Here is a 48,979-nt window from a genome sequence, read left to right on the forward strand (position 1 = left end):
TCGACACGCTCGACACGCCGCCTCACCTCGAACTGACGGATCCGGAGCGCTTTGCGGGCATGCGGCTCGCTGCCATCGATCTCGTGCGCACGATCCGGCAACGCTATCCGAGCCGCATGCTGCTGATGAATCGCGGCTACGCTCTCCTGCCGGATCTCAACGACGCGGTGGACGGGGTCGTCGCGGAGAGCCTGCTCACCACCTACGACGCGCAGGCGAGCGGCTATCGCTGGATCGAGGCCGCCGAGCGCGAGCAGCACCAGCAGGCGCTGCAGCCGCTGCGCGACGCCTCTCCCCCCGTCCCGATTCTCAGCCTCGACTATTGGGACCCTGAGGACGCGGCCACGATCCGCGAGATCTATGCCCGCGAGCGGGCGCTCGGGCACCGCCCCTACGTCGCGCAGATCCTGCTCGACAAGATCAGGCGCGAGCCTGTCGCCATTGTCGAGCCTTGAGGCGGCGATGGGCCAGCAATGCCGGCATCCGACGACTATCTAATCCCTTTGTATCGATTGCGCCGGACCTGAACATCATGTGTATTGATCCGAAATTTGCTTGTAAATAGCATCAGGGGGCAGGTGATGGACGGAAATACGTGGCAGGCCAAGCGTGTCGCCGTGACAGGCGCCGGTGGTTTCATTGGCAGCCACCTCGTCGATGCCCTCGTCCGGGCTGGCGCCGAGGTCACCGCGATCGTGCGGTACAATTCGGGTGCACGGGTCGGCAATCTCGACTTCCTCGACCCCGAGGTGCGCGGGGCGATGACGATCGCCTTCGGCAATATCGAGGACAGCGACTTCATCTACCAGACACTCGAGGGGCAAGACGTCGTCCTGCATCTCGGTGCCTTGATCGCGATTCCGTATTCCTACGAGGCCCCACGCAGCTACGTGCGCGCCAATATCGAGGGCACGCTGAACGTGCTGCAGGCCGGGCGTCGTAGCGCGGTGGGCCGCATCGTCCATACCAGCACCTCGGAGGTCTACGGCACGGCCCTGCGCGCGTCCATCGACGAGACCCATCCGCTCCAGGGGCAATCGCCCTACTCCGCTTCGAAGATCGCCGCCGACAAACTGGCCGAGAGCTATCATCGCTCCTTCGACCTGCCGGTGGTGACCTTGCGCCCCTTCAACACCTACGGTCCCCGCCAGTCCGCGCGCGCCTTCATTCCGACGATCATCTCGCAGGCCTTCGCGCGCGACGAAGTCCGCCTCGGTTCGCTGACCCCGGAGCGCGACATGACCTACGTCTCCGACACGGTGGCGGGCTTCCTCGCGGCCGGCTCCGAGCCGGGCATCGAGGGAACGACGATCAATCTCGGGACCGGCGAGACCTATTCGGTGGGCTGGTTCGCCAGCCGCATCCTCGCCCTCATGGGTGTCGACAAGCCCATCGTCACGGAAGCCCAGCGCCTGCGGCCGGAGCAGAGCGAGGTGCTGAAACTGATCTCCGACAATGGTCTGGCCCGCCGCAGCCTTGGCTGGACGCCCCGCGTCAGCATCGACGACGGCCTCTGCCGGATGATCGACTTCGTGCGCTCCAATCGCGGCTTCTACGCCACCGACCGCTACGTCACCTGATCTCGATCCGCCTCCGCTCTATCGCGAGATGTGATCCGCCAGCCGGATGGCGTGAGCGGCCGCTCTGGTCGAGCGCGCTCGGCTCGGCAGAAGGCGCAGGGAATCGGACACAGCAGACACGAATGCGTCAGCTTGCGGCGTATGTCCTCGGCGCAACCGCGCTTCGGATCCGGAAGGACGGAATTCATCGATTGACTCTCGCGGGCGCGTGTCGTTCCGGATGAGGCGATGGCCGCCGGGTCGAGGACGAACCGGACCCGGACCCGAAGGCGACGGATCGATGAAGGCGCTCAAGCCCGGTGCCATGCGAGCGGGGGCGTCGATGGCGCAAGGCCCGCTGTGCCGGCGCTGCGCCCTTGCGATCCTGGTGCTGTTCGGTGGCGGCGTCTCGCGGGCGAGCGCCCAGCCCGACGATCTCGCGGCGCTGTTCGAGCCCGGAACCGTGTTCTCGGTCGGCGCCCTGGCGGGGACGGGTCCACGTTTCCAGGGAGCCCGTCGGGCTTCGCTCTGGGGCCTGCCCTACCTGTCCTTTCGCCGTGCCGACGACGTTGCCGAATGGTGGTCGCCCGACGATGGCCTCGATGCCGACCTCATTGGCCAAGGGCCGTTGCGTGTCGGGCCCGTGCTCGACCTAAGGGACGGGCGTTCCATCAGGGACACGCAGCATCTTCCGGGCCTGCCCGTGATCCCGCTGAGCGTCGGGCTGGGTCTCTTCGGTGAACTCTGGTTCGCCGAGGACACGCTGCGGCTGCGCACCGAAGTCACGCAAGGCATACGGGCGCACGACGGTATTCTGATCAAGCTCGCGGGCGACGCGATCGGCCGATTCGGTCGCTTCACGCTCAGCGGCGGTCCACGCCTCGTCCTGGCCGACGCCGCATCCGAGCGGCTCGATTTCGGCGTTCCGGAGAGCGCGCGCGGCCTGAGACCCTATGAGCCGAAGGGCGGTCTGCGTTCGGGCGGACTCGGGGGAGCCCTGGCCTATGACTGGTCAGAACGTTGGCAGACCCTCGTCTACAGCCGCTACGACCGGCTCGTGTTCGAGGCCGCCCGAAGCCCGATCGCGCGGCGGTTCGGATCGGTCGATCAGATCTCGGTGGGGGTCGGTGCGATCTATTCATTCCACCGGATGCCCTGACGTTCACATTTCCGTACGGCGGAACACAACTGCGTGATTGAACGATGCATATTTGTAACACATCAAATCAATCCCATTTTCCGTAGTTTTCGCCGGGATTATTTCTGAATTTATCTGGCACACCGCCTCCAAACGAGGGGGCGTCATTTGAAACGGGTATTGCTCACCGGCGCGACCGGACTCATCGGCGGAGCCGTGCTGCACCACGCTTTGGAGCGCGAAGACGCGGCCGAGTGGGTCTGCCTCGTCCGCTGCACCAGCATCGAGCAGGGACGCCAACGCGTCGCCGCCCGGCTGGGACGCTTCACCGACCCGTTCACCGCGCAGCGCCTGGCCCGCAAGGTCGAGATCGTCCCCGGGGACTTCACCCGCGCCGACCTCGACATGGACCCGCGCCTCGACGGCGTGACGCACATCCTCCATCTCGCCGCCGACACCTCGTGGTGGGGCGACGAGCGGGTGAACCGGACCAATCACGACGGCACCCTGGCCCTCGCCCGGCGCGCACGCGCCATGCCGGGGCTCCAGCGCTTCCTGCACGTCGGAACCGCGATGATCTGCGGCGCCAAGGCGCCCCGTCATGTCCAGGAAGCCGCCTACCCGGCGGACGATGCCCAGCATCTGGTGGCCTACACGGTGTCGAAGGCCGCAGCCGAAACCTCGCTGGCCGAGCACTTCTGCGACCTGCCCATCGTGGTCGCGCGGCCCTCGATCGTGGTGGGGCATTCGACCCTGGGAGCCGCCCCGAGTTCGAGCATCCTCTGGGTGGTCCGGGCCGCCGATCGCCTGCGCATGCTGCCCTGCGCCCCCGAGAGCTCGGTGGACATCGTGCCCTCGGACTGGGTCGCCGCGACCCTGCACGGGCTCCTGTTCAAGCCACACTTGGCGCATCGCCTCTACCACGTCTCGGGCGGCGCATCGGCGAGCACCTCGTGGGGCGACCTGATGCAGGCCTTCGAGGCAGCCGAGCCCAGCGACGGCATTCGGGAATTCACCCGCTTCGATCTCGCCGACCGCGCGACCCTGCGCACCCGCTTCGCGCAGGTCTTCGGTCTCGACGGTTCGTTGAAGCAGGCGATGCTGCGTGCCACGCGAGCCTATTACGCGTTCTGCGCCCTCGACCTCAGCTTCGACAACACTCGGCTCCTGTCGGAGGGGTTCGCGCCGCCGCCGTCGTTGCCGGACTATCTGCCGGCCTGCCTCGCCAATTCGGGGGAGATCGTCGATCAGTTCGCCGACGATCTCGAGATGTTCACGCCACCCGCGCCGAGCGTCTCGGTGGCGCTGACGGCCCGCGCATGAACTCCTTCCTCATCCTCTCCCTGGCCATCGGCGCCGAGATCACCGCGACCCTAGCTCTCAAGGCCGCCGACGGCCTGACCCGGCCGGGGCCGACCATCTTGGTCGCCCTCGGCTACGGCAGCGCTCTCTGGCTGATGTCCTCCAGCATGGACATGCTGCCGATCGGCGTCGTCTACGCGATCTGGGCCGGCGTCGGCATGGTCGGCGCGGCACTGGGCGGCGCGTTCCTGTTCGACGAGCCGATCAGCCCGACCATGATCGCCGGCATCGGCGTCATCGCCCTCGGCGTCACCATCCTGGCCTCGGCGCAGGCGAGCCACTGACGGGTCCGATCTCCTGATCGTGACGATCTGCGACGCCTTTCGGACGCTCGCAGAACTCATAGCTGAGCCGGAATCCGGGCGGACACGGCGGTCGCGTCCGAAGAGCGCCCCGAATTTTGCCATGAATGGGGTCACACAGACACGAAACGGCTCCGCTTGGAGATTAGGGACCGAATCACGCGACGTTCCAGATGGTCGCAGCAACAACGGTCGCCGCTTTATTTCGGATTGTTTCCGCGTGCTGCGTGTCTCCTGCTTCGAAAGTCACGCTTCCGCAGCATACGGCACGTGATCGAAGAACGCGCCTCCGCCCCGGTGCCTTAAGACCAAACTGAAAGCACGATCGCATTTCATGACCGGGACACAGCGCACGCTTGCGACCCTCATCCTCCCGCTCGGTCTCCTGGTCTGCGTGATCGCGGCTGCGAGCATTTGGCCGGGCCCGATCGTCGGGCTCGTCACCTGGGCGAGCGCATCGATCCGCGAACGCTTCCTCGCGCCCGAGACCGGCGACATCGAGGGTGGCGCCGGGCGGGATGCCACGGTCTCGCGCGTCTTCCGGCCGAGTCCGGTACAGCGAGCCACCCTCGACATCGTGCCCGTGAAGACGGTCGTCTTTCGCCCCGAGGGCACGGCTGAGGGCCGCATCGCCCTCAACGACGACGACAACGTGCCGGTCACGTCTCCGTATGCGGGGCGGGTGACGAAGGTGCTGGTGCGCGCCGGCGACGAGGTGAAGGCCGGTGATGTCCTTCTCACCCTGGAGGCCACGGACATGGTCCAGGCCCAGAACGACTACCAGACCGCTCAGAACACCATTGCCAAGGCAAGTGCGCTGCTGAAGCTCGACCAGACCATCGCGGCACGCCAGCAGGAGCTGTTCCAGGCCAAGGCGGTCGCGCTGAAGGATTATCAGGCCGCGCAGAACGACGTGATCGGCGCCCAGAGCGACCTGCGGTCCGCCGAGGCGAGCTTGGAGGCCGTGAAGAACCGCCTGCGTCTTCTCGGCAAGACCGACGCGGAGATCGCGGCTTTCGAGAAGAAGGGCACCATGAGCGCGGAGACCCAGATCCGCGCTCCGATCTCAGGCACCATCGTCCAGCGCAAGGTCGGCCTCGGGCAATACCTCTCCACCTCGAGCGATCCGGTCTTCGTGATCGGCGACCTCTCGACGGTCTGGCTGGTGGCCAACGTGCGCGAGAGCGAGATCCCCAAGATCCGGATCGGCCAGGAGGTCGAGGCGACGGTGGCGGGTTTCGGCGACCGGGTCTTCAAGGCTCGGGTCGACTACCTGTCCGCCAGCCTCGACCCGGCCACCCGGCGTCTGGCCGTCCGCAGCGAAGTCGAGAATCCGGACCGCGTCCTCAAGCCGGAGATGTTCGCGGCCTTCACGATCGTCACGGGCCCGGGGCAATCGGCACCGGCGGTGCCGGTCGCCGCCATCGTCTACGAGGGCGCGCGGGCGCATGTCTGGATCGCGCGGCCCGACGGCGCCATCGAGGCCCGCGACGTCAAGCTCGGCCTGATCACCGGAGGCTTGGCGCAGGTGACGGAGGGCGTCTCCGCCGGCGAGGCGATCGTCACCCGGGGCGCCGTCTTCATGGATCGGGCCACGAGCGGCGACAAGGCGTCCTGACACCGCCGCTCGCCACACACCCCGTAAGGCCCGAGGCCGAGAACGTCCCCGATGAACAGCCTGATCGTCTTCGCCCTGCGCCAGCGCGTGCTGGTGTTCCTGCTGTTCGTGGTGATGCTGGCGCTGGGCTACGCGAGCTACACGCAGCTCAACATCGAGGCCTATCCCGATCCGGTGCCGCCGCTGGTCGACGTCATCACGCAGAACCCGGGGCAATCGGCGGACGAGATCGAACGCTACATCACCATTCCCCTGGAGGTGCAGCTCGCCGGCATCCCCAACGCCACCGTGGTGCGCACGATCTCGCTGTTCGGTCTCTCCGACGTGAAGGTCCAGTTCAGCTACGCCTTCACCTACCAGGAGGCCCTGCAGCGGGTGCTCAACCGCCTGTCGCAGCTGCCACCACTGCCCAACGGTGCACAGCCGCAGATCTCGCCGACGAGTCCGGTCGGTGAGATCATGCGTTACAAGGTGACGGGTCCGAAGGGCTATTCGTCCACCGACCTGAAGACTCTCCAAGACTGGGTGCTGCAGCGCCGCTTCAAGGCGATCCCCGGCGTCGTCGACGTGACGGCGTTCGGCGGCCGGACCAAGGAATACGAGATCGCGGTCGATCTGACCCGGCTCCAGGCGCAGGGGCTGACGCTGGTCCAGCTCGTCACGGCGCTCAACAATTCGAGCATCAATGTCGGCGGCCAGACCCTGAACGTCGGCGAGCAATCGGCCGTGGTGCGCGGCATCGGCCTCATCCGCGACATGGACGACATCCGCGACACGATGCTGACCCAGGTCGGCGGCGTGCCCGTACTCGTGCGCGACGTGGCCGAGGTACGGGTCTCGAACGCGCCGCGCCTCGGCATCGTCGGCCATGACGGCGACAACGACATCGTCGAGGGCATCGTCCTGATGAGCCGCGACGGAGCGAGCCTGCCGACCTTGGGCCTGATCAACGCCGAGATCGACAAAATCAACGCCAGCGGCATCCTGCCCCCGGACGTGAAGGTCGAGCGCATCTACGACCGCAGTGGGCTCATCCACACCACCACGCACACGGTGATGCACAACCTCGTCTTCGGCGTGGTGCTGGTCTTCGTGGTTCAATGGCTGTTCTTGGGGTCGCTACGCAGCGCCATCATCGTGGCGGCGACCATTCCCTTCGCCCTTGGCTTTGCCATCCTCATCCTGGTCCTGCGCGGCGATTCGGCCAACCTCCTGTCGCTCGGCGCCATCGATTTCGGCCTCATCGTCGACGCCACCGTCATCATGGTGGAGAACGTCTTCCGGCACCTCGCCGAACCCGAGCACGGCGAGGGCCGGGAGCTGCCAGGCGGCCTGACGGGGCGTCTCGGCACCATCGCGCTCGCGGGGGCGGAGGTGAACCGGGCCATCTTCTTCTCGGCCACGATCATCATCGTGGGCTTCCTGCCGCTGTTCACGCTCACCGGCGTCGAGGGCCACATCTTCGGGCCGATGGCCAAGACCTACGCCTACGCACTGCTGGGTGGGCTCATCGCGACCTTCACGGTTTCGCCTGCCCTCTCCGCGCTGATCCTGCCCAGGCATGTCGAGGAGCGCGACACCCTGATCGTGCGCCTGCTCCGCTTCGGCCACGTACTGATCCTGCGTTTCGGCCTGCGCAATAAAGTGCTGTCGCTCCTCGTGCTGGTCGCCCTGCTCGGCGCCTCGGCCATCGCCGCGCGGACGCTGGGCCTCGAATTCCTGCCCAAGCTCGAGGAGGGCAACCTCTACATCCGCGGGACCATGCCGGCCTCGATCTCACTTGAGGCGGGCAACGCCTACGTGGAGCGCCTGCGCGGGATCATCGCCGAGGTGCCGGAGGTGATCACGGTTCTTTCGCACCAGGGCCGCCCGGATGACGGCACCGATGCCACGGGCTTCTTCAACGTCGAGATCCTGGCGCCGCTCAAGCCCTTCGACACCTGGCGCAAGGGCCTCGACAAGGAGGCGCTGGTGCGGGACCTCTCGGCCAAGCTCGACGAGGCCTTCCCCGGCATCGAGTTCAACTTCTCGCAATACATCGAGGACAACGTCCAGGAGGCGGCCTCCGGCGTGAAGGGCGAGAACTCGGTCAAGATCTACGGCAACGACCTCAACGAGCTGACCCGGACGGCGGAGGCGATCAAGGCGACCCTGTCGAAGGTGCCCGGCATCGCGGATCTCGCGGTGTTCGCCTCTCTGGGGCAGCCGACGGTGCGCATCGACATCGACCGCCGCAAGGCCGCCCGCTACGGCCTCGCACCCGGCGACGTGAACACCACCGTTCAGGCGGCGATCGGCGGGCAGACGGCGGGCGATCTCTACGAGTACGGCTCGGACCGGCATTTCCCCATGCGGGTGCGCCTCGCGCCGCAATACCGCCGTAGCCTGGAGACGATCCGTAACATCACCGTCGGGGCGGCTAACCCCGCCGGCGGCGTGATCCAGGTGCCGCTCTCCGAGATCGCCACGGTGGAGCTCGTCTCGGGCGCCGCCTTCATCTACCGCGAGAACCAGGAGCGCTACATTCCGGTCAAGTTCTCGGTGCGCGGACGCGACCTCGGCGGCGCGGTGCTCGACGCGCAGGCCCGGATCGCCCAGGAGGTGACGCTCCCCGCTGGGTTCCACCTCGAATGGGTCGGGCAGTTCACCAACCTGCAGGACGCGGTGCAGCGCCTGACCATCGTGGTGCCGGTGACGATCGCGCTGATCGCGCTGCTGCTCTACGTGAACTTCAACTCGGTCACCGACATGGTGCTGACGCTGAGCGTGATCCCGATGGCGATGATCGGCGGCATCTTCGCGCTGTTCCTCACCCTGACGCCGTTTTCGATCTCGGCGGCGATCGGCTTCATCGCGTTGTTCGGCATCTCCACGATGGAGGGCGTGATCCTGCTCTCCTACTACAACCAACTCATCGACGAGGGCTGGGCGCGCACGGAGGCGGTCTGGCACGCCGCCAACGTCCGCATGCGGCCGGTGATGATGACTTGTGTCGCGGCCTGCGTCGGCCTGCTGCCGGCGGCGGTCTCCACGGGCATCGGCTCGCAAGTCCAGAAGCCCCTCGCCCTCGTGGTGGTGGGCGGCATCATGCTCGCTCCGAACCTCATCCTGGTGGTGGTGCCGATCCTGATCGCGCTGTTCTCGCGCCGGCAGCCGCCCGCCACGAACGGAGCGCGTCCCGCCGCTCACGCCACCACTTACGCCGCCCGGACCGAACCGGCATGAACGGCGCTCACATTCGAGGCAAGCCTCACGCGCGACCGGCCTTCCAGATTGACTCGCTGGACGACCCGGCGCCTCTACGGCCCCGGACGGCGACAGGATTCTCCGACACGATGGCGTCATCCTACCCCAATAAGGCTTCAGGCAGCCGGACGCCTTCGCCGCGCCGGATCAGCACCGGCCTGCTCATCGTGACGATCGGCGCGCTCGGCGGCTGCATGGTCGGGCCGGACTTCGTGCCGCCTGCCGATCCCCCGGTCGGTCGCTACACCAGCGAGCCGCTGCGCAACCCGAGCGCCGCCGACACCATCCGGACGGTCCATGGCGGCTCGGCGGACCAGAGCTTCGTCTCCGGCGCCGACGTGCCCGGCCAGTGGTGGACCCTGTTCCGCTCACCGGCCCTCAACCGGCTCGTGACCGAAGCGCTCGCCAACAATCCTAACCTCGACGCTGCGCAGGCCGCGCTGCGGATCGCGCAGGAGAACGTCGAGGCGCAGCGTGGAACCCTGTTCCCGGTCGTCACCGGGAACGGTCTCGGCTCTCGCCAGAAGGTGCCCGGCGGCGCGCTGCAGAGTCCCCTCGCCGACCCCAACAAGCTATTCTACAGCCTCTACACCCCGCAGGTGACGGTCTCGTTCACCCCCGACGTGTTCGGCGGCAACCGGCGCGAGATCGAGTCGCTAGAGGCGCAGGCCGAAAACCAGCGGTTCCAGCTGGAGGCGACCTACCTCACGCTGACGTCGAACGTCGTCTTGGCAGCGATCCAGGAAGCGTCCCTGCGCGCTCAGATCGACGCGACGCGCAAGGTGATCCAGGCCCAGACCGACGTCCTCAACCTTTACAACAAGCAGCTCTCGCTCGGGCAGATCGCCGGAGCCGACGTCGTCGTGCAGCAGGCCGCCCTCTCGGTCTCGATGCAGCTGCTGCCGCCCCTCGAAAAGCAGCTCGCCCAGCAGCGAAACCTGCTGACCGCCCTGGTCGGCCGGCTGCCCAGCGAAGAGGTCTCCCAGACCTTCACCCTGGCTTCCCTGCGCCTGCCGACCAAACTGCCGGTGAGCCTGCCCTCCCGCCTCGTGCAGCAGCGCCCGGACGTGAAGGCCGCCGAGGCGAACGTGCAGCAGGCGAGTGCCGCCGTCGGCGTCGCGGTCGCCAACCGATTGCCGCAGTTCAACATCACCGCCAATGGCGGCGCCAGCGCGGTTCGAATCGCGCAACTCGCCACCTCCGCCGCCTCGTTCTACGGAATCGTCGGCACCGTCGCCCAGCCGATCTTCGATGCCGGGACCCTGTTCCGGCGCCAGCGCGCGGCGGAGGAGACGCTCAACCAGGCCCAGGCGCAGTACCGCGCTGTCGTGATCGGCGCCTTCCAGAACGTCGCCGACACCCTGCGCGCGCTCCAGTCCGACGCCAACGCCGTGGCGGCCGCCTCGGCCGCCGAACGGGCAACGGGCGAGAGCCTCGGCCTGATCCGGAAGCAATACACGGCGGGCGCCATCAACAGCACGCAGGTGCTGATCGCCCAGCAATCCTACCTCTCGGCCCTGGTCACCTCGGCCGGCGCACGGGCCAACCAATATGCCGACACCGCCGCCCTCTTCCAGGCGCTCGGCGGGGGCTGGTGGAACCGGTCCGACGTGAAACCGGCCCCCCCGAGTTCGGATCCGGCGAAGTTCCTGTAGCGCCGGAACGTCCGGGCAGGCTACCTCGACATTCGAGCGATAACCTATGTGGTTTCGCTTCCCGGCGGTGTTTCGCACCATGGCGTCGCGGTTCCTCGACCGCGCTACGCAGCGGGTTACGCACGATCGGGTTATCGTCTCATGCATCGGCTCGATCGCGCCTCGCGGTGAGCCCACCTTCCACCGCGTCGCATGGGGCCGAGCTGACCCTGCGCGGGCTCCTGCTCGGGGCCGTGATCACCGTCGTGTTCATGACGGCCAATCTCTACATGGGCCTGAAGACCGGGGTGACCTTCTCGACCTCGATCCCGGCCGCGATGCTGTCGATGGGCGTCCTGCGCCTCGCCGGGCACAGCAACATCTTCGAAAACAACATCGTCCAGACGCAGGCCTCGGCGGCCGGCACCCTGTGCAACGTCATCCTGGTGCTGCCGGGCCTCGTGCTGATCGGGCACTGGGCCGATTTTCCGTATTGGCAGACCACCGGGCTCTGCCTGATCGGCGGGCTCCTGGGGATCGCCTATTCCATTCCGCTGCGCCGCGCCCTCGTGCTCGGCTCGGGCCTGCCCTTTCCGGAGGGCACGGCGGCGGCGGAGGTGCTGCATGCGGGTGAGGTCTCGCCGGACGGTACCGAGCGGGGCGGCCTGCGCCCGCTCCTCGGTGCCGCGGCGCTGGCCGGCCTTGTCGGCCTCGCCACCTCCGGCTTACGGGTGCTCGCCGAGGGGGTACACACCACCCTGGCGGCGGGCCCGGCCCTGTTCCGCTTCGGCACCGGCTTCTCCCTCGCCCTCGTTGGCGTCGGCTACCTCGTCGGCCTCGGCGCCGGCCTGGCGCTGCTCACCGGCGTCGCCATCGCGTGGGGGGCGGCCGTCCCGATCCTCACTGCCCTCGGGACCCCGTCCGGCCAAGTGCCCGACGCTGCGGCGCTGGCGGTCTGGTCGAGCCAGGTGCGCCTGATCGGAGCCGGCATCATCGCTGTGGGCGCCATCTGGACCGTGGCGAGCCTCGCCCGCTCCATCACCGGCAGCATCCGCACCGCCCTCGCCGCCGCGCGCAGGGGCGGGACTGGGTCCGGCATCCCCAGGCAGGAGCGCGACCTCCCGATCACCTGGGTGGCGGCCGCGGCCTGCGTCCTGGCACTCCTGCTCGCCGGCCTGTTCTGGGTCTTCGCCTTGGAGGCGGGTCTCGGCGACCGCTCCGTGCTCCTCGTCACGGCCGCGACCCTGTTCGCGGTCGCGTTCGGGTTCCTGATGGCGGCGGCCTGCGGCTACCTCGCGGGCCTTCTCGGGTCGTCGAGCAGTCCGATCTCCGGCATCGGCATCCTCACCACCCTGCTCACCGCGCTGCTGATTCCGCTGCTCATCGGGGCCAAGGCGGGACCGGAAGGCGACCGCTTCGTCATCGGCCTCGCGCTCCTCCTGGCATCGGTGATCGTCACCATGGCGTCCATCGCCAACGACAATCTGCAGGACTTGAAGACGGGCCAGCTCGTCGATGCCACGCCCTGGCGCCAGCAGGTCGCGCTCATCGCCGGCGTCACCGTCGGCGCCCTGGTCATCGCGCCGCTCCTCTCCCTGCTCTACCAGGCCTACGGCTTTGCCGGTTCGCTCCCCCGGGCCGGCATGGATGCGGCCAACGCCCTGCCCGCGCCCCAGGCCACGCTGATGACGCAGATCGCGAGCGGCATCGTTCACGGCGAACTGCCCTGGACGATGGTGCTGATCGGTGCCGGCCTCGGCGTCGTCTTCGTCGCCGTGGAGACCGTCCTCCGCCGGCGGGGGCTGTCGTTTCCCGCCCTGACGGTGGGGATCGGGATCTACCTGCCCCTCGAAGTCGTGGTGACCATCGCCATCGGCGGCGTCATCGGATGGCTGGCGCAGCGTCGCCTCGGCGCCTCCGCGCGACCCGACGACGCCGAGCCGGCGGCCCGGCGTCGGGGCGTTCTGATCGCGTCGGGATTTCTCGTCGGAGAGAGCATCGTCGGCGTGCTGCTCGCCGCCTCCGATACGCTCGCGGGCCGGGGTTCGTCCCTCGTGCTCGTCGGATCGGATTTCGCGCCCATGGCCTCCGGCCTCGGCGCCGTGGTGTTCGTCGGCATCGCCCTCGGCTTCTATCGCTTGGTGTCCCGCGCGCCGGTTGCGGATTCCCCTCCCCCATGAGGCCCGACATGGCTACCACGCCCGGGGATGCGCCCCGCTTTCCCCTCGCCGTCGGCCTGCTGTTCGGCCTTGGCCTCGGCGGGTTCTTCGACGGCATCGTGCTGCACCAGATGCTGCAATGGCACCACATGGTGAGCAGCTGGTATCCGATCACCTCGATCGAGAACCTAGAGCGCAACACCTTCTGGGATGGGGTCTTCCACAGCGCCACCTACGTCTTCGTGGTCGTCGGGCTGTTCCTGCTCTGGCGCAGCGCCCATCGGCGCCACCTGCGCTGGTCCAACCGCCTGCTCGCCGGAACCCTGCTGATGGGCTGGGGGCTGTTCAACACCATCGAAGGGCTCATCGACCATCAGATCCTCGGCGCTCACCACGTCAACGAGCGGGTGCCCCGTGGGCAGTGGCTCGCCTGGGACCTCGGCTTCCTGGCCTGGGGCCTCGCCATGCTGATCGCAGGCTTCATCCTCGTGCGCCGCGCTCGCCCATGACCCGCGCTCCGGCCGTGCGCGTCGCCATGCCCTGGCTCGCCTTGGCGGCGGGGCTCGTCCTCGCGACGATGCCCGTCTGGTGGCCCCTCCTCGCCGAGCGGTCCCTGGGCCTCGACGATCTCCTCACCCTGCGCTGCCTCGGCGGCTGAGCTTGACCCTGGCGACGGGGCGCGGGAAGGCACGGGACCGAAACGAAGCCAAGGATTGCCGCGATGGCCACGCCCCGCGACCTCAAGGTGCAGATGGCGGGCGAAACCCGCGCCCGCGAACGGGCGCAGGCCCTGGCCGCGACCCAGGCGAACCTGGCGAAGCGCGCCGAGATCGCCGCGCGGGACGCGCAGGCCGAGCGCGATACCTGGAAGGCCCGCGCCCTCGCTGCCGAAGCCGAACTCGAACGCCTGAAGGCCGGAGCCCCGGATTGATACCGGTAATCCTGACGGCGACACGGACAGTGACCCATAGGCGGCGCGGAACAGGAGCCACCCCGGAGTTCTTCTCGTCACGAAAGCGAATGCATTCGCGACCGATCAGGAGAGCTTCAACGTGGCTACCGATACGCGCGACATCTATGTGACGGCCCTCAAGAACACGCATGCACTCGAAATGCAGGCGCTCCAGATCATGGAACGCCAGGTCGAGCGCCTGCAGCGCTACCCCGAGATGGAGGCCGCCCTGCGCCGGCACATCGAGGAGACCCACGGCCAGCGCACCCGGATCGAGGAGGCCCTGCACACCCTCTCCGAGAGCCCCTCGGCCATCAAGGAAGGCGTGCTCGGCTTCGTCGGCAACATGATGGCGCTCGGGCACACGCCCGCCCAGGACGAGATCCTGAAGAACACTTATGCGAATCACGCCTTCGAGAACTTCGAGATCGCGGCCTACGAGTCGCTGATCGCCATCGGCGAGGCCGCCGGCCAGCAGACGGCGCTGACGGGCTTCCAGCAATCCCTGCGCGAGGAAGAGGCAATGGCGCGCACGGTGCGCGAGCTCATCCGGCCGACCACCCTGCGCTACGTCGAACTGACCGCCGCGGGCGAGAAGGCCGACCGCTAAACGAGCGTCATCGATCGATAACACTTGAGAGGGCGGCGCCTGCGTGCGCCGCCCGATGTTGTTGCGTCAGGCGCGAGCGCCGTCCAGTGACCTGCAAAGCCGCGCCGTCTGGCGGTCGCGCCAGACCTGTAGACGCTGACGTTCGGCGGCGTCCGAGGTCGCTTCGAGCGCCAGGATGAGGGCGCCGACCTGAAAGGCGAGGTAGCACGGGGTCAGGAATGCGATCAGGCGCGGGTCGATGCGCCGCTCGCAGATCTCCTCCACGATCGCGGTGAGCTTTGCCTGCGCGTCCGCTTCGAAGCCGAATTCCTGCACGGCGCCCACGATATCCCAGGCGATGTCCTGGCATCCGACGAGGTCGTGGCCGGCATGGTGGTCGAGGGAGTCACTCTTGAGGAGCCGGCCGTCCGGCAGGGACAGCCATTTCCAGGGCTGCATCCGGTTGTCGGTCTCGACGGGCCGGACGACCGCGCCGAGCGCCGCGACGGCGTCCGGCGTCCAGATGTCGAGGGGTCTGACCCAGTCCTGTCCCAGCGCCTCGCCGACATTGTGCCGCGCCATTGCGAGGAGTTCATCCAGATGCGCCCCGGCATTTCCGGTGGCGGGGAAATGACGGGCGCGAAAGCCGAGATAGCGCCCCAGGGTGTCGATCCAGCGGATATTCTCGGCTCGATCCGCGGCGAGAGGCTGCGCATCGGCGTGCCAATGCTCCAGGAGGAAACCGTGGCGCAGCCCCAGGCACACAGGCGTGAACTCCGCCTCGGATAGAATCCCGGCCCGCTCGGCTTTGCGCGCAGCCCCCGCGCCGAGGCCGGCGAATTTCAGGTGCCAAGTCCGTCCGCGCGCGCGGAGCAGGAACTTGCGCCGTTCCTGCCAGGCGTTCACCGGCGGCCATGCGGCCTCGTCGAGATAGAGATGCCGGCGCCATTCCCCGCCGGAAATGGTCTCCAGCGGTCCCTCCGCCCTGCCGACGAGGTCAACGAACCAGGCGCCGATCGCGTGCTCCGGCCGCTCCGGGTGCAGCATCAGTTCGTCGAAGGATACGAGATGGCGCGGGATGCGGCCCCAACGGGCACGGCGCGCCTCCGAGGCTTTGGGTCCCGGTGGGCCATCGTGGCTCGGAAAGAGAGTGATGCGTGGCTCGGGCACGCCGAGGTCCTGCAGGGCGTCGAGGGTGCCGCCGAAGGAGCTGCCGGACAGGCCCGGCCCTTCATCGACCACCGCAATGGCCGCGCCGGTTTCGTGTAGCCTCGCACCCGTGTCTTCGGAGACGGACAGGGTCCGTCTGAACGGGTGCCCGATGGGGCGAACCGTGGTGAGCCGATCACTTCCGAGACCGGCGGCCACCATCGCGGCGAGCGGCGCGCCGATGCTGCGCAGGCCGATGACCTGCGTGCCCGGGCCGAGCCCCGCCCGGCGCGCGGCCACCGCATAGGCCTCCGGATATAGGGCATAGTACGAAAAGCCCTCCGGCCAGCGCGTCGCGACTTCGGCCGGAAGCGGCAGCGCGGTGAATGCCGCGAGGTCTCGCTCAAGGTCTGGAACCTCGCGACGGAACCCGTCACGCCAGGAATTGTCGACGGCGCCCCCGAGGGTCAGCAGCAGCGCTGTCGCGGCCTCCTGCTGCGGCGAGTTAGCGTCACACCCTTGTGCGGCAAAATCCGCGTCGGCGAGACCCTGGAGCAGGGCGCCGGCCTCGATGAAGGCCGCGACGAGGGCCCCGTGGCGTCGGATGTCCGCCGGCGCGCGGGCGGCCTCGGCGACGAGGTACTCGATGTCTGAGAGGAGGTCGCGCGGATCTCGGGGCCGGGTCATCTTGCCGAAGACGAGCATCGCGTCGTCGCTTTCTAGGTCCCGAGGACGCGTCCGGGTGCGTAGCGCCGGACCATCGCGGCGCAGAACTCCGCGTATTCGTTCGGATCGATGGGCGGGCTCGAATGGTGGGGGGCGAGGCCGCGATGCTCGGGCGTGAAGCAGAACGTCACCGTGACGTCGAAATCCTCCAGCGCCTTCATCTGCCGATCGAACCAGTCGAGGGCGTTGGGGCGGAAGCTGTCGGCCCAGGAGAGGCCGGTGCGCAGATAGGTGACGCCGAGGCGCCTCATCCAGGCGACCGCTTCGTCGAGGCGGTGATCCTCGTAGTGGAACCACTGGCACAGGCCGAGCGCCGGAGTGTGCCGGGCGAACGCTTCGGCGGCGAGCTTCGGGGTTCCGTCCTGCCGCAGCAAGCCCATGTGGAAGTGCCGGTAATACGAGGAGCCCTCGGCCTCGCGGTGGCGAGTGGTCGCCTCCCATTCGCGCGGCAGGTCGTAGAGGCTGTACCAATGGATACGGGGCGCCTGTCCAACGAGCAGTTCGGCCGTCCGCGCGACACCCCAGAGTTGGACCTCCTCGGCGCCGAAGGTCGAGATGCCGACCTCCGAAACCCAGATCGGCAGGCCCGTGACCGCGCGGATCTCCGCGATCTTCTCCGGCCATTCGTGGATCTGCCACAGGTTCCAATCGAGGGGAAAGCCGTGGACCGCGACGGCATCCACCGCGTCGAGGGCGCCGGTTCGCTCCAGCCGCTGGATGAAACCGGGGTCGATCGGCGAGATGCCGCCCAGCACCCGCGGGAGATCGGGGTTCTCGGCCCGGATGGCGTGGCCGGCGAGCTTCACCATCTCGGCGAAGCGGTGCCAGTCCGGGTCGAGTTCCGCGTCCCAATGGGATTTGTTGTTCGGCTCGTTCCAGAGCATCACGGCTTCGATCACGCGCGGACCTCCCTGGGCGCTTGGGCCGGATAGACGGAGCCGGGCTCGGGTTTCTCCGCGCAGCGGCAGAGATAAACCTCCGCTTCGGGGTGTCCCACGATGGCAAAGCCGCTCGCCCGCAGCATCGCCTCGGTGCAGGCCCGGTTTGGCACCCACCAGTTGGTGGGATCGTCCGAATAGCGCCCCTCGATGAAGTGCAGTTTCGGAAAGCCGGGCTCGTCGAAGGGGGCAGCCTCGAAGAAATCGTAGTCGCTCTTCAGGGGCGCGACATCCGCAGAGCCGCGCTGCATCGACTGGAAGACGAGGAGGTCGTTCGCCACGGTCTCGCGGATGAGGTCGAGGGCCAGCAGCGGGTGCCGCAGGTGATAGAGCACGCCCATGAACAGGACGATGTCGAAGCGCTCGCCCAAGGCCCCGACGTCGTAGACGGAGCCCTGAGCGAACTCGATGTCCTGCCCTGTCACCCGGGCGGCAAGGCGCGCCTGTTCGAGGTACCGGGCGTCGGAATCGAGCCCGAGCACGCGCGCGGCCCCGCGCCGCTTCATCTCGATGGCGTAGAAGCCGCCGTTGCAACCGATGTCCAGCACGCTCTTGCCGGTCAGGTCGGACGGCAGCGCGTCGCTGAAGCCGCGCCACTTCACGGCCGGATAGTCACCGAGGAAATGGTCCGGCGCGGTCCAGACGCCCTGGAGGTTGATGTTGTGGAACCACTGGCCCAGCGCATCGATCTGCCGCCGCAGGGACTCGGCCTCCAAGCGTGCACGATCGTCTGGTCTCATCATGCCGGCAGCCTTCTCGGATCGACGACGCGCCCGGACCCCGTGGGCCTCACGACGGGCAGCCTCATGACAGATGCGCCGTGGCGTTGACGCCTCGCACCCGACCGCCGCCGGGCCAGATGTCGACGCAGGCGATGGATGCCGGGTCCACCACGAGGCGATCGTAGGCAGCGATGGAGAGACCCAGGACATGGAGGAGAACGGCGCGGATGACGTCGCCGTGGCTGACCGCGATCAGACACTCCTCGGGCCGGCCGGCGAGAGCCGCCACGGCCCGTGCCTGGGCCTGCCCCATGCCCTCGCCGCCGGGCGGGCGGGTGCGGTCGCGCTGCGTGTTCCAGGCCCACCAGAGCGGGTCGTCGGAGAGATCGACGAAGGATCGACCGGTCCAGTCGCCGAAATCGATCTCATCGAGGCCGGACTCCTCGATCACCGGCAGCCCCAGCACCCGAGCGATAGGGTGCGCGGTCTCGACGGAGCGGGCACGCGGGCTCGTCAGCACGGCGCGCGCGCCGCAATTGCGAAGGGCCTGCCCGAGCGCGTCGGCTTCGCGGCGGCCCTCGTCCCCGAGGGACACGCCCGCCATGCGGCCGCACAGGATGCGGTCCACCCGGTCGTGGCTGGCATGGCGCACCAGGATGATCCGGCTCACGCCGGCCCCACCGGGACGATGTCGGCCTCACCGGCGATGAAGGCGCGCGTGCGGGCGCGGGCTTCCGCATCCGTGAATTGCTGCGGCGGCGCCTTCATGAAGTAGCTCGACGGCCCGACCAGGGCGCCGCCGATGCGGCGGTCGAGGGCGAGGCGGGCGCAGCGCACGGCATCGATGACGATGCCCGCCGAGTTCGGCGAATCCCAGACCTCGAGCTTCAATTCCATTGATAGCGGTACTCCGCCGAAGGCCGTGCCTTCCAGCCGGATCTGCGCCCATTTCCGGTCGGTCAGCCAGGGCACGTGGTCGCTTGGCCCGACATGGATGTCGTCGGGGTGGAGCGGAACGTCGAGCTGGCTCGTGACCGCGCGGGTCTTGGAGATCTTCTTCGATTCCAGGCGCTCGCGTTCGAGCATGTTCTTGAAATCGGCGTTGCCGCCGAAGTTGAGCTGGTAGGTCCGGTCGAGGCGGACGCCGCGCTCGCGCATCAGGTTGGCCAGCATCCGGTGCACGATGGTGGCGCCGACCTGGCTCTTGATGTCGTCGCCCACGATGGGAAGGCCACGCTGCGCGAAGCGCGCCCGCCAATCCGGATCGGAGGCGATGAAGACGGGAATGCAGTTCACGAAGGCGCAGCCCGCATCGAGGGCGCAGCGGGCGTAGAACTCGGTGGCCGCCTGCGAGCCCACCGGCAGGTAGGAAACCAAAACCTGCGTGCGCGTGCGCCGGAGTTCGGCAACCACATCGTCGACGGGGCCGTCAGCCTCGACGATTTCCGCGCGCATGTAACGGCCGAGCCCGTCGAGGGTCGGGCCGCGCCGGACGGTGACGCCGCTCGCCGGCACCTCGGCGAAGCGGATCGTGTTGTTCGGGGCGGCGCCGATCGCGTCGGCCAGATCGCGCCCGACCTTCGCGGCGTTGATGTCGAAGGCCGAGACCACCGTGACGTCGCGGATATGGTAGCCGCCGAGGGACACGTTCATCAGCCCTGGCACCGTCTCGGCCGGGTCCGCGTCGCGATAGTAATGCAGCCCCTGCACGAAGGACGAGGCGCAATTGCCCACTCCGACGAGGCCGACGCGGATCGGATCGCCCGTCATGCGCCGGCCTCCTCCAGGCAGGTCGTGGGCGCGGCGCCCCGGCTCCGGATCGCGATCCCGGCGCTGAGCGCGTCCTCCAGTTCGGTCGCCCGGCGGCCGGCGCTGTGGCGGGCGAGAACCCGCGCGCGGGCCGCTGCGCCGATGCGCCGTCGCACCGCGTCCGGCTGCAGCCGTAGGATCGGGAGCACGTCCTCGGGTCCCTGCGCCAGGATGATCTCGGAGCCCGGTGCGAGCACCGTGTCGAGGCCGTCCCAGGTGTCGCCGATGATCGGCGTGCCGATGCAGGCCGCCTCGAACAGGCGCACGCTCGGGGAATAGCCGGCCCGGATCATGTCCGCGCGGGTGACGTTCAGGGTGTAGCGGCTCGCGGCGTAAAAGTCCGGGTGCCGGTCCGGCGGCAGGTGCGCGAAGCGCGTGACGTTGGCGGGCCAGTCGATCCCGTCCGGGTATTGGGGGCCGGCGACGCAGAAGCGCAGGTCCGGCGCGCGCCGGGCCGGCTCAATCAGGAGGCGTTCCAGGGTCGGCTGCCGGTCTGGGCTGTAGGTGCCGAGATAGGAGAGATCGTAGAGGATCTCCCGCTCCAGGGCCGGGTAGGCCTGAGGGTCGACGGAGCAATAAAGCGCGCGCGCGGCTGGCGAGCCGTAGGTCTCCTCGAGGAGGCGCAGGGTCGGCCCGCCGGTGAAGGACAGGTAGAGGTCGTAATCCGCGATCTGGCGCTTGGCGAGGTAGGCGCAATCGTCCGCCTCCAGGCGCGCCAGGGTGACGGGCGTATCGATGTCGTAGAAGGCGCGCAGGCCCTGCGCCCAGGCGAGCACCCGGTCGCCGACAGCGATCCCGTCGGGCACGTAGGAACCGACGATGACGGCATCCGCCGCCGCGATCGCCTCCCGGTACGTCTCCAGCGCGGCGAGGTCGGGATAGAGCGCGAAGCGGCAGAAGCCGGGCTCGGCGAGGTCGCGATGCTCGGCATACCAGGGTACGTCCCGCTCCAGGAACAGGACGTCGTGACCGCGCAATGCGAAAGCCTTCAGCAGGGCGCGGTAGGTGGTGGCGTGCCCGTTCCCCCAGGACGAGGACAGGCTCAGACCGAGCACCACGAGGCTGAGACGGCGGCTCACGCAACGCTCCGGGGCCGCATGAGGGCGCCCTTGCGGACGGCCTCGTTCCGTAGGATCGCGTCGACCTCTGCCCCGCGCCGCGCATAGGTGTGCTCGGCCGTGATGCGGGCGCGGGCCGCCGCGCCGATCGTGCGGGCGCGCTCCGGTGTCAGGCCGGCGAGGTGCTCGGCGACTTCGCGCCCGTCACGGGCGACCAGCACCTCGGTGCCCGGCTCCAGGAAGCGTTCGATGCCCTCCCAGGCATCGGTGATGAGGCAGGCCCCGGCTCCCGCCGCCTCGAAGACGCGGGTTGCCGGCGAGAAGCCCACTTCCGCCATGCTGTCGCGGGCGATGTTGAGCACGGCGAGCGGCGTCGTGTTGAAGGCGTTGTGCTCGCGTGTGTAGACGTGCCCGAGGTGATGGACGTTGGCCGGCAGGCCACGGCCTTCCCAGCCGCTGCCGCCGAGGAGGAAGCGCCGCTCGGGTAGGTGCGCGGCCGCGTCGAGGAAGAACGCCTCCACGCGTGCCTCGCGGTCCGGCAGGCGGTTGCCGAGGAAGGCGAGGTCGGCGGCGAAGCGCGGCTCGGGCGGTACGGGGTGGTGGGTCGCCGGATCGAGGGCGTTGTAGATCGGGATGCAGCGCCGGGCGCCGAAGTCCTCGTAGGCGGCGACCACCGGCGGGCCGCCGCCATAGGTCAGGACGAGGTCGAGGGCCGGCATCGCGCGGTGCAGGACGTGGGCGGCGTTCGCCCGCATCTCCGCGAGGGTGGCGGGCGCGTCGACGTCCCAGAAGATGCGGATCGCCTCCGGCCGCGATGTGTCGATGACGCCCTCGAGCAGTTCCTCGTCGAAGATCCCGACACCGCTCGCCTTGACGACGACATCCGCTCGCGCCGCTTCCGCCACAACGCCGCGCATGGCGTCGGGGGTCGCCGGATAGACTTTCACCTCGGCATAGGGCGGCGGGTCGATGTCGCGGTGCTGCTGACGGTCGAAGGCGTCGGGTTCGTAGAAGGTGATGCTGTGGCCGCGGCCGGCGAGGTCGCTGAGGAGGCCGCGATAGTAGGTGGCCGCGCCGTTCCAGTAGGAGGACAGCAGGCTGGAGCCGTAGAAGGCGATCTTCATGCGGATCTCTCCAGGGGTTCGGGAACGCCGAGGCGCGCCACGATGGCGAGCAGTTCGGCGGCGCGATGGGCACAGGTGTGGCGGGCCGCGATGGTGGCAAGACCCTGATCGCGTAAGGAAATCCGCAAGGCGGGGTCGTTCCGCAGCGCCGCGAGGTGGCGCCCCATCTCGGGCCCGCTGCGGGCGACGAGGTAGTCCGTGCCGGGCCTGAACAGCCCCTCCGCGTCGTCCCAGGGCGCGCAGGCGAGCGGGATGCCGCAGGCCAGGGCCTCGAAGACGCGGATGGTCGGGATGCCGGGCAGGTGCCGCACGTAGAAGCGACGTGGCACGTGGACGGTTGCCACATGCTGCGCGAAGAGGCGTGGCGCGGCTGCATTGGGCGCCCAGCCGTTATAGCACGCGCCATGATGTTGCAGGGTCCGGACCGCCGCATCGGGATAGCGCACGCCGTAGACGTCGAGTCCGAGCCCGGCGGCCCGGGCCGGCGCGAACAGGTAGGTCTCGAGTTCCTGGCTGCGCTCGTCGTCGCCCCAGTTCCCGATCCAGACGAGTCCGGCGCGCGGGCCCTCCCGCGCCGGCGGATGGAACAGGCGGGTGTCGGCGGCCTCGTGCCAGACGAAGGCGCGGTCGCCCCAGCCCCAGTTTCGATAGACCGCCGCCAGGGTCTCGCCGAAGGCCAGGATCCCGTCGAAGCCGGAGAGGTCGAAGCGGCGCATCTCGTCGGGGGCGCTGACGGCGCGGTGGTGGGTGTCGTGGAACAGCAGGGTGTAGCCGGCGCCGCTTTTACGCCGGGCGCCGAGGGCGGCGGCGAGGGCCGGGTCGTTCCACTCGTGGACGATCACGAGATCGGCCTGTGCGACCCGGTCCGCGACGGCGTCGATGCTTGCATAGGTCGTCGAGGCGAGGTCCGGATAGGCCGCCCGGTAGGCGTCGAGGCCGGCCTCGCCGTGGTCCCGCAGCAGGTTCTCCAGGCTCCAGGCGCCCTCGGGCTCGTAGGCATCGACCTCATGGCCCAGCGCGATCAGTTCCCGCAGCACCCCGCGCAGGAAATGCGCGTTGCCGTGGTTCCAGCACGAGGCCAGGGAATGGGTGAAGTAGGCGATCCTCATGCGGCGGCCCCCCCGAGGGAGCGGGCGGAGGTCCCGGCCCAGCAGGCGCGGAAGATGCCGAGCACGCCGGTGGTCATCGCCTCGACGCCGTAGCGGCCGGCGCGGGTGCGCGCGGCCGCGCCCCACCGGGCCCGCTCGGCGGGATCGTCGGCGAGCCCCCGGATCGCCGCGACCGCGCCGGCCTCGTCCTCCGGGTCGACGAAGAGAGCGGCGCCGTCCCACAATTCGCGAAAGCTCGCGAGGTCGGAGAGGACGAGGGCGCAGCCGGCGCTCGCCGCCTCCAGCACCGCGAGGCCGAAGGGCTCGTAGCGCGCGAGCGAGAGGAAGACCGGGCGCCGAACGAGGTGCGCGGCGACGCCGAGATCGTCGAGGCGGCCGAGGCAGTCGAGGTGGCGCGCCGCCACGCGCTCGCCGCTCGGGCTCTCCATCGGTCCGGCGGCCCGAAGCGGCCAGTCGAGGCGCGCGGCGACCCGGTCGAGGGCGGCGGCGTTCTTGGCCCGGTCCCAGAGGCGCCCGGCGGTGAAGACGTAGGACGCGGGCGGGAGCGCCCCGCTCGGCCGGGCCGACGCGCGGCGCCCGTTGCGCACCACCACGGGGCTCGCGGGTAGCCCGTAGACCGCCTGCGTCGCCGCCGCGAAGGCTTTCGTCGGCGCCAGCAGGGCATCGACGGTGGCGCATCCGGCGGCGGCGAGATCGCGGCGCCAAGCGAGGTCGGCGGGCAGCGGGCCGGTCTCCACGGCCTCCCACCACGTCCCGACGCAGGAATGGGAGACGGCCACCACCGGCACCGGGTAGTCCGGGCCGGCGAGCGCCGGGGAATGCAGGTGGACGATGTCGGCGTTCAGGCTCCCGGCGAGGCGCGCCAGGGCGGCCGCGGCCTCGCGGACCTCGGCCGGGTCCCGCGCCATCCAGTCGAGGGCGAGGCCGGTTGCGAGGATGCGGCAGCCGCTGGCGGCCTCGGCGGCGGCGATGCGCTCGGCGGGCGGGACCGGCCCGAGGACCGCGATGGTGACGCTCAGCCCGCGCCGCACCAGGCCCTCGCCGAGGTCGAGGCTGTACTGCCAGACCCCGCCCAGGGCGTCGGCCGTCATCAGGACGTGCGGGCGCTCTCTCACCGGCATCCGCATGCGGCCTCCAGGTCGCGAAGAGGCAGCGGGCGCTCCTCCTGGATGTCGCTGAGGCGCGTGAACTGCCCGAGGTAATGGGCGTGCGCGCGCTCCCAGGCGTGGTCGTCGGGCTCGCCCCAGAGGCGGCGGTAATCGGGCGAACTCGGATAGGGATAGAGCGGCACCGGATCGTTGGCCCAGACCCCGTCCCGGCGCAGGCGGTCGCGCCAATCCGCCACCATGGCGGGGTCGTCGCCCGCCACCGCGATCAGGTTGGCCTGGACGAAGGGAACGCTGCGCCGGGCATGGATCAGGCGCTCGGCGAGATCGTCGGTGGAGGCCCGGCACTTCTTGTCGAGGGCGGCGCGGCCCGCTTCCGTCAGGCTCTCGATGCCGGCCTCGATGGAGACGCAGCCCGCCGCCCCGAGGAGGTCGAGCATGTCGGGCTTCCAGAGGTCGATCCGGGTCTGGATGCCGAAGCGCACCTCGCGGGAGACGAGGGCCTCCAGCAGGGGCTTCTGGGGCAGGAAGATCTCGTCGATGAAATAGAGGTAGGTCACGCCCTGCGCGATCAGCCCGTCGATCTCATCGAGGACGATGGTGAGGTCGCGTCGGCGGTAGGCGTCGCGAAAGTCGATCTTCGCGCAGAAACTGCACGCGTAGGGGCAGCCGCGCGAGGCCTCGACCTCGGCGCCAGGCCCGTCGGGCTGGGTGTCGAAGCGGTGGTGATGGTGGGTGTGCCGCGCGATCCAGCGGTCGGGCCAGCGCAGGGGGGCCAGATCGGTGAAGCGGCTCGCATGGGGCCCGCCGGTCACCACCCGGGCGCCGCCGTCGCGGAAGGCGATGGCCGGCACCGCGTGGAGATCGTCCGCATCGGCGAGGCGGGCGACGATCTCCTCGCATTCGCCGCGCACGACGACATCGCAGGCGAGCTTGTCGAGGGTCGGGCCCGGCGTCGCCGAGCCGTGCGGGCCCACCGCGACCGTGCGGCCGCCGCGCCCGTTCAGGGCGTCGAGGAAGCCGCGCGGCACCCGCAATTCCGGCGGGGCGCAGCGCCAGAACAGGTAGGTGGGTGCGGTCGCCACCACGGTCATGGCCGGGGCGAAGGCCGCGACCGCGTCGGCGGCCTGATCCTGGCCGAGGCCGTCGAGATGCGCATCGACGATGAGCGCCTCGTGGCCGGCGGCCTCCAGCAGGGCGGCGCTATAGGCGAGTTCCAGGGGCAGGTGCGGCGAGCGGCACCCGAAATAGATGCTGTTGCGGTAGTCCCAGGGCGGGTTGACGAGGGCGACTCTCATTCGGCGGCCCCCGCGAGCGGCGCGTGGCCGGATCTGAACCCGCGCTCGGTCGCGAGCCAGGCGGCCAGATCGGCGACGCCTTCGCGCCACTCGGTCGCGCTGCCGAGGCTCAGCGCCTCCGTGACCGCGCGCGTATCCGAGACGTAGTAGCGCTGGTCGCCCGGGCGCCAGTCCTGGAGGGTGCGTTCGACGGGACGTCCGGTCAGGGCGGCGATGTGGTCGAGGATCTGGAGCAGGCTCACCGCGTTGCGCGGGCCGCCTCCGAGATTGAAGGCGCGGCCCGCGATGGCGTCGATGCGGGTCAAGGCCGCGCGATAGGCGGCGACGGCATCCCGCACGTGCAGGATGTCGCGCACCTGCGCGCCGTCGCCATAGAGGGTGATGGCCTTGCCTTCGAGGGCGCGGATGAGAAAGTGGGCGACCCAGCCCTGGTCCTCGGTGCCCATCTGGCGCGGGCCGTAGATGCAGCTCATGCGGAAGACCGCCGTCGGCAGGCCGAAGCTGCGGGAATAGTCGAGCACGTACTGGTCCGCCGCACCCTTGGAACAGCCATAGGGGGTGTGGAAATCCAGCGGGCGGTCCTCGCCGATGCCGCGTGCGCGTAACGTGGGATCGACCGGCAGGTGGGCGTCGCCCTCGCGGGCGAGCGCGATATCGGGCAGGTCGCCATAGACCTTGTTGGTGGAGGCAAACAGCAGGGGTATGGGCCGCGCCCGCGCGCGCATCGCCTCCAGCAAATTGAGCGTGCCGATGAGGTTCACCTCGGCATCGCCGCGCGGGTCGGTGAGGCTCGTCGTCACCGCCACCTGCGCGGCGAAGTGGAACACGGCCCCGGCCTCGGCCACCGCTTCGCCGAGGGGCCCCGCATCGCGGATGTCGGCGACGATCGAGCGGATCCGGTCGGGGTGGCGTGCCTGCAGCCATGCGAGGTTGCGCGCCACGCCAGGGCGCACGAGGGCGTCGTAGACGATGACGGTATGGCCGTCGCCCGCCAGGCTGTCCGCGAGGTTGGCGCCGACGAAACCGGCGCCGCCGGTGATGAGGACGGTGCGTTTCGTCAAGCCACGAGACCCCGTGCTTCGAGTTCCCGGCGCGCATCCGCCACGCGGTCGATCGCCTGCTGCCGGGCGACCCAGGCCGCGAGTTCGGCCAGGCCCTCGGTGAAGTCGCGCTGCGGCCGGAAGCCGAGTTCGCGCTCGATGCGGCCGATATCGGCGATGCAGTGGCGGATGTCGCCGGAGCGCGCCTGGCCGGTGACCTCGGGGGCGATGTCGGGGCGGCCCATGGCCTCGGCCAGCAGGCGGGCGACCTCGCGCACGGAGCGATCCTCGCCGCTGCCGACATTGTAGACCTGGCCCGGCGCGTCCGGGTGCTCCAGGGCCAGCACGAAGGCGCGCGCCACGTCCTCCACGTGGACGAAGTCGCGGCGCTGCTCGCCGTCCTCGAAGATCATCGGCGGCTGGCCGTTGTGGATGCGCGCGGCGAAGATCGCGAGCACGCCCGTATAGGGATTCGAGAGGGCCTGGCCGGGTCCGTAGGCGTTCCACAGGCGCAGGGCGACGCCCTCCATGCCGTAGGCGGGCGCGAGCGTCAGGGTCAGGCGCTCCTGCATGTACTTCGTGAGAGCGTAGACCGAGGCGAGCGCGGGCAGCTTGGTTTCCGGTGTCGGCACCGGGCGCAACGGGCGGCCCCCGGCGTCGAGGGGGTCCCAGAATTCGCCGGCCTTTCGCGGGCGCCGGAGCGCATTCTCCACGAGGGTGCCGTCCTCGGCGCGGTAGAGGCCCTCGCCGTAGACGCTCATCGAGGAGGCGACGACGACGCGCTTGACCGGATTGGCGATCAGGCCCTCGAACAGCACCGCGGTGCCGCAATCGTTGACCGAGACGTAGCGCTCCACGGCATACATGCTCTGGCCGACACCGACCTCGGCCGCCAGGTGAACCACGCGGTCGACCCCCTTCAGGGCCGCCGCGACGGCCCCGGCGTCGCGCACGTCGCCGATGCGGATCTCGACCTCGGGGGCGAGACCCTGCGCCACCTTGGCGTGGCCGTGGACCTGCTCGATCAGGCTGTCGAGAACCCGGACGCGGTAGCCCCGCTCCAGCAGCGCATGCGCGAGGTGGCGACCGATGAAGCCGGCGCCGCCGGTGATCAGAATGGTTTCTTTCACGCAGTCACGATGCCCCACGCTAGGAATCGAAGCACTAACAAACGATATCCGGACGGATAACATGGGTTAATGCTGACCACAGGCCAGTCGAAATTCCGACTGTTCTGACGGAATGCCCGTGCGACCCGAGAACCGTGAGTTGTCAGCTTTGTTCCTGGCAATGATTCACTGTGTCCGGAATGGTCTTTTTCTTCCTGTCGGCGCAGGCTGCGTCGGGATCTTTCGGGACTTGCGGCCATTTCGTGCGAGCCCGGCCTTCCCCGTCGCATCTTCGGCGGGATCGCGGTGGCCCGTACCCGGCGTAGCTGTTAGAGATCCGCCGCTGATCAGGGGAGACGACGATTTTCGACGATGCATGGGCAACCGGCTTGGGCCTCGTTGCCGTCTTCGCCCTCGTGCTCGCCAATGGGTTCTTCGTGGCCGCCGAGTTCGCCCTGGTCTCGGTGCGCAAGAGCCGGGTCGCCGAACTGGTCTCCGAGCGCCGGACCCATGCCCGGTCGCTCCAGCGCGCCACCGATCACCTCGACGCCTACCTCGCCGCCACGCAGCTCGGCATCACCATCTCGTCCCTGGCGCTAGGCTGGGTCGGCGAACCGGCGCTCGCCCACCTCATCGTGCCGGCCCTCGGCTTCCTGCCGGAGCCGGTGGGCACCACGGCCGCCCACACCATCGCGGTGGTGATCTCCTTCGTCCTCATCACCTCGATGCACATCGTGCTCGGCGAACTGGCGCCCAAAAGCCTCGCGCTCCAGCGCAGCGAGCGCACCGCGCTCGCCGTGGTCCGGCCGCTCGGCGTCTTCCTGTTCGTCTTCCGGCCCGCCATCCTGTTCCTGAACGGGCTCGGCAACGGCATCGTGCGCCTGTTCGGGCTCCAGGCCGGCCACGGCGAGGGCTCCCTGCACTCCACCGCCGAGCTCAACCTCCTGGTTCAGGCGAGCCAGGAGGCCGGCCTGATCCGCGAGGCGCAGCAGGAGGCGGTGCAGCGCATCTTCTCCATCGGCGAGCGCCGGGTGCGCGATATCATGACGCCGCGCCACGAGGTCGAGTGGGTGGATGCCGACGAGGACCGCGAGGCGATCCTCCGGTCGGTGCGCGAATGCGACCACGCGCAGCTCGTGGTCAGCCGCAGCGAAGTCGACGAGATCGTCGGCGTGGTGCGCAAGCAGGACCTGCTGAACCAGCTCCTCGACGGCAAGAGCGTGGACGTGCTGGCGGTGACGCAGCCGCCGATCGTGGTCCACGAGAGCATGTCGATCCTCGCCGTGCTGGAGACCTTCCAGGCCAAGCCCGTGCGGATGGCGGTGGTGGTCGACGAGTACGGCAGCCTCGAGGGCATCGTCACGCAGACCGACCTCCTGGAGGCGATCGCGGGCAACATCCCGGAGGTGGGCGACGAGCCCAACGTGGTCGAGCGGGACGACGGCTCGCTCCTCATCGACGGTATGATGCCGGCGACCCAGGCCTTCGACCGCCTCGCCTTCGTGGAACGGCCGGATTCCGACGACTTCACCACGCTCGCGGGCTTCGTGATCTTCCGCCTCGGCCGCATCCCGGCCACGGGCGAGTTCTTCGAGTCGCATGGCTGGCGCTTCGAGGTCGTCGACATGGACGGCCGGCGCATCGACAAGGTCCTGGCCACCCCCCTGGCCTGATCGGGCCTCAGGCGATCCGTGGCCGCCCGGCGGGTCTGCGGGCCGTGAGGGTCAGGCCGAGGGCCAGGAGCGCGATGGCGGCCCCGAACCAGGGCAGGCTGCCATAGCCGAGGCCGGCGGTGACCACCGCCCCGCCCAGGGCCGCGCCGGTGGCGTTGCCGAGGTTGAACGCGCCCTGGTTCAGGGTCGAGGCGAGGTTCGGCGCGTCGGTGGCGGCTTCCACCACCCAGACCTGCAGGGGCGCCACCAGGGCGAAGACCAGGGCGCCCCAGACCGGGAGCGTCAGCACGGCGGGGATCGCGGCCTTCGCCGTGAAGGCGAACAGGGCCAGGACCACCACGAGGGCCGAGAAGGCGCCGATGACGGTGGCCATCAGGCGCCGGTCCGCCAGGCGCCCGCCGGCGAGGTTGCCGAGCGTCAGGCCGACGCCGAAGAGCAGGAGCGCGCCGGTGACCTGGGTCGGGGTGAGCCCGCTGACGTCCTCCAGGAGCGGCGTGATGTAGGTGAACACCGTGAACAGGCTCACCGAGGCCAGCGTGCTCACCAGCATCGGCAGCAGGACCGGCCAGCGCCGCAGGGAGCGGAACTCCCCCGCCAGGCCCCCGCGCGAGCCGGGCATCCCGCCGGGCACGTAGGCCAGGATGGCGGCGGCGGCCACGATCCCGAGGGCGAGCACGGCCCAGAACGTCGCCCGCCAGCCGGCGAACTGCCCGAGCGCCGTTCCGAAGGGGACGCCGAGCACGTTGGCCAGGGTCAGGCCCGCGAACATCAGCGCGACGGCCTGGGTGCGCTGTTCGCGCGGCACGAGGCTCGCCGCCACCACCGCGCCGATGCCGAAGAAGGCGCCGTGCGCGAAGGCGGTGACGATGCGCGCCAGCATCAGCAGGTCGTAGCTCGGGGCGAGCGCGCAGCCGAGGTTGCCCAGCAGAAACACCGCCATCAGCACGAGGAGCGCGGCCTTGCGCGGCAGCCGGGCTGTGGCGATGGCGACGATGGGCGCGCCGACGGCGACCCCGAGGGCATAGCCAGAGACCAGGAGGCCCGCGCGCGGCACGCTCACGCCGAAGCTGTCGGCCACCTCGGGCAGCAGCCCCATGATCACGAATTCGGTGGTGCCGATGCCGAAGGAGGCCGCGGCCAGGGCGAGGATCGGGCGGGAGAGCATGGGGCGCCTGGGGCTGAGGCCGGCCCCCGCCCGAGGCGGCGCGAGGGTGGAATGCTGCATTGCAGCACGCACCCGCAGGGCTAACACGGCCGACCCGGATCAGCGATGCGCCGGGCTCGGGGAGCCTGCGCGCGCATCGTATGCCCCTGACCGCTCCCATCCCCGAAACGACGAACGACGCGCAGACCGGCCCGGACATCTCCGGCCGGCCTGCGCGTCGTGATCTGGATCGGGCCCGACCTGTCGGTCAGGCCCGAGGGGATGCGATCAGGCGTCGACCTTCTTGCGGGGGCCGCGACGCTTCTTCTCGGGCGCGGGCGCCTCGGCCTCTTCCTTGGCCTCGACGTCCGCCGCCGCCTCGCTGACGGTCTCCTCCGGCGCGCTCTTGGCGACGCCCTTGCGACGCTGCTGGCCGAGGCCGAGCGCGCGGGCGAGTTCGGAGCGCTGCTCGGAATAGCTCGCCGAGGTCATCGGGTAATCGGGCGCAAGGCCCCACTTCGCGCGATACTGCTCGGGCGTCAGCCCGCGCAGGGTCAGGTGGCGGCGCAGGGTCTTGTACTGCTTGCCGTCCTCGAAACTGATCAAGTAGTCCGCGGTGATCGAGCGGCGGATCTCCTGCGGCGTCGCCTTGGGCGGACCGGCATCGACGACCGGCGCACCGGCCGCGGAGACGCCACGGATCGCCTCGTGCACATCACTCAAGAGCTTGGGAAGTTCTGCGCTCTGTACGTGATTGTTGCTGACATAGGCCGAGACGATATCGGCCGCCAGGGTGATGAGTCGGGCTGCATCGGTGTCTGTTTCGGTCATGTGGCTGGGCCGATCTGGTGAAGTGTTGGAGTTGTTGAGAAACCTAGGCTCAGTTCTTTGGCCAATCAAGAAGATCTTCGGCCGGTCAAGCGGTTTTTCCCCGACGGGTTGTGGATCATTTGTCAATTTTCGCGCATCGCAGGCATGACGGAGAATGATCGCCCTCCAGTTGCCCGAAAAAACGATGAAGCCACCTGTGGACGCGACAGGCGTGACTAGGCGGGGCGCACGTTCTTTAGAATTGTCTGCATCTGCGGAACGAAAACATGGGACTTGATCGATGTCGTCTTCACGCCGTCCCTGCGCCCGGAATTGCGGCCGCCACGCTCGGCGCCGCTCATCCGCGAACAGCCAGGTCGTCATCATCGACCCGCGGCCGTCTTTCAAAGTGGCCTGATGAACGTTCGGTAATGCATTGCGACGGTTCTCGCAATGATGATTGCTGCACTATGCGAACAAGTTCACAAGATGTCTACCGCTCTCGCAGCAGGATGCACGTCGATGCTCCGAGATCCGCGCGTCGTGATGCCCGTCTCGCGCGGCATCCCGGCTCCGTCGTCTTGCGGTCGGAGATCAACTGCACGATCGCGTGAGACTGTAGCGGTGAAGGACATCGATCAGGCCGACGAAGCTTTTTGGATCGCGCCCGATGCTGTGTCGAATCTGGTCTGATCCGAGTCCGACGGCGTGGTCCAGCGATCAGCGTCTGGCTTCATCGGAGTGGAGGGGCAGCGATGCGCGGCTGTCCACGCTCCCGGCTGCTTGCGCGGCTTCGGGCGTCCTGAATGGTCGCGCCGTTTTGCAGGACATCCCCCGCTGATCGGCCAGTCCTGTTCGTGCGCGACACGCGCGGCGCACGCTCGCCGAGTTGCGGCGCGCGGGCGATCCGTTTCCATCAGCCGAGGCCGACGCGTGCTGTGTTCGGCTTTCGCGGTCCCGTCTCAGTCGAGGCCGAGCATCAGGCCGATATTCTGCACGGCCGCGCCGGAGGCGCCCTTGCCGAGATTGTCGAGGCGGGCGACGAGCACGGCCTGACGGAAGGTGTCGTGGCCGTAGACCCGGAGTTCGAGGCGATCGGTGTCGTTGAGCGCCTCGGGCTCGATCCGCTCGGTGCCGTCGGCGGGGATCACCCGCACGAGGTCCTGGCCCGCGTAATAGGCCGTCAGCACGGCCTTGAGATCGGCGACACGGGGTGCGCCCGGCAGGGTGTCGAGGAAGAGCGGGACGCTCACCAGCATGCCCTGCCGGAAATTGCCCACGGACGGAATGAAGATCGGCCGGCGGCTCAGGCCCGCATAGGCCTGGGTCTCGGGCAGGTGCTTGTGCGTGAAGCCGAGGCCGTAGAGCAGGAAGGGCTCGCCCCGCCCGGACTCGTAGGCCTCGATCATGCTCTTGCCGCCGCCGCTGTAGCCGCTGACCGCGTTGATGCTGACCGGATGGTCGGCCGGCAGCAGACCCGCCTCCACCAGGGGGCGGAGCAGCGCGATGGCGCCGGTGGGATAGCAGCCCGGATTGGCGACCCGCCGGGCCCGCCGGATCGCGTCGGCTTGCGCCTGCTCCAATTCGGCAAAACCGTAGATCCAGGCGGGGTCGACCCGGTGCGCGGTGCTGGCATCGAGAATGCGGGGGCCACCGCCCGGCAGGGTGTCGGCGAGCGCCACGGTCTCCTTGGCGGCCTCGTCCGGCAGGCACAGCACGACGAGGTCGACCTCCTGCAGCAGCGTACGCTTGACGGAGACGTCCTTGCGGCTCTCGTGCGGAATGCTGCGCAGGGCGACGCGGCCTTCGCGCTCCAGGCGCTCGCGGATGCCGAGGCCGGTGGTGCCGGCTTCGCCGTCGATGAAGACCGTGGGCTGTCCTCCGGCGCCGTGCTCGCTCATGGACACGCTCTATCCTGTTCTTCACTCACCGAGCGTCCGCTCCGGTCGAGTCCGTGCGGGCGTCGCTTGCCCAAGTCAATGTCATTCATCGAAGTCGATGTCGCTCGGCGCAAGTCGATGTTTTCGCGCGGGGCCAACACGGCTTGATGACACCGCATCAAGCCTGTGCACGCCGCATGCCGGACCGGAACGGGCCTCACCCCCACCCGTTGGTGCGGCAACGACCGTCAATGCCCGGAGACGACCATGTCAGCCAGCGCGGAGAAGACCGATCCCAAGCTTTGGGACAAGGTGAAGAAAGAGATCACCGAATCGGACAAGGGCGGCAAGCCCGGGCAATGGTCCGCCCGCAAGGCACAGGCCGCGACCAAGGCCTACAAGGACGCCGGCGGCGGCTACAAGGGCAAGAAATCCGACGACAACCACTTGAAGCAGTGGACCGAGGAGGAGTGGGACACGAAGTCCGGCGAGAAGAGCGGCGAGACCGGGGAACGCTATCTGCCGAAGAAGGCCCGCGAGGCCGTCTCGAAATCCGAGTACGACCGGTCGACGAACAAGAAGCGCGCCGATTCGGCCAAGGGCAAGCAGTTCTCGAAGCAGCCGGCGGATGTCGCCAAGAAGACCGCCGCGGCGCGCAAGGAAAGCCACGGCGCATCCGGATCCGGAAAGACCAAGGCCGACCTGATGAAGGCCGCGCAGGCGAAGAACATCCCCGGGCGCTCGAAGATGTCGAAGGGGGAATTGGAGCACGCGCTCCACGCATGAGGCGTGTTTCGATCGGAGGTGGGTGAGAAGACCCAGCTTCCTTGTCCTGCAGGGACGAGCGATCGCAGTGCCATCCCGGGGCCCGCGCAGCGGAGCCCGGGATTCATGAACGCAGGGTCTGCCACGTTTCGTGCTGCCGGCTGCCCTGGAGAGCCCGCTTGCCGCGCCCTCCGGGTCTTTGCTCTCCCGCGACACCCCGGAAGTTCGGTGGATGCCGAAGACGGCCGCCCATCGACCTCGACCGAAAGGTCAGGCGGTCAATTCACCCCACGACGCCTGCCAGAGGTTCTGCGGGTCGACCACCACGATCTCGCGGTCGCTCTCGTTTGCGACATGCACGGCGATGCCGAAGGCCTCGGCGATGGGGAGCACGCCGGTGGTGCTGAACAGGCGGCCATCGGGGAGCTTGACCTCGCCCATCGTGGCGCCGTCGCGTTTCGCGAGGCAGAGGGTGACGGCCTTGGCGTCGGGCTCGCGGACGCGCCGGAAGGGTTTTGCCATCGTGGATTGGTCTCTCGCCGGGCTTCAAAAGGAAAGGGCGGCCGAAGCCGCCCTGTCCCGATACGTCTTGGTTCGTCGCCTCAGCGCTTCGAGAACTGGAAGCTGCGGCGGGCCTTCTTGCGGCCGTACTTCTTGCGCTCGACCACGCGGGCGTCGCGGGTGAGGAAGCCTTCGCGCTTGAGGGGGCCGCGCAGCTCCGGCTCGTAGTAGGTCAGCGCCTTGGACAGGCCGTGGCGCACGGCGCCGGCCTGGCCCGAGAGACCGCCGCCATGCACCGAGACGGTGATGTCGTACTGGTCGACGCGGTTGGCGATGGTGAGCGGCTGGCGCAGGATCATGCGCAGCACGGGGCGGGCGAAGTAGGTCTCGACGGCACGGCCGTTGACCACCACGGTGCCGGTGCCGGGCTTGATCCAGACACGGGCGACCGCGTCCTTGCGCTTGCCCGTGGCGTAGGCGCGGCCCTGGGCATCGAGCTTCTGAACGTGGACGGGAGCCGCGTTCTCGGGATCCTCGACGTTCGCGCGGTTCAGGTCGGAGAGGGACTGAAGGGTCGCCATGATCAAGCGCTCACGTTCTTGCGGTTGAGGCTGCCGACGTCGAGCGCCTGCGGCTGCTGGGCGGTGTGGGGATGCTCGGAGCCCTTGTAGACCCGGAGGTTGCCCATGATCTGGCGGAAGAGCGGGCCGCGCGGCAGCATGCGCTCGACGGCCTTCTCCACGACGCGCTCGGGGAACCGGCCGTCGAGGATGAACTTCGCCGTCCGCTCCTTGATGCCGCCCGGGTAACCGGTGTGGTGGTAGTACACCTTCTGCTCGCGCTTGCGGCCGGTGAACTTCACCTTCTCGGCGTTGATGACGATGACGTTGTCGCCGCAATCGACGTGGGGCGTGTACGAAGCCTTGTGCTTGCCACGCAGGCGCATCGCGATGATGGTGGCGAGCCGGCCGACGACCAGGCCCTCCGCATCGACGATGATCCACTTCTTGTCGACATCGGCGGGCTTCAGCGAAAAGGTCTTTTGCGCGCTGCTCATCCCGTGACGTTCCATACTGACTTGAAAAGGGTGCGCCGCCGCGTTCGGGACGCGACGGCGTTGCGGCGTCTCTAGGGGCTGCCGGACCCGGCGTCAAGCACGGATGCGATTTTGGGCGTCGGAATGACGAAAACCGCAATCATTCGAACGGGTTTGGTCTAGTGGTATCCTGGTACCGTATCGCGCAATTCCCGTCTCCCCTCTGAGGGAGGGGCGCTCCCTCACCGCTCCGGCGGGATCGAGTACGTCCCGGTGGCGTGGCAGACGAGATCGTCCGAATCGGGCGCGGTGATCGCCACCTCGCCCACCGCCAGCCGGCGCCCGAGCTTGAGCAGGCGCGCCTCGGCCACCAGCCCGTTCGGCCCGGGTTTCCGCAGAAAGTTGAAGTTGAGGTTCGTGGTGACGGCCAGCGCCACGGGGCCGAGGCTGGCGAGGATCGCCGCGAAGAGCGCGTAGTCGGCCAGCGCCATCATGGATGGGCCGGAGACCGTGCCGCCGGGGCGCAGGTGCCGTTCGTGGTGGTCCATGCGCATCCGGGCCGAGCCGGGACCGACCGCGACGAGGTGATAGCTGCGCCCGCCCGCCGCCATCTGCGGAAAGGCCGAATCCAGGAAGGCGATGGTCTCGGGCAGCGACAGGGTCTGGGGCAGGGTCTCGGACATAGCTCACCTTGCAGCATGCTTGAGCATGACCGACAAGGTGAGGCATGAGCCACGCCCACGACGCCTACGATCCCGCCCTGATCCGCCGGGTGCTGACCGAGACGAAGAACATCGCGCTGGTGGGCGCCTCGGCCAATCCGGCCCGGCCGAGCCACCACGTCATGGCCTTCCTGCTGGCACGCGGCTACCGCGTCACCCCGGTCAATCCCGGGCTCGCCGGTCAGACGCTGCTCGGCCAGCCCGTGGTCGCCTGCCTCGCCGACCTGGGCCAGCCCGTCGACATGGTCGAGATCTTTCGCCAGTCCGATGCGGCGGGTGGCGTGGTGGACGAAGCGCTGGCCCTGGTGCCGCCGCCGCGCTTCATCTGGATGCAGGTCGGCGTGCGGGATGACGCCGCCGCCGCGCGGGCGGAGGCGGCGGGGTGCGTGGTGGTGATGGATCGGTGTCCGAAGATCGAGATCGATCGCTGACGAGACCGCGTTTATCGGCCCGGCTCGTCAGCACACACTTTGCTGTCGCGGCTGTACGATTTCGCAGCGCCGAAGCGAGACCCGTTCAAGCGTTGTCCAGGCGAAACCCCTTGGTGCCCGTCTCTTCCATGAGCGCCACGGCCGTGAAGCTGATCCCGGCGGCGATCGCCAGATAAAGCCCCACCCAACCGACACCGCCCCATTCACTCAACCGCTGCGCCAGGTACGGCGCGGCGGAGGCGCCGAGGATGCCGGCGAGGTTGTAGGTCACGGAGGCGCCGGTGTAGCGCACGCGGGTCGGGAAGAGTTCGGGCAGGAGCGCGCCCATGGGCCCGAAGAGCCAGCCCATGGCGAACAGGCCGAGGCACAGGAAGCCGAGCACGAGGCCGCCCTGGCCGCTGCCGAGCATCGGACCCATCAGGAGGCCGAGGCTCGCCGTGAAGACGAGGCCGGAGAGCAGGACGGGGCGGCGGCCGTACCGGTCGGCGGCCCAGCCGGAGAGCGGAATGCCGAGCCCCATGAACAGCACGGCCACGCATTCGAACAGCAGGAAGGTCGGCCGGGTGAAGCCGAGCGTCGAGACGCCGTAGCTCAGGGCGAACACGGTGGAGAGGTAGAACACCGCGTAGCAGGCCACCATCGCGAAGGTGCCGAGCAGGGTCGCGCGGATGTATTTCGTGAAGATCACCGCAAGCGGCACGCGCTCGGGGGCCGCCTTTTCCAGGGCGGCCTTGAACACCGGCGTCTCGGTGAGTTTCAGCCGGACATAGAGCCCGACGCCGACGAGCACGGCGGAGGCCAGGAACGGGATGCGCCAGCCCCAGGCCTGGAAGTCGGCCGGGCTCAAGGCCAGCGCCAGCCCGAGGAAGCCGAGATTGGCGGTGATGAAGCCCACCGGCGCACCGAGCTGCGGGAAGATGCCGTAGAGGGCGCGTCGCCCCGGCGGCGCGTTCTCCACCGCGAGCAGGGCCGCCCCGCCCCACTCGCCGCCGAACCCCACGCCCTGCCCGAAGCGCAGCACGCACAGGCCCAAGGGCGCCCACCAGCCGGCGGTGGCGTAGGACGGCAGGCAGCCGATCAGCACCGTCGACAGGCCCATGATCATCAGCGAGGCCACCAGCGTGGCCTTACGCCCGACCCGGTCGCCGAAATGCCCGAAGAACGCGGCGCCCAGCGGGCGCGCGATGAACGCGATGGAGAAGGTGGCGAAGGCTGCCAGCGTCTGCACCGCCGGATCGCCCGGCGGGAAGAAGATCGGCCCGATCACCAGGGCGGCGGCGGTGGCGTAGACGTAGAAGTCGTAGAACTCGATCGCGGTGCCCACGAAGCTCGCGATAAGGATGCGCGCCGCCGGGACGCTCGCGGGAGCGAGGGACTGGGGGGTGGCCGTCTGGCGGGTCGCTGGATGGGTCATGGCGGGGGCCATAGCTCAGCTTGAACCGGCAGGATAGCGCTGGTGCGGGGTGGAGGCCGCGCCCCTCCCCGCAATCGGAGGGTCAGCCTGGACAGCCCGTCTTGACCCTGCCCATCCGTCCGGCATAAAGAACCATCGTTCGTTACAACGGATGACGTCCCCTTCCGCCGGCTTCCGTCGGAGCGTAGAAGACAGGCGTTGCGGGCCCGGCGGCCCGGGAGGATTTGCGATGACCGATCGTCTGCCCGGATTCAACACGCGGGCCATCCATGCCGGCGCCGCGCCCGACGCCACGACGGGTGCGCGTGCCACGCCGATCTATCAGACCGCCTCGTTCGTGTTCGACGACGTGGAGCACGCCGCCTCGCTGTTCGGGCTCCAGGCCTTCGGCAACATCTACTCGCGCATCACCAACCCGACCAACGCGGTGCTGGAAGAGCGCGTCGCGGCCCTCGAGGGCGGCACCGCGGCGGTGGCGGTGGCCTCGGGCCACGCCGCCGAGTTCCTGGTGATGCACGCCCTGATGCAGCCGGGCGACGAGTTCATCGCCGCCAACAAGCTCTATGGCGGCTCGATCAACCAGTTCAACCATTCCTACAAGAACTTCGGCTGGAACGTCGTCTGGGCCGACACCGACGATCCGTCCTCGTTCGAGCGGGCCATCACGCCCCGCACCAAGGCGATCTTCTGCGAATCCATCGCCAATCCCGGTGGCGTCATCACGGACATCGCCGCCCTGTCCGAGATCGCGAAGCGCCACAACATCCCGCTCATCGTCGACAACACGATGGCGAGCCCGTACCTGATCCGTCCTTTCGAGCACGGCGCCGACATCGTCGTGCACTCGGCCACCAAGTTCCTGGGCGGCCACGGCAATTCCATCGGCGGCATCGTGGTCGACGGCGGCAGCTTCCCCTGGGCGGGCGACGCGCGCTTTCCCATGCTCTCGGCGCCCCGGCCGGAATATGCCGGGGTGGTGATCGCCGAGACCTTCGGCAATTTCGCCTTGGCCATCGCGATCCGGGTGCTGGGCCTGCGCGACCTTGGGCCGGCGCTCTCGCCCTTCAACGCCTTCCTGCTCCTGTCGGGCATCGAGACACTGCCCCTGCGCATGCAGCGGCACTGCGACAATGCGCTTGTGGTGGCGACCCACCTGCAGGCCCATCCGGCGGTGGCCTGGGTCAGCTATCCGGGCCTGGAGAGCGACCGCTACCACCAGCTCGCCCGGCGCTACACGCCCAACGGCGCGGGTGCCGTCTTCACCATCGGGCTCAAGGGCGGCTACGAGGCCGGCGTGAAGCTCGTCTCGAACCTCACCCTGTTCTCGCATCTGGCCAATATCGGCGACACCCGCTCGCTGATCATCCACCCGGCCTCCACCACCCACCGCCAGCTCACCGATCCGCAGCGCGTCGCCGCCGGCGCCGGCCCGGAGGTGGTGCGCCTGTCGGTGGGCCTCGAGGATCCACAGGATCTGATCGAGGACCTCGACGCCGCCCTGCGGGCCTGATCGTGGTCGCGTTAACGCTTCCTTTACCAAGGCGGGCCGAGGCTCGGGTCTCGGTCACCGGAGGGCGCGATGTCGGCCTTGAACTGGGTGGAACAGGTCAACGACGGCGTGGCGTTCTGCCTCGTCATCGCCGCGCTGGTGGCGCTGGCGGTGGCCTGCGCGCCGCCCTTGCCGGACCGCCGGCTCCCCGCCCTGGCGAAACGAATGCGCGACACCGCCCGTTATTGACGGCACTGTCGGGCGAGACTAGGCCCCGACCTTCCCCCAATCGCGAGATCGTCCGGCCGCCGATGACGAAAGACCAGCCAGACCTCCCCGTCGTGCTCCTCGTCGAAGACGACGGCCTGCTCCTGATGGAAGCGGCCGATACCCTCGCGGATGCCGGCTTCGAGGTGGTCGAGGCGTGCCACGCGGACAACGCCCTCACGGTGCTGGAGACCCGCGCCGACGTCGGCGTGCTGATGACCGATGTCGACATGCCGCGCGGCTCCATGGACGGCTTCGCCCTCGCCCGCCTCGTGGCGCATCGTTGGCCCGGCATCCCCGTCCTCGTCGTCTCCGGCATGGGCACCCCCGGCCCCAACGACCTGCCCGATGGCGCCCGCTTCATCCCGAAGCCCTACGAGCCGTCGACCCTGGTCCGGACCCTGCGCGCCTTCGCCAGCCGCGCCGCCTGACCGCCCACACGTTTTCCACACACGGGAGGCCCGAATGGCCACCGACACCCCCACGCACCGCTTCGCGACCCAGGCCATCCATGCCGGCGCCGCGCCCGACCCCGCCACCGGCGCGCGGGTCCAGCCGATCTACTTCACCAACGGCTTCGTGTTCGAGGATACCCAGCAGGCGGCCGACATCTTCGCCCTGCGCCGCACGGGCTTCTCCTACTCACGCGGCTCGAACCCGACGGTCGCCGCCCTGGAGCGGCGCGTCGCCGCGCTCGAAGGCGCCAAGGCGGCGGTGGCCGTGGCCTCCGGCCAGTCGGCGGTGCTGATGGTGCTGATGACCCTGATGCAGAGCGGGGACGCCTATGTCGCCTCCTCGCGCCTGTTCGGCGGCTCCCTCGGCCTGATGAATCGTCTCGACGGGCGCTACCACCTCAAGCCGCAGTTCACGAAGGGGCTGACACCGGCCGATTTCGAGGCGCAGATCACGCCCGAGACCCGGGCGATCATCTGCGAATCCATCGTCAATCCGTGCGCCACCGTCATGGATCTCGCCGGCATCGCCGAGGTCGCGCGCCGGCACGGGCTGCCCCTCGTCGTCGACAACACCCTCGCCTCCCCGGCCCTGATCCGGCCGATCGAGCACGGGGCCGACATCGTCATCCACTCGACCTCGAAGTTCCTCGGTGGTTCGGGCCAGACCATCGGCGGCGTGATCTGCGATGCCGGGCGCTTCGACTGGGCGGCGGTGCCGGGCCGCTACAACCTGATGAGCGAGCCCTGGGCCGATTACGACGACCTCGTGCTCACCGAGCGCTTCCCGGACTTCGCCTTCGCCTCCGCCTGCCGGGTCTTCGGCATGCGCGAACTCGGCCCCGGCCTCTCGCCGATGAACGCCTTCCTGACGCTCACCGGCATCGAGACGCTGCCCCTGCGCATGGAGCGTCATTGCGCGAACGCCAAGACGGTCGCGGCCTTCCTCAAGGACCATCCGGCGGTGGACTGGGTGAGCTATCCCGCCCTGCCCGGCCAGGAGGGCGAGGCGATGGCCGCCCGCTACGTGCCGCAGGGTCCGGGCTCGATCTTCACCGTGGCGCTCAAGGGCGGCGAGCCGGCGGCGGTCAAGTTCATCATGAGCCTCAAGCTGATCTCGCACCTCGTGAACATCGGCGAGATCAAGTCGCTGGCGATCCATCCGGCGACCACCACGCACCGCCAGCTCAGCCCCGCCGACAAGGCCGCCGCCATGGTCGGCCCCGAGACGGTGCGCCTCTCGATCGGGCTGGAGAACGCCGAGGACCTCATCGCCGACGTCGCGCAAGCGCTGTCTCAGCTCGGCTGAGCGCTCCAGGCTTCCAAAGGTCGCGTCGCGTTCAGGCGATCCGCCGAGGCGGGGCGGCCTCGTCGTCGCCCCCGAGCAGATCCGGCCGGTTGCGCAGGAACCAGGGCACGCGGCTCGCCGGCATCGGCTTGCCGTAGAGGTAGCCCTGGACGTGCGTGCAGCCCTCGGCACTGAGGAAGGCCGCCTGTTCCGGCGTCTCGACGCCCTCGGCGGTGACGTCGAGGCCGAGACTGCGCCCGAGCTGGAGGACGGCCGTGACGATGGCTGCGTCGTTGGCGTCGCGCTCCAGGTCGCGGATGAAGCTCCGGTCGATCTTGATCTCGTCCACCGGGTATTGCTTGAGGTGGGTGAGCGAGGCGTAGCCGGTGCCGAAATCGTCGAGGGCGACGCGGATTCCGGCGCCGTGCAGGGTGGCCAGCACTTCGCTGACCCGGTCGCCGTGGCCTCCGAGCAGGACGGTCTCCGTGACCTCGACGCCGATGCGCGCATGCGGCACCCGGGCCGCGTCGATGTCCTGCAGGAAAGCCCCGGCGAGGTCGCCCTGCGCGAACTGCGCCGAGGACAGGTTCAGGAAGACCCGCCCCGGTTCGAGCCCCTCGGCGATCCAGTGCGTGACCTCGCAGAAGATCTGGCGGCGCAGGGATTCGCCCACCGCGATCCCGATCTCGGGGTCGTCGAACACGCTGGCGAAGGACCCGGGCATGAGAAGCCCCCGCGTCGGGTGCTGCCAGCGCGCCAGGGCCTCGAAACCGATGACCGCTCCGCTGCCGAGATGGATCTTGGGCTGGTAGTACGGCACGAGGCCACCGCCCTCCTCCAGGGCCGCGCGCATCTCGCGCGTGACCCGCACCCGATCCTCGATGTTCGCCCGCAGGGCCGGCACGAACAGGGTCGCGCGGTTTCGCCCCGAAGCCTTCGCGCCGTAGAGGGCGAGGTCGGCGTTGGTGAACAGGTCCGCCGCGTTGTCGGCGTGCTCCGGATAGAGCGCCAGGCCAAGGCTCGCCCGGGGCAGGACCGCCCGGCCGCTGATCGGCATCGGCGGTCGCAGGGCATCGAGGATGCGCTCAGCCAGGACGTGCAGGCTGGCGGCCATGGATTGTCCGGCCCCGCCACGTTGGGAGATGATGACGAACTCGTCGCCGCCGAGACGCGCCACGAGATCCTCCGGCTCGACCGCGCCGCGCAGGCGCCGGGCGACGTCCTTCAGCAGCGCGTCGCCGCAATCGTGCCCGAGGGTATCGTTGATCTCCTTGAAGGCATCGAGGTCGAGCAGGATCAGGCCCACTTCGCTCGCCCCGGCCTCGGCGCGGACCAGGGCCGAATCGAGGGTCGTATGGAACAGGGCCCGGTTCGGCAGGCCGGTGAGGATGTCGTGATGGGCCGCCGTGCGCACCTGCTCCTCCACGGCCTTGCGGGTGGTGATGTCGACGAGGCTGGAGATCAGGCAGGCGGTCCCCTCGACCTGCACCGTCTCGATCGACAGGAGAATGTCGCGGCGTTGGCCCGACAGGGTCGTAATGCGGGTTTCGTGGTCCCGCAGCGAGCCCTTCTCGTCGAGGGTCCGCTGCATCCGGAAGCGGTCAGGACCCGCGACGAAGTCGCGGGTCCTGTAGCTGGCCAGCGTCTCGCCCTGCGCCACCCCGAAGAACCGGTTGCCGGCGTCGTTGGTGCTGATGATCTGGCCATCGCCCGCCCGCGCCACCACGATGGGCACGGGCACGGCGCGAAACATCCGTTCGAACAATTCCCGGCTCTCGGCGAGGTCGCTGAAGGCCTTGCGTTCCGCCTGCGTCGCGGCCCATTCCAGGCGGCGCAGCCGGTTCGCGCGAATGACGAAGAGCAGGATCGCCGCATCCGCCACGCAGGACGCCATCAGCATTCCGAGCGCCGTCGGCGGTAACGGCGGTGGCAGCAGGTAGGCGCCGAGAAGAACGACGCTGCTGAAGGCGCCGGCCGCCACCGTCCAGGCAAAGCGCGTCGGTACCACCAGCATGAACACCCCCGGCAGCATCAGCACCATGAACAGGGCGATGTCGGAGCGCGACGTGCAGAGATACGCGATGGCGACGACGGTCAGGGTCTGCCAGGCCACCACCAGCCGCTGCAGGCGCGCGAAGGTCTGGGTCCGGTACAGGGCGAAGAGGCCGTAGAGGGTCAGTCCGACGATGATCGACCGGGCGGTCAGGATCGCGCCGAAGCGGTCGCTGCCGATGAAACGCGCGTCGCTGAGGACGAACAGGACGTTGAGCGCCAGGGCGATCCGGAAGATCAGCCGGGTATGACGCACCGTCTCGGGGAGCCGCTCCGCCTGGAACGTCGCTTCCCGCGCGGGGCAGGAGAATTCGCCTCCGAAGGCTTTGAGACGGTGAAGCGGCATAGGCACTATGGTGCCCGACAATCATGGCCCAGCGGTTAAGAGCAACGCCGGGATATGTCGGCCTGCGTCACGGAGCCCGACGCGCGCGCAACGCCCGCAATGCGCCACGCAGGGTGCGCACATCCTGCTCGGTCATGCTCATGCGGTGGAGCATGTCGCGCATGTTGCGGGCGATGATGTCCCGCTTCTCCGGTGGATAGAACCCGGCTTCCGCGAGGCCGTCCTCCAGGCTCGAGAACAGCGACAGCATCGCCGCGCGTGTCGCCGGCGGCGACATCATCTCGCCGGTGAAGGGCAGGCTCGACAGTCCCGCCGCCCGGCGCCACTCGTAGCCCATCAGGAGCACGCCCTGCGCCAGGTTGAGCGACGAGAAGCGTGCATCGACCGGGAAGGTGACGATGGCGTCGGCGAGCGAGACCTCGTCGTTGTCGAGGCCCGCGCGCTCGCGCCCGAACAGGATTCCGGTGCGCTGCCCGGCGCGGGCGACGACGTCGCGCATCGCCGCGTCGGGCGCCAGGACCCGCTTCATCTGCCCGCGCTCGCGGGCGGTGGTCGCCAGCACGTAGTGCAGGTCGGCGATCGCCTCGGGCAGGGTGGCGTGGACCGTGGCGCCGTCGAGGATGTGGGTCGCCCCCGAGGCCGCCTCGCGCACGCCCTTCTTGGGCCAGCCGTTCTTCGGCGCCACCAGGCGAAGCTCCGAGAGGCCGAAATTCGCCATGGCGCGCGCGGTCATGCCGATGTTCTCGGCGAGCTGCGGCTGCACCAGGATGACGACGGGGCCGGGCGGCATGTCCGGCAAGGGTTCGGGCGCGGGTTTGGGCGAAGGGGCGGGCTGAGTCATGGCGGCGCCGGGATCGAGGGCGGAGGACATCCCCGCCCTCTCGCATGGCAGGGGACGGCGGCAAAGTGCCGACGTCCCGCGCAAGGGCGGGCCCGCCCTCAGATCTTCCCGTCGAGGCCCATCTGGTAATATTTGTGGATGATCTTGTCCTGGTTCTCCAGCAGCCAGTCGATGGACGGCTCGTTGGTCATCGCCTTCCGGATGGCCTCCGTCATGCCCCGGCGCTGGATGTCGAACAGGGCCTTGTGGTCGAGGTTCTGCGCCTCGATCACGCCCGGGCTCAGCCAGACCGAGCAGATGATGCCGAGGTCGTTGGCCTTCTCCTTGGGGATGTAGCCAGCCCGCACCGCGTCGAGCACGCCGTTGGCGATGGCGAACTGCACCGTGCCCATCAGGATCGAGGTGTACTTGCTCTCCGTCACGCTGACCTTGGAGACGCACAGCGTGACCGGGCGGACCATGATGTCGGTGTTGAGGAGGGCGAAGACCCGGCTGTGGCCGACGACCTGATCGCCCGTGAGGGTGGCGAGCGCCGTGCCCACCGGCCCGTCGAGTTCACCGATGATCACCTCGGGCTCCGAGGCGGTGTTGGGCGGGCCGCCGGCCACGAGGGCCTCGCCGGCCCGAAGGATGATGCGTTCGCTCATGGGGTCCTGTCCGCTGTGATGGTGAGAGGGTGCGCCGGAGGGGCCTCCACCGAGGGGCGCGCGATGTCCAGCGCGATCACGATCTTTTTTGCCGCCGCGCGCCGGCAAAACAGTGGATGAAGCAGAAGTCCGACCTGTCGCGGGCCGATGCCCTCGAGCCTCTACGATCGGGGTAATCTGACTTTAAGGCTCGGCGTGCATGGGTCGTCTAGAGCGCGCTCGGTACTGGATTTTGGAAACAAACCCAGGAGAACCCGCGCGCTGGAACCTGATGGCGATGCCCGTTGACCCGAAAGCCCCGACGCTGACCGCGACCGATCCCATCGTCCGAACCCGTTCGGGCGCCGGAGGCCCCGTGCGGAACTTCCGCCGCGCCTCCCACGGCGCCACGGCGGTGGAATTCGCGCTGGTGATGCCGCTGTTCGTGCTGATCCTGGTCGAGATCCTTCAGGGCGGGCTCTACATCTTCTGCTACGCGGCGCTCGAGAAGGCGACGGCGGACGCGAGCCGCACGGTCATGCTCGGCGCCCTGACCAACAGTTCCAACACGGCCAGCGGGTTCCGGGCCTCCGTCGTCTGCTCCAACCTGATCGCCGGGCTCTCCTGCAACAACATCGTCACCAGCCTGCAGACGACGACCCTGTCCGGCAGCGGGCTCGGATATTCGAAGTTCGTGAGTGCCGACGAGAAGAGCCTCGTCGTCGTCCCCATGGACAACAGCAAGACCGATTACTGTACGGGTGCGCCCGGGACTTACGGGTACCTCCAGGTGTTCTACGCGGTCCCGGCTTTCAGTCCGATCTGGATCGCCCTCGGAAGCACCACGCAATGGAACGGCGCGAGGGTCGTGTTCACGCGGGCGGCGGTGGCGTTCCGCAACGAACCCTTCACGACGCCTAGCGTCTCGACGGGGTGCTGAAGCCGCCATGCGTCGCCTGAGCCTCTCCCGTTTCGGCCGCGATCGGCGCGGCGTCGCCATCGTCGAGTTCGCCGTCATCGTGCCGGTGATGATCCTCCTGTCGGCGGTGGCCTTCGATCTGGTCCGCTACGTGATCTACATCCGCAAGGTCGAGCTCGCCGCCAGCACGATGGCGGACCTGATGGCGCGCAACGACACCGGGACGGTCACCCAGACCGACATCCTGGCGATTTCTCGGGCCCAGCTCGTGATCTTCCCGGAGGCCATGGCGGTCGCCTCGGACACCAACGTCTCGGTCTGGTCGCTCCTGAAATGGTCGATCTCCGGCGTCCAGTTCAAGACGACCTCCGGCTGCACGTCGAACTGCGTCTATGTTCCGACGGTGTCCTGGACTTCGGGCCAGAAGCGCCCCTGCCTCATCCCGTTGCTGCCGGCGCCGAATACCGATCCGCCGAAACCCACGACCATGCCTATCGATACCTTCGCGCCGGGGTTCCTCGTCGTGGCCGATGTGGTCTTCAGCTACAAGCCGGTGATCGCGCAATCCGTGGTCGGGTCGGTCAACATCACCAAATCCTTCTATTTCGCGCCGCGCTACGTCTCGGCCATCACTTTCGATGCCAGCGGAGGCACCAGCTCCGCGAACGCCTGCCCCCTATCGTGAGGCCTCTCTCCATGACCGCGTTGACTGCCGCCCGGCTCGCCCGGCTGACACTCCAGCTTCGGCGCCTGCGCGACGAGCGCGGCGGCAACGTGCTGCTGGTCTTCGCCCTGGCCCTCGTCCCCCTGATCGGCCTGATCGGGGTGAGCGTCGATTTCGTTCGCGGGATCAATTATCGCACCCACTTCGACCGCGCGGTGGACGCCGCCACGCTCACCGCGGTGGCGACGGCGCGCGATTACATCTCGTCCAACCCCAACAACGAGACCAACCCGACGGCGTCGGCGCTGACCCTGGGGCAGACCCGTGGAATGGCCGCCTTCCGCGCCAATGCCGGCCCGATCCTGACCAGCCTTCCGCTGACGCCGGACCTGACGGTGACCCGAACCGGCAACGTCGTCACGGCGGCGGCGACTTATGCCTCGACCTACTCGTCGCCCTTCAGCAAGGTCTTCAGCGACGTGACGGCGATCGCGGTGTCGGGCAAGTCGAGTTCGAGCCTGACGCTCGGCAGCTACACCGATTTCTATCTTGTGCTCGATACGTCGGGGTCGATGGGTTTTCCGACCTCAAGCGCGGCGCAACTTCAGTTCGCCAAGCTGAACCCCGACATGGCCGATGCCAAGGGCAACAACTGCGCCTTCGCCTGCCATTTCGCCGGATCGAGAGGCTTTGGCATCGCCAAGGCGAACAACATCGAGCTGCGGATCGCGACGGTCAGCAACGCGGTCCAGCAACTCATCGGCAAGGCACAGTCGAACCAGACGCTGAGCAATCAGTATCGGATGGGAATGTACCCGTTCGTCAGCTATCTTGAGACGGCCGCCGATATTACGACGAATTTATCGTCGCTGACTTCCATCAATCTCGAAAACTACATGGATATCGGCGACTCGACGGTTCCGCGCGGTAGCGGAGGAACCCACTACGAGAACGTCTTCTCCGCAATCAATTCGAAGATCAGACTTGTGGGGGACGGGACCAGCGCCAGCAAACCACTTCCTTTCGTATTCTTTATCACGGATGGTGTCGGCAACAACCAGTATTGGGACAATCGGAATGGCTGGACGGGCTCCCAGGCCAAGCTGCTCGATCCGACGCTCTGCAAGACCCTGAAGGATAGGGGCGTGACCGTTTCGGTCCTCTACATCCCCTACGTGCCGCTCGCGACGCCGTTCAACACCAACGTGGGCTACGAGAACGTCGTGGTGAACGCCCTGATCCCCAACGTGCCGAGCACGCTGCAGAGCTGCGCGTCCGCCGGTTATTTCCGGACCGCCAGTTCCGCGACCGAGATCCAGGACGCGCTGAACGCCATGTTCGACCAGGCGACGCGCAAGGCCCGTCTGATCGCAGGTCCCTGACAGAGAAAACCCTTTGTCATGGGGGGAGCCAGGGCCTCCTGCTTCCGAACCGTGACCGCGCGGGCTAAGGACGGCGCGGGATCGGCATCCGCCTTGCGTGGAGCCGCGGGACATCCTGGCTCAGGAAGGCGTGCTGCAGATGGACAAGATCAAGGTTGCGAACCCGGTCGTCGAACTCGACGGCGACGAGATGACCCGGATCATCTGGAGCGAGATCAAGACCAAGCTGATCCACCCCTACCTCGACCTCGACCTCGAATATTACGACCTCGGCGTCGAGCATCGCGACGCCACCGACGACCGGGTCACCGTCGAAGCCGCCGAGGCGATCAAGCGCCACGGCGTCGGCGTGAAGTGCGCCACCATCACCCCCGATGAGCAGCGGGTGAAGGAGTTCGGCCTGAAGGAGATGTGGAAGTCGCCCAACGGCACGATCCGCAACATCCTCGGCGGCGTCATCTTCCGCGAGCCGATCATCTGCCGGAACGTGCCCCGCCTCGTGCCGGGCTGGACCCAGCCCATCGTCGTCG

General features: G+C 68.8%; 47 protein-coding genes. 24 read left to right on the top strand and 23 right to left on the bottom strand.

Features of this window, described 5'->3' with window-relative positions; genetic code table 11:
• From JWQ05_RS14210 to JWQ05_RS14270, 13 genes are all read left to right on the top strand, one after another.
• Positions 1–455 (top strand): hypothetical protein (locus tag JWQ05_RS14210; RefSeq protein ID WP_299659404.1); only part of this gene is annotated, 455 nt, incomplete at its 5' end.
• Positions 456–581: 126 nt separating this feature from the next.
• Positions 582–1,580: a GDP-mannose 4,6-dehydratase gene (locus JWQ05_RS14215; RefSeq protein WP_299659407.1), complete on the top strand. Its 999-nt coding sequence runs from the start codon at positions 582–584 to the stop codon at positions 1,578–1,580.
• A gap of 280 nt (positions 1,581–1,860) precedes the next feature.
• Positions 1,861–2,718 carry a MipA/OmpV family protein gene (locus JWQ05_RS14220; RefSeq protein WP_299659410.1) on the top strand — a complete coding sequence of 286 codons (858 nt, stop codon included), beginning with the start codon at positions 1,861–1,863 and terminating at the stop codon, positions 2,716–2,718.
• A 147-nt stretch (positions 2,719–2,865) separates the two neighbouring features.
• Complete coding sequence (locus JWQ05_RS14225; RefSeq protein WP_299659413.1) at positions 2,866–4,020, top strand: SDR family oxidoreductase; 1,155 nt, start codon at positions 2,866–2,868, stop codon at positions 4,018–4,020.
• The gene (locus JWQ05_RS14230) at positions 4,017–4,343 is read left to right on the top strand and encodes a multidrug efflux SMR transporter (protein WP_299659416.1); all 327 of its coding nucleotides are present in this window, start codon (positions 4,017–4,019) and stop codon (positions 4,341–4,343) included. The genes JWQ05_RS14225 and JWQ05_RS14230 overlap by 4 nt, the downstream gene beginning before the upstream one ends.
• A gap of 352 nt (positions 4,344–4,695) precedes the next feature.
• Positions 4,696–5,979, top strand: a complete 1,284-nt coding sequence (locus JWQ05_RS14235) for an efflux RND transporter periplasmic adaptor subunit (RefSeq protein WP_299659419.1) — start codon at positions 4,696–4,698, stop codon at positions 5,977–5,979.
• A 51-nt stretch (positions 5,980–6,030) separates the two neighbouring features.
• Entirely contained in the window at positions 6,031–9,204 is a 3,174-nt protein-coding gene (locus JWQ05_RS14240; RefSeq protein ID WP_299659422.1) for a CusA/CzcA family heavy metal efflux RND transporter, read from the top strand.
• Between the two features lie 110 nt (positions 9,205–9,314).
• Entirely contained in the window at positions 9,315–10,880 is a 1,566-nt protein-coding gene (locus tag JWQ05_RS14245; protein ID WP_299659424.1) for an efflux transporter outer membrane subunit, read from the top strand.
• Between the two features lie 167 nt (positions 10,881–11,047).
• Positions 11,048–13,039: an OPT family oligopeptide transporter gene (locus tag JWQ05_RS14250; RefSeq protein ID WP_299659426.1), complete on the top strand. Its 1,992-nt coding sequence runs from the start codon at positions 11,048–11,050 to the stop codon at positions 13,037–13,039.
• An 8-nt stretch (positions 13,040–13,047) separates the two neighbouring features.
• Positions 13,048–13,527: a DUF2243 domain-containing protein gene (locus tag JWQ05_RS14255; protein ID WP_299659429.1), complete on the top strand. Its 480-nt coding sequence runs from the start codon at positions 13,048–13,050 to the stop codon at positions 13,525–13,527.
• The gene (locus JWQ05_RS14260) at positions 13,524–13,676 is read left to right on the top strand and encodes a hypothetical protein (RefSeq protein ID WP_299659432.1); all 153 of its coding nucleotides are present in this window, start codon (positions 13,524–13,526) and stop codon (positions 13,674–13,676) included. The genes JWQ05_RS14255 and JWQ05_RS14260 overlap by 4 nt, the downstream gene beginning before the upstream one ends.
• Before the next feature lie 63 nt (positions 13,677–13,739).
• Positions 13,740–13,949, top strand: coding sequence for a hypothetical protein (locus tag JWQ05_RS14265; RefSeq protein ID WP_299659435.1), 210 nt, complete (start codon positions 13,740–13,742; stop codon positions 13,947–13,949).
• A gap of 121 nt (positions 13,950–14,070) precedes the next feature.
• Positions 14,071–14,580: a ferritin-like domain-containing protein gene (locus JWQ05_RS14270; protein ID WP_299659438.1), complete on the top strand. Its 510-nt coding sequence runs from the start codon at positions 14,071–14,073 to the stop codon at positions 14,578–14,580.
• A 66-nt stretch (positions 14,581–14,646) separates the two neighbouring features.
• On the opposite strand, the gene JWQ05_RS14275 is transcribed toward JWQ05_RS14270, so the two are convergent.
• From JWQ05_RS14275 to JWQ05_RS14330, 12 genes are all read right to left on the bottom strand, one after another.
• Positions 14,647–16,413 carry a hypothetical protein gene (locus JWQ05_RS14275; protein ID WP_299659441.1) on the bottom strand — a complete coding sequence of 589 codons (1,767 nt, stop codon included), beginning with the start codon at positions 16,411–16,413 and terminating at the stop codon, positions 14,647–14,649.
• A 14-nt stretch (positions 16,414–16,427) separates the two neighbouring features.
• Entirely contained in the window at positions 16,428–17,333 is a 906-nt protein-coding gene (locus JWQ05_RS14280; RefSeq protein WP_299659443.1) for a beta-xylosidase, read from the bottom strand.
• Positions 17,330–18,112: a TIGR04290 family methyltransferase gene (locus tag JWQ05_RS14285; protein ID WP_299659512.1), complete on the bottom strand. Its 783-nt coding sequence runs from the start codon at positions 18,110–18,112 to the stop codon at positions 17,330–17,332. The genes JWQ05_RS14280 and JWQ05_RS14285 overlap by 4 nt, the downstream gene beginning before the upstream one ends.
• Positions 18,113–18,176: 64 nt before the next feature.
• Positions 18,177–18,764, bottom strand: coding sequence for a histidine phosphatase family protein (locus tag JWQ05_RS14290; RefSeq protein WP_299659445.1), 588 nt, complete (start codon positions 18,762–18,764; stop codon positions 18,177–18,179).
• Entirely contained in the window at positions 18,761–19,864 is a 1,104-nt protein-coding gene (locus JWQ05_RS14295) for an inositol-3-phosphate synthase (RefSeq protein ID WP_299659447.1), read from the bottom strand. Before JWQ05_RS14295 ends, JWQ05_RS14290 begins: the two co-directional genes overlap by 4 nt.
• Positions 19,861–20,982, bottom strand: a complete 1,122-nt coding sequence (locus tag JWQ05_RS14300; protein WP_299659450.1) for a glycosyltransferase — start codon at positions 20,980–20,982, stop codon at positions 19,861–19,863. Before JWQ05_RS14300 ends, JWQ05_RS14295 begins: the two co-directional genes overlap by 4 nt.
• Positions 20,979–22,085, bottom strand: coding sequence for a glycosyltransferase (locus JWQ05_RS14305; RefSeq protein WP_299659453.1), 1,107 nt, complete (start codon positions 22,083–22,085; stop codon positions 20,979–20,981). Before JWQ05_RS14305 ends, JWQ05_RS14300 begins: the two co-directional genes overlap by 4 nt.
• Positions 22,082–23,194 carry a glycosyltransferase gene (locus JWQ05_RS14310; protein WP_299659455.1) on the bottom strand — a complete coding sequence of 371 codons (1,113 nt, stop codon included), beginning with the start codon at positions 23,192–23,194 and terminating at the stop codon, positions 22,082–22,084. Before JWQ05_RS14310 ends, JWQ05_RS14305 begins: the two co-directional genes overlap by 4 nt.
• Entirely contained in the window at positions 23,191–24,315 is a 1,125-nt protein-coding gene (locus JWQ05_RS14315) for a glycosyltransferase family 4 protein (RefSeq protein ID WP_299659457.1), read from the bottom strand. Before JWQ05_RS14315 ends, JWQ05_RS14310 begins: the two co-directional genes overlap by 4 nt.
• Positions 24,306–25,598 (bottom strand): TIGR04295 family B12-binding domain-containing radical SAM protein, encoded by a 1,293-nt coding sequence (locus tag JWQ05_RS14320; RefSeq protein ID WP_299659459.1) that lies wholly within the window; start codon positions 25,596–25,598, stop codon positions 24,306–24,308. The genes JWQ05_RS14315 and JWQ05_RS14320 overlap by 10 nt, the downstream gene beginning before the upstream one ends.
• Positions 25,595–26,659 (bottom strand): NAD-dependent epimerase/dehydratase family protein, encoded by a 1,065-nt coding sequence (locus JWQ05_RS14325; protein WP_299659461.1) that lies wholly within the window; start codon positions 26,657–26,659, stop codon positions 25,595–25,597. The genes JWQ05_RS14320 and JWQ05_RS14325 overlap by 4 nt, the downstream gene beginning before the upstream one ends.
• Positions 26,656–27,768 carry an SDR family NAD(P)-dependent oxidoreductase gene (locus JWQ05_RS14330; protein ID WP_299659464.1) on the bottom strand — a complete coding sequence of 371 codons (1,113 nt, stop codon included), beginning with the start codon at positions 27,766–27,768 and terminating at the stop codon, positions 26,656–26,658. The genes JWQ05_RS14325 and JWQ05_RS14330 overlap by 4 nt, the downstream gene beginning before the upstream one ends.
• A gap of 395 nt (positions 27,769–28,163) precedes the next feature.
• On the opposite strand from JWQ05_RS14330, the gene JWQ05_RS14335 reads away from it, so the two are divergent.
• A complete protein-coding gene (locus JWQ05_RS14335; RefSeq protein WP_366944605.1) occupies positions 28,164–29,420 on the top strand; it encodes a hemolysin family protein in 1,257 nt (418 codons plus the stop codon).
• A gap of 7 nt (positions 29,421–29,427) precedes the next feature.
• Here JWQ05_RS14335 and JWQ05_RS14340 read toward each other — a convergent pair whose 3' ends face one another.
• From JWQ05_RS14340 to argC, 3 genes are all read right to left on the bottom strand, one after another.
• On the bottom strand, positions 29,428–30,585 hold the full coding sequence (locus JWQ05_RS14340; protein WP_299659515.1) for an MFS transporter: 1,158 nt from the start codon (positions 30,583–30,585) through the stop codon (positions 29,428–29,430).
• Between the two features lie 267 nt (positions 30,586–30,852).
• The gene (locus JWQ05_RS14345) at positions 30,853–31,395 is read right to left on the bottom strand and encodes a MucR family transcriptional regulator (RefSeq protein ID WP_299659518.1); all 543 of its coding nucleotides are present in this window, start codon (positions 31,393–31,395) and stop codon (positions 30,853–30,855) included.
• Positions 31,396–32,336: 941 nt separating this feature from the next.
• Positions 32,337–33,275, bottom strand: coding sequence for an N-acetyl-gamma-glutamyl-phosphate reductase (gene argC, locus JWQ05_RS14350; protein ID WP_299659470.1), 939 nt, complete (start codon positions 33,273–33,275; stop codon positions 32,337–32,339).
• Between the two features lie 246 nt (positions 33,276–33,521).
• Between argC and JWQ05_RS14355 the strand changes: the two genes are divergently transcribed.
• Positions 33,522–34,040: a hypothetical protein gene (locus JWQ05_RS14355; RefSeq protein ID WP_299659473.1), complete on the top strand. Its 519-nt coding sequence runs from the start codon at positions 33,522–33,524 to the stop codon at positions 34,038–34,040.
• Between the two features lie 249 nt (positions 34,041–34,289).
• Here the strand turns inward: JWQ05_RS14355 and JWQ05_RS14360 are convergent, their stop codons facing one another.
• The 4 genes from JWQ05_RS14360 to JWQ05_RS14375 all read right to left on the bottom strand — a co-directional run bounded on the left by JWQ05_RS14360 (position 34,290) and on the right by JWQ05_RS14375 (position 36,239).
• Complete coding sequence (locus tag JWQ05_RS14360; protein ID WP_299659475.1) at positions 34,290–34,541, bottom strand: hypothetical protein; 252 nt, start codon at positions 34,539–34,541, stop codon at positions 34,290–34,292.
• 80 nt (positions 34,542–34,621) lie between these two features.
• Positions 34,622–35,101 carry a 30S ribosomal protein S9 gene (gene rpsI / locus JWQ05_RS14365; RefSeq protein ID WP_299659477.1) on the bottom strand — a complete coding sequence of 160 codons (480 nt, stop codon included), beginning with the start codon at positions 35,099–35,101 and terminating at the stop codon, positions 34,622–34,624.
• A gap of 2 nt (positions 35,102–35,103) precedes the next feature.
• Positions 35,104–35,577 carry a 50S ribosomal protein L13 gene (gene rplM, locus JWQ05_RS14370; RefSeq protein WP_299659479.1) on the bottom strand — a complete coding sequence of 158 codons (474 nt, stop codon included), beginning with the start codon at positions 35,575–35,577 and terminating at the stop codon, positions 35,104–35,106.
• A gap of 221 nt (positions 35,578–35,798) precedes the next feature.
• Positions 35,799–36,239, bottom strand: a complete 441-nt coding sequence (locus JWQ05_RS14375; RefSeq protein ID WP_299659481.1) for a PaaI family thioesterase — start codon at positions 36,237–36,239, stop codon at positions 35,799–35,801.
• 44 nt (positions 36,240–36,283) lie between these two features.
• Here JWQ05_RS14375 and JWQ05_RS14380 point away from each other — a divergent pair, with 44 nt between their 5' ends.
• Entirely contained in the window at positions 36,284–36,709 is a 426-nt protein-coding gene (locus JWQ05_RS14380; RefSeq protein ID WP_299659483.1) for a CoA-binding protein, read from the top strand.
• An 85-nt stretch (positions 36,710–36,794) separates the two neighbouring features.
• Here JWQ05_RS14380 and JWQ05_RS14385 read toward each other — a convergent pair whose 3' ends face one another.
• Positions 36,795–38,123, bottom strand: coding sequence for an MFS transporter (locus JWQ05_RS14385; protein ID WP_299659486.1), 1,329 nt, complete (start codon positions 38,121–38,123; stop codon positions 36,795–36,797).
• 229 nt (positions 38,124–38,352) lie between these two features.
• Here JWQ05_RS14385 and JWQ05_RS14390 point away from each other — a divergent pair, with 229 nt between their 5' ends.
• From JWQ05_RS14390 to JWQ05_RS14405, 4 genes are all read left to right on the top strand, one after another.
• Positions 38,353–39,633 (top strand): O-acetylhomoserine aminocarboxypropyltransferase, encoded by a 1,281-nt coding sequence (locus JWQ05_RS14390; protein WP_299659488.1) that lies wholly within the window; start codon positions 38,353–38,355, stop codon positions 39,631–39,633.
• 69 nt (positions 39,634–39,702) lie between these two features.
• A complete protein-coding gene (locus JWQ05_RS14395) occupies positions 39,703–39,861 on the top strand; it encodes a hypothetical protein (RefSeq protein ID WP_299659490.1) in 159 nt (52 codons plus the stop codon).
• Positions 39,862–39,923: 62 nt separating this feature from the next.
• Positions 39,924–40,310, top strand: a complete 387-nt coding sequence (locus JWQ05_RS14400; RefSeq protein WP_299659492.1) for a response regulator — start codon at positions 39,924–39,926, stop codon at positions 40,308–40,310.
• A gap of 34 nt (positions 40,311–40,344) precedes the next feature.
• Positions 40,345–41,640, top strand: coding sequence for an aminotransferase class I/II-fold pyridoxal phosphate-dependent enzyme (locus JWQ05_RS14405; protein ID WP_299659494.1), 1,296 nt, complete (start codon positions 40,345–40,347; stop codon positions 41,638–41,640).
• A gap of 31 nt (positions 41,641–41,671) precedes the next feature.
• Here JWQ05_RS14405 and JWQ05_RS14410 read toward each other — a convergent pair whose 3' ends face one another.
• The 3 genes from JWQ05_RS14410 to JWQ05_RS14420 form a co-directional block, all read right to left on the bottom strand.
• Entirely contained in the window at positions 41,672–44,017 is a 2,346-nt protein-coding gene (locus tag JWQ05_RS14410; protein ID WP_299659497.1) for an EAL domain-containing protein, read from the bottom strand.
• 67 nt (positions 44,018–44,084) lie between these two features.
• Complete coding sequence (locus tag JWQ05_RS14415) at positions 44,085–44,807, bottom strand: RNA methyltransferase (RefSeq protein WP_299659521.1); 723 nt, start codon at positions 44,805–44,807, stop codon at positions 44,085–44,087.
• Between the two features lie 149 nt (positions 44,808–44,956).
• Positions 44,957–45,505: a formaldehyde-activating enzyme gene (locus JWQ05_RS14420; RefSeq protein ID WP_299659500.1), complete on the bottom strand. Its 549-nt coding sequence runs from the start codon at positions 45,503–45,505 to the stop codon at positions 44,957–44,959.
• A 271-nt stretch (positions 45,506–45,776) separates the two neighbouring features.
• Between JWQ05_RS14420 and JWQ05_RS14425 the strand changes: the two genes are divergently transcribed.
• The 4 genes from JWQ05_RS14425 to JWQ05_RS14440 form a co-directional block, all read left to right on the top strand.
• Positions 45,777–46,424, top strand: a complete 648-nt coding sequence (locus tag JWQ05_RS14425; protein WP_299659502.1) for a TadE/TadG family type IV pilus assembly protein — start codon at positions 45,777–45,779, stop codon at positions 46,422–46,424.
• A 7-nt stretch (positions 46,425–46,431) separates the two neighbouring features.
• On the top strand, positions 46,432–47,088 hold the full coding sequence (locus tag JWQ05_RS14430; protein ID WP_299659504.1) for a TadE/TadG family type IV pilus assembly protein: 657 nt from the start codon (positions 46,432–46,434) through the stop codon (positions 47,086–47,088).
• Complete coding sequence (locus JWQ05_RS14435) at positions 47,085–48,449, top strand: pilus assembly protein TadG-related protein (RefSeq protein WP_299659507.1); 1,365 nt, start codon at positions 47,085–47,087, stop codon at positions 48,447–48,449. The genes JWQ05_RS14430 and JWQ05_RS14435 overlap by 4 nt, the downstream gene beginning before the upstream one ends.
• 139 nt (positions 48,450–48,588) lie before the next feature.
• A partial coding sequence (locus tag JWQ05_RS14440; protein WP_299659509.1) for an isocitrate/isopropylmalate family dehydrogenase occupies positions 48,589–48,979 on the top strand: 391 nt, incomplete at its 3' end.

The sequence above is a fragment of the Methylobacterium sp. genome, assembly GCF_028290105.1.
GTDB lineage: Bacteria > Pseudomonadota > Alphaproteobacteria > Rhizobiales > Beijerinckiaceae > Methylobacterium.

Coding starts and splice junctions, on each gene's coding strand:
- JWQ05_RS14215 (WP_299659407.1), top strand. CDS start 582: ATGGACGGAAATACGTGGCAGGCCAAGCGTGTCGCCGTGACAGGCGCC.
- JWQ05_RS14220 (WP_299659410.1), top strand. CDS start 1,861: ATGAAGGCGCTCAAGCCCGGTGCCATGCGAGCGGGGGCGTCGATGGCG.
- JWQ05_RS14230 (WP_299659416.1), top strand. CDS start 4,017: ATGAACTCCTTCCTCATCCTCTCCCTGGCCATCGGCGCCGAGATCACC.
- JWQ05_RS14235 (WP_299659419.1), top strand. CDS start 4,696: ATGACCGGGACACAGCGCACGCTTGCGACCCTCATCCTCCCGCTCGGT.
- JWQ05_RS14240 (WP_299659422.1), top strand. CDS start 6,031: ATGAACAGCCTGATCGTCTTCGCCCTGCGCCAGCGCGTGCTGGTGTTC.
- JWQ05_RS14245 (WP_299659424.1), top strand. CDS start 9,315: ATGGCGTCATCCTACCCCAATAAGGCTTCAGGCAGCCGGACGCCTTCG.
- JWQ05_RS14255 (WP_299659429.1), top strand. CDS start 13,048: ATGGCTACCACGCCCGGGGATGCGCCCCGCTTTCCCCTCGCCGTCGGC.
- JWQ05_RS14260 (WP_299659432.1), top strand. CDS start 13,524: ATGACCCGCGCTCCGGCCGTGCGCGTCGCCATGCCCTGGCTCGCCTTG.
- JWQ05_RS14265 (WP_299659435.1), top strand. CDS start 13,740: ATGGCCACGCCCCGCGACCTCAAGGTGCAGATGGCGGGCGAAACCCGC.
- JWQ05_RS14275 (WP_299659441.1), bottom strand. CDS start 16,413: ATGCTCGTCTTCGGCAAGATGACCCGGCCCCGAGATCCGCGCGACCTC.
- JWQ05_RS14285 (WP_299659512.1), bottom strand. CDS start 18,112: ATGAGACCAGACGATCGTGCACGCTTGGAGGCCGAGTCCCTGCGGCGG.
- JWQ05_RS14295 (WP_299659447.1), bottom strand. CDS start 19,864: ATGACGGGCGATCCGATCCGCGTCGGCCTCGTCGGAGTGGGCAATTGC.
- JWQ05_RS14305 (WP_299659453.1), bottom strand. CDS start 22,085: ATGAAGATCGCCTTCTACGGCTCCAGCCTGCTGTCCTCCTACTGGAAC.
- JWQ05_RS14310 (WP_299659455.1), bottom strand. CDS start 23,194: ATGAGGATCGCCTACTTCACCCATTCCCTGGCCTCGTGCTGGAACCAC.
- JWQ05_RS14315 (WP_299659457.1), bottom strand. CDS start 24,315: ATGCCGGTGAGAGAGCGCCCGCACGTCCTGATGACGGCCGACGCCCTG.
- JWQ05_RS14320 (WP_299659459.1), bottom strand. CDS start 25,598: ATGAGAGTCGCCCTCGTCAACCCGCCCTGGGACTACCGCAACAGCATC.
- JWQ05_RS14340 (WP_299659515.1), bottom strand. CDS start 30,585: ATGCTCTCCCGCCCGATCCTCGCCCTGGCCGCGGCCTCCTTCGGCATC.
- JWQ05_RS14345 (WP_299659518.1), bottom strand. CDS start 31,395: ATGACCGAAACAGACACCGATGCAGCCCGACTCATCACCCTGGCGGCC.
- argC (WP_299659470.1), bottom strand. CDS start 33,275: ATGAGCGAGCACGGCGCCGGAGGACAGCCCACGGTCTTCATCGACGGC.
- JWQ05_RS14355 (WP_299659473.1), top strand. CDS start 33,522: ATGTCAGCCAGCGCGGAGAAGACCGATCCCAAGCTTTGGGACAAGGTG.
- JWQ05_RS14360 (WP_299659475.1), bottom strand. CDS start 34,541: ATGGCAAAACCCTTCCGGCGCGTCCGCGAGCCCGACGCCAAGGCCGTC.
- rpsI (WP_299659477.1), bottom strand. CDS start 35,101: ATGGCGACCCTTCAGTCCCTCTCCGACCTGAACCGCGCGAACGTCGAG.
- rplM (WP_299659479.1), bottom strand. CDS start 35,577: ATGAGCAGCGCGCAAAAGACCTTTTCGCTGAAGCCCGCCGATGTCGAC.
- JWQ05_RS14375 (WP_299659481.1), bottom strand. CDS start 36,239: ATGTCCGAGACCCTGCCCCAGACCCTGTCGCTGCCCGAGACCATCGCC.
- JWQ05_RS14380 (WP_299659483.1), top strand. CDS start 36,284: ATGAGCCACGCCCACGACGCCTACGATCCCGCCCTGATCCGCCGGGTG.
- JWQ05_RS14385 (WP_299659486.1), bottom strand. CDS start 38,123: ATGACCCATCCAGCGACCCGCCAGACGGCCACCCCCCAGTCCCTCGCT.
- JWQ05_RS14390 (WP_299659488.1), top strand. CDS start 38,353: ATGACCGATCGTCTGCCCGGATTCAACACGCGGGCCATCCATGCCGGC.
- JWQ05_RS14395 (WP_299659490.1), top strand. CDS start 39,703: ATGTCGGCCTTGAACTGGGTGGAACAGGTCAACGACGGCGTGGCGTTC.
- JWQ05_RS14400 (WP_299659492.1), top strand. CDS start 39,924: ATGACGAAAGACCAGCCAGACCTCCCCGTCGTGCTCCTCGTCGAAGAC.
- JWQ05_RS14405 (WP_299659494.1), top strand. CDS start 40,345: ATGGCCACCGACACCCCCACGCACCGCTTCGCGACCCAGGCCATCCAT.
- JWQ05_RS14410 (WP_299659497.1), bottom strand. CDS start 44,017: ATGCCGCTTCACCGTCTCAAAGCCTTCGGAGGCGAATTCTCCTGCCCC.
- JWQ05_RS14415 (WP_299659521.1), bottom strand. CDS start 44,807: ATGCCGCCCGGCCCCGTCGTCATCCTGGTGCAGCCGCAGCTCGCCGAG.
- JWQ05_RS14420 (WP_299659500.1), bottom strand. CDS start 45,505: ATGAGCGAACGCATCATCCTTCGGGCCGGCGAGGCCCTCGTGGCCGGC.
- JWQ05_RS14425 (WP_299659502.1), top strand. CDS start 45,777: ATGGCGATGCCCGTTGACCCGAAAGCCCCGACGCTGACCGCGACCGAT.
- JWQ05_RS14430 (WP_299659504.1), top strand. CDS start 46,432: ATGCGTCGCCTGAGCCTCTCCCGTTTCGGCCGCGATCGGCGCGGCGTC.